At 71.8% G+C, this 57671-nt stretch carries 38 protein-coding genes (1 of these 38 running past the window's edge); 23 read left to right on the top strand and 15 right to left on the bottom strand.

Annotated features, from left to right (window positions below; translation table 11 throughout):
• Positions 1-439: the 3' portion of an ABC transporter ATP-binding protein gene (locus IM767_RS00190; protein ID WP_239453295.1), read on the top strand. It extends 395 nt beyond the left edge of the window; the window shows 439 of its 834 coding nt (coding positions 396-834); its start codon lies off the left edge, out of view; it ends in the stop codon at positions 437-439.
• A gap of 23 nt (positions 440-462) precedes the next feature.
• Positions 463-1920 carry an ABC transporter permease gene (locus tag IM767_RS00185; protein WP_109210523.1) on the top strand — a complete coding sequence of 486 codons (1458 nt, stop codon included), beginning with the start codon at positions 463-465 and terminating at the stop codon, positions 1918-1920.
• Between the two features lie 234 nt (positions 1921-2154).
• Here the strand turns inward: IM767_RS00185 and IM767_RS00180 are convergent, their stop codons facing one another.
• Both IM767_RS00180 and IM767_RS00175 read right to left on the bottom strand, forming a co-directional pair.
• The gene (locus IM767_RS00180) at positions 2155-3471 is read right to left on the bottom strand and encodes a ComEC/Rec2 family competence protein (RefSeq protein WP_162564289.1); all 1317 of its coding nucleotides are present in this window, start codon (positions 3469-3471) and stop codon (positions 2155-2157) included.
• A complete protein-coding gene (locus IM767_RS00175) occupies positions 3468-5210 on the bottom strand; it encodes a gluzincin family metallopeptidase (RefSeq protein WP_109210521.1) in 1743 nt (580 codons plus the stop codon). Before IM767_RS00175 ends, IM767_RS00180 begins: the two co-directional genes overlap by 4 nt.
• A gap of 139 nt (positions 5211-5349) precedes the next feature.
• On the opposite strand from IM767_RS00175, the gene IM767_RS00170 reads away from it, so the two are divergent.
• Positions 5350-5943, top strand: coding sequence for an NADPH-dependent FMN reductase (locus tag IM767_RS00170; RefSeq protein WP_109210585.1), 594 nt, complete (start codon positions 5350-5352; stop codon positions 5941-5943).
• A gap of 33 nt (positions 5944-5976) precedes the next feature.
• Here the strand turns inward: IM767_RS00170 and IM767_RS00165 are convergent, their stop codons facing one another.
• Positions 5977-6486: a hypothetical protein gene (locus IM767_RS00165; protein WP_109210584.1), complete on the bottom strand. Its 510-nt coding sequence runs from the start codon at positions 6484-6486 to the stop codon at positions 5977-5979.
• Positions 6487-6817: 331 nt separating this feature from the next.
• Here IM767_RS00165 and IM767_RS00160 point away from each other — a divergent pair, with 331 nt between their 5' ends.
• Positions 6818-7477 carry a 2-phosphosulfolactate phosphatase gene (locus IM767_RS00160; RefSeq protein WP_109210583.1) on the top strand — a complete coding sequence of 220 codons (660 nt, stop codon included), beginning with the start codon at positions 6818-6820 and terminating at the stop codon, positions 7475-7477.
• A gap of 60 nt (positions 7478-7537) precedes the next feature.
• Here the strand turns inward: IM767_RS00160 and IM767_RS00155 are convergent, their stop codons facing one another.
• The 3 genes from IM767_RS00155 to IM767_RS00145 all read right to left on the bottom strand — a co-directional run bounded on the left by IM767_RS00155 (position 7538) and on the right by IM767_RS00145 (position 9643).
• On the bottom strand, positions 7538-8029 hold the full coding sequence (locus IM767_RS00155) for a SprT-like domain-containing protein (RefSeq protein WP_109210520.1): 492 nt from the start codon (positions 8027-8029) through the stop codon (positions 7538-7540).
• 47 nt (positions 8030-8076) lie between these two features.
• Positions 8077-8601 carry a tetratricopeptide repeat protein gene (locus tag IM767_RS00150; protein WP_109210519.1) on the bottom strand — a complete coding sequence of 175 codons (525 nt, stop codon included), beginning with the start codon at positions 8599-8601 and terminating at the stop codon, positions 8077-8079.
• Positions 8602-8848: 247 nt separating this feature from the next.
• Positions 8849-9643 carry a spermidine synthase gene (locus IM767_RS00145; RefSeq protein WP_239453294.1) on the bottom strand — a complete coding sequence of 265 codons (795 nt, stop codon included), beginning with the start codon at positions 9641-9643 and terminating at the stop codon, positions 8849-8851.
• A gap of 384 nt (positions 9644-10027) precedes the next feature.
• On the opposite strand from IM767_RS00145, the gene IM767_RS00140 reads away from it, so the two are divergent.
• The 3 genes from IM767_RS00140 to IM767_RS00130 all read left to right on the top strand — a co-directional run bounded on the left by IM767_RS00140 (position 10028) and on the right by IM767_RS00130 (position 13767).
• Entirely contained in the window at positions 10028-11698 is a 1671-nt protein-coding gene (locus IM767_RS00140; RefSeq protein ID WP_109210518.1) for an ABC transporter substrate-binding protein, read from the top strand.
• A gap of 105 nt (positions 11699-11803) precedes the next feature.
• Positions 11804-12808, top strand: a complete 1005-nt coding sequence (locus tag IM767_RS00135) for an ABC transporter permease (RefSeq protein WP_109210517.1) — start codon at positions 11804-11806, stop codon at positions 12806-12808.
• On the top strand, positions 12805-13767 hold the full coding sequence (locus IM767_RS00130; RefSeq protein WP_109210516.1) for an ABC transporter permease: 963 nt from the start codon (positions 12805-12807) through the stop codon (positions 13765-13767). Before IM767_RS00135 ends, IM767_RS00130 begins: the two co-directional genes overlap by 4 nt.
• 216 nt (positions 13768-13983) lie before the next feature.
• On the opposite strand, the gene IM767_RS00125 is transcribed toward IM767_RS00130, so the two are convergent.
• Positions 13984-15768: an ABC transporter ATP-binding protein gene (locus IM767_RS00125; RefSeq protein ID WP_109210515.1), complete on the bottom strand. Its 1785-nt coding sequence runs from the start codon at positions 15766-15768 to the stop codon at positions 13984-13986.
• A gap of 284 nt (positions 15769-16052) precedes the next feature.
• Between IM767_RS00125 and IM767_RS00120 the strand changes: the two genes are divergently transcribed.
• Both IM767_RS00120 and IM767_RS00115 read left to right on the top strand, forming a co-directional pair.
• Positions 16053-16808 carry a 5-oxoprolinase subunit PxpA gene (locus IM767_RS00120; RefSeq protein WP_109210514.1) on the top strand — a complete coding sequence of 252 codons (756 nt, stop codon included), beginning with the start codon at positions 16053-16055 and terminating at the stop codon, positions 16806-16808.
• A gap of 25 nt (positions 16809-16833) precedes the next feature.
• Positions 16834-18426 carry a 5-oxoprolinase subunit B/C family protein gene (locus tag IM767_RS00115; protein ID WP_239453293.1) on the top strand — a complete coding sequence of 531 codons (1593 nt, stop codon included), beginning with the start codon at positions 16834-16836 and terminating at the stop codon, positions 18424-18426.
• A gap of 34 nt (positions 18427-18460) precedes the next feature.
• Here IM767_RS00115 and IM767_RS00110 read toward each other — a convergent pair whose 3' ends face one another.
• From IM767_RS00110 to IM767_RS00095, 4 genes are all read right to left on the bottom strand, one after another.
• Entirely contained in the window at positions 18461-20632 is a 2172-nt protein-coding gene (locus IM767_RS00110; RefSeq protein ID WP_109210512.1) for a caspase family protein, read from the bottom strand.
• 58 nt (positions 20633-20690) lie between these two features.
• On the bottom strand, positions 20691-22985 hold the full coding sequence (locus tag IM767_RS00105) for a CHAT domain-containing protein (protein ID WP_109210511.1): 2295 nt from the start codon (positions 22983-22985) through the stop codon (positions 20691-20693).
• A 175-nt stretch (positions 22986-23160) separates the two neighbouring features.
• On the bottom strand, positions 23161-25794 hold the full coding sequence (locus tag IM767_RS00100) for a DUF4062 domain-containing protein (protein WP_194398773.1): 2634 nt from the start codon (positions 25792-25794) through the stop codon (positions 23161-23163).
• Positions 25788-28406 carry an ATP-binding protein gene (locus IM767_RS00095; protein WP_194398772.1) on the bottom strand — a complete coding sequence of 873 codons (2619 nt, stop codon included), beginning with the start codon at positions 28404-28406 and terminating at the stop codon, positions 25788-25790. The genes IM767_RS00100 and IM767_RS00095 overlap by 7 nt, the downstream gene beginning before the upstream one ends.
• Before the next feature lie 213 nt (positions 28407-28619).
• Here IM767_RS00095 and IM767_RS00090 point away from each other — a divergent pair, with 213 nt between their 5' ends.
• From IM767_RS00090 to rpoC, 3 genes are all read left to right on the top strand, one after another.
• The gene (locus IM767_RS00090; protein WP_109210508.1) at positions 28620-28952 is read left to right on the top strand and encodes a hypothetical protein; all 333 of its coding nucleotides are present in this window, start codon (positions 28620-28622) and stop codon (positions 28950-28952) included.
• Positions 28953-29241: 289 nt separating this feature from the next.
• Positions 29242-32739, top strand: coding sequence for a DNA-directed RNA polymerase subunit beta (gene rpoB / locus IM767_RS00085; protein ID WP_109210507.1), 3498 nt, complete (start codon positions 29242-29244; stop codon positions 32737-32739).
• Positions 32740-32780: 41 nt separating this feature from the next.
• Positions 32781-36653 carry a DNA-directed RNA polymerase subunit beta' gene (gene rpoC / locus IM767_RS00080; RefSeq protein WP_109210506.1) on the top strand — a complete coding sequence of 1291 codons (3873 nt, stop codon included), beginning with the start codon at positions 32781-32783 and terminating at the stop codon, positions 36651-36653.
• 93 nt (positions 36654-36746) lie between these two features.
• Here rpoC and IM767_RS00075 read toward each other — a convergent pair whose 3' ends face one another.
• The 3 genes from IM767_RS00075 to IM767_RS00065 are packed head-to-tail and all read right to left on the bottom strand — an operon-like array spanning position 36747 to position 38634.
• On the bottom strand, positions 36747-37403 hold the full coding sequence (locus IM767_RS00075; protein ID WP_109210505.1) for a DUF3618 domain-containing protein: 657 nt from the start codon (positions 37401-37403) through the stop codon (positions 36747-36749).
• On the bottom strand, positions 37403-37822 hold the full coding sequence (locus IM767_RS00070) for a phage holin family protein (RefSeq protein ID WP_109210504.1): 420 nt from the start codon (positions 37820-37822) through the stop codon (positions 37403-37405). The genes IM767_RS00075 and IM767_RS00070 overlap by 1 nt, the downstream gene beginning before the upstream one ends.
• A complete protein-coding gene (locus tag IM767_RS00065; RefSeq protein ID WP_109210503.1) occupies positions 37819-38634 on the bottom strand; it encodes a hypothetical protein in 816 nt (271 codons plus the stop codon). The genes IM767_RS00070 and IM767_RS00065 overlap by 4 nt, the downstream gene beginning before the upstream one ends.
• Before the next feature lie 246 nt (positions 38635-38880).
• On the opposite strand from IM767_RS00065, the gene IM767_RS00060 reads away from it, so the two are divergent.
• Positions 38881-39495, top strand: coding sequence for a hypothetical protein (locus IM767_RS00060; RefSeq protein ID WP_109210502.1), 615 nt, complete (start codon positions 38881-38883; stop codon positions 39493-39495).
• Positions 39496-39567: 72 nt separating this feature from the next.
• On the opposite strand, the gene IM767_RS00055 is transcribed toward IM767_RS00060, so the two are convergent.
• Positions 39568-40158: a hypothetical protein gene (locus IM767_RS00055; protein ID WP_109210501.1), complete on the bottom strand. Its 591-nt coding sequence runs from the start codon at positions 40156-40158 to the stop codon at positions 39568-39570.
• Between the two features lie 168 nt (positions 40159-40326).
• Here IM767_RS00055 and IM767_RS00050 point away from each other — a divergent pair, with 168 nt between their 5' ends.
• The 10 genes from IM767_RS00050 to IM767_RS00005 form a co-directional block, all read left to right on the top strand.
• Positions 40327-41364 (top strand): ABC transporter, encoded by a 1038-nt coding sequence (locus IM767_RS00050; protein ID WP_109210500.1) that lies wholly within the window; start codon positions 40327-40329, stop codon positions 41362-41364.
• 92 nt (positions 41365-41456) lie between these two features.
• Positions 41457-42053 (top strand): hypothetical protein, encoded by a 597-nt coding sequence (locus IM767_RS00045; protein ID WP_198425571.1) that lies wholly within the window; start codon positions 41457-41459, stop codon positions 42051-42053.
• 69 nt (positions 42054-42122) lie between these two features.
• Entirely contained in the window at positions 42123-42791 is a 669-nt protein-coding gene (locus IM767_RS00040; RefSeq protein WP_109210499.1) for a spermidine/putrescine ABC transporter substrate-binding protein, read from the top strand.
• Positions 42792-43229: 438 nt separating this feature from the next.
• Positions 43230-44141 (top strand): type IV toxin-antitoxin system AbiEi family antitoxin domain-containing protein, encoded by a 912-nt coding sequence (locus IM767_RS00035; protein WP_339327375.1) that lies wholly within the window; start codon positions 43230-43232, stop codon positions 44139-44141.
• 674 nt (positions 44142-44815) lie between these two features.
• Positions 44816-45955 carry a serine/threonine-protein kinase gene (locus tag IM767_RS00030; protein WP_109210580.1) on the top strand — a complete coding sequence of 380 codons (1140 nt, stop codon included), beginning with the start codon at positions 44816-44818 and terminating at the stop codon, positions 45953-45955.
• Positions 45956-45996: 41 nt separating this feature from the next.
• Entirely contained in the window at positions 45997-52167 is a 6171-nt protein-coding gene (locus IM767_RS00025) for an Ig-like domain-containing protein (RefSeq protein WP_109210579.1), read from the top strand.
• 65 nt (positions 52168-52232) lie between these two features.
• Positions 52233-53198, top strand: coding sequence for an AAA family ATPase (locus IM767_RS00020; RefSeq protein ID WP_109210497.1), 966 nt, complete (start codon positions 52233-52235; stop codon positions 53196-53198).
• Complete coding sequence (locus IM767_RS00015; protein ID WP_109210496.1) at positions 53195-54604, top strand: DUF58 domain-containing protein; 1410 nt, start codon at positions 53195-53197, stop codon at positions 54602-54604. The genes IM767_RS00020 and IM767_RS00015 overlap by 4 nt, the downstream gene beginning before the upstream one ends.
• Positions 54601-57156 (top strand): transglutaminase domain-containing protein, encoded by a 2556-nt coding sequence (locus IM767_RS00010; protein ID WP_109210495.1) that lies wholly within the window; start codon positions 54601-54603, stop codon positions 57154-57156. The genes IM767_RS00015 and IM767_RS00010 overlap by 4 nt, the downstream gene beginning before the upstream one ends.
• Positions 57153-57671: DUF5684 domain-containing protein (locus tag IM767_RS00005; protein ID WP_242061344.1), on the top strand; the 519-nt coding region annotated here is incomplete at its 3' end. The genes IM767_RS00010 and IM767_RS00005, both read left to right, overlap by 4 nt.

Here is a 57671-nt window from a genome sequence, read left to right as displayed (position 1 = left end):
CATCGACGGGCTCGTGGGGCGCCTGGGCCTCACGAGCCGACTGAACCACCGCCCGCACCAGCTGTCGGGCGGGCAGCAGCAGCGGGTGGCGATCGCGCGGGCGCTCGCCACCGCCCCCGACCTGGTGTTCGCCGACGAGCCGACCGGCAACCTCGACTCGCGCTCGGGCCGCGAGGTGCTCGCGCTTCTCGCCGCCGCCAGCCGCGAGCAGGGCCAGTCGATCGCGATGGTGACCCACGACCCGGTGGCAGCCTCCCACGCCGACCGCGTGCTGTTCCTCGGCGACGGGCGCATCGTCGCCGACAAGCCGCGCCAGAGCGCGGAGGAGATCTCGGCCTACATGCTCGCGTCCGAGCTCGGCGCCGGTGCGCCGGAGCAGCGACCGCTCGGCGCCGCCGCCCCCGCCCCCGCGACGTCGGTCGTCGAGGTGGCGTCGTGAGCCCTGTCGTGGAGGCGGGACGGATGCCGCAGCCCGCGGCATCCGGAACCGCCGCGCGGAGCGGGACCGCACCCCTCGGCTGGCTCCGCGAGCGGGGGATGGGGGCGAGCATCCTGGTCGCGGCGATCTCGAGCGCGTTCGGCGCGATCCTGCTGAGCGCGACCGGGTTCATCGCGGCCGTGCTGCGCGCCGACCCCTTCATCGGCGACAGCGGCACGCTCGCCGCGGTACTCGCGATCATGAGCTTCCTGCTCATCGGCGTCGCGGTGTACGTCGCATCCATCGTCACCACCAACACGTTCGCCACGGTCATCGCCGGTCGCACGCGGCGCATCGCCCTCCTGCGCCTCATCGGGGCGTCCGCGCGCTCGCAGCGCACCGAGGTCGCGCGTCAGGGGCTCGTCGTCGGCGTCATCGGCGCGGTGCTCGGGCTCGTCGGCGGCACGCTCGCCTCGTGGGCGGGGGTCGGGCTGGCGACCGCCCTGCTCGGCATCGAAGGCGTCGACTACGCCGTCGTCCAGCCGGTGCTCGTGCTGCCGGCGCTCGTCGTCGCGCTGACCACGTGGGCTGCGGCCTGGGCGGGTTCGCGACGCGTGCTCACGGTGACGCCGCTGCAGGCGCTCGGCGGCTCGGTCGAGGCATCCCACGACGCCTTCATCCGCCGGGGAGCGCGCAACGGCGCCGCCGTCACGCTCTTCGCGATCGGGGGCGCGCTGCTGGCCGGCGGGATCGCGATCGGCCTGGTGTCGCCGCTCGGGGTGATCGTCGCCTTCTTCGGCGGCATCTTCTCGTTCACCGGACTCGCCCTCGGCGCCACGCTCGTGATGCCGCCGGTGCTGCGCCTCGTCGGCCGTTGGTTCGGCTCGTCGGCGACGGCGCGACTGGCCGCCGAGAACGCGCTGCGCTACCCCGAGCGTTCGAGCCGCATGGCGATCGGCGTGGTGATGGGGGTCACGCTCGTGACGATGTTCGCCGTCGCGCTCGAGACGGTGAAGGCCGTGCTGACGGCGTCGGCGGGCGGCGAGGCCCCCGCCGAGCTCACGACGCTGCTCGACACGTTCGCCGGCATCATGATGGGCCTGGTCGCGGTCTCGGCCGTCATCGCGGCCGTGGGGCTGGTCAACCTCCTCACGATCGGCGTCGTGCAGCGCCGCCGCGAGCTCGGGCTGCTGCGGGCGCTGGGCGTGTCGACGGGGCAGGTGCGGCGGATGGTCCTGTTCGAGGCCGCGCACATCACCGTCGCCGCGACCGTCACCGGGCTGGCGCTGGGCATCGCCTACGGGTGGGCGGGCGCCCAGTCGCTGCTGGGTGCCGTGCCGATGCCGCCGTCGTTCTCGGCGCCGACGCTCGTGGCGCCCGCGGTTCCGTGGATCCCGGTGGCGATCATCGTGATCGCGACGGCCCTGCTCACGCTCGTCGCGGCCGTCGTCCCGACGCGCTTGGCGACGCGGGTCGCTCCGGTCGAGGCGCTCGCCGACTGAGAGGCCGATGACGGGACGGATGCCGCGGCGACTGGCTTCGCGCCGCGGCATCCGTTCGTCGTCCTCATTGGTCGAAGGACGGGAGCGAGACGATGTCGGCATCGCCGTGGTGTGCGCCGTTTCGTCTCGCTCGTTCCTCGCTCGCGCAACGACCGGGGGGTTCTCGTTCGTTGAGCGAGCGGAGCGAGACGAAAACGCCGGAGACGCCGTGGTGTGCGCGCTCGCCGCGACCACTCAGGGGCCGGGGGGAGCGAACGGGACGAGGCGGAACGGTCCGTGGGCGGCGTCGGCCTCGAGCTCGAGCCACGCCTCACCGCCGTCCAGATCGTCCGTGGAGTAGAGGTCGCCGACCTCGCGGAGCGCGGTGACCAGCTGCTGCTTCGGCACGGCGTTGTCGGCCTTGCCGTGGACCCCCTCCCGCGTCGACATGACGGCCGCGAGCCGGGCGTCGGAGCTGCGCTCTCGCCAGAGGTCATGGAGCGACCGCGGGGTCGCGTTGCGGCTGCCATGATGGCCGACCTTGTACAGGTCGACGTCGGCGAGGCGGCGGCGCAGCTGCGGCTCGGCGTCCAGTCGATCGAGGGTGTGCTGCCAGTTCTCGATCTGCGCGTCGCCCGGAAACAGCATCGACACCCCCTCGACCTCCAGCAGCAGGATGACGCTGGTGTTGTTGAGGGCGTCGTCGAGATCGCGTACGAGCCGCGCGACCGAGTGCGAGCGCTGGTTCGCGAGGCGGTCGATGAGCCAGTGCACGGGGCCCGCGCCGTACGAGACCTGCGCCGCGGCGCCTCCGGGGTCGGCTGCCGAGCCGACCACCCGCAGCGACGCGCCGAGCCCGGTGAGCCAGTACTCGGGATCGTCCTTGCGCTGCTTCGCGACGCGCGGATCCTGCTCCACCGTCGGCGGGCCGAGCACCGTCGCCCGGAGCCCGGGGATCACCGCCTCGATGCCCGAGTCCATCCCCGCGTAGAGGTACCGACCGCGGTCGCCGCGCGAGAGCTCGTCGAGAAGTCCCACCGCCTCGGCGTTCTTCAGCTGCTCGGCGGCGGCGGCCTTGACGTCGTCGTCGAGGCCGACGAGCCCGCTCAGCTTCGCAACGTGCTCCTGGGCCTGCGCCAGCAGCGCCGCGTGCCGCACCGACGCGCGGCTGAGCCCGTTCGGCGGCTCCGCCGGTGCGACCCCGGGTCCGTCCGCGGTGGCCGGCAGCGCCGGGTCTTCGGTCCACGACCGCAGCACGAGCTTCGGCGCGAGCCTTCTCATGATCTCCGCGCCGGCGTCGACGCCGAACCCGCCGAGATGGTCGCGGTGACGGTGCGTGACCACCAGCACATCGAGCAGGCCGCCGGTGTGCTGCTCGATGAGAGCGGCGACGTCGCCCATGGCGCCGTCCGCCCGGCCATCGCGCGGCGGGTGGCTCGTGCCGTAGTCGATGAGGACGTGCCGCTCTGCGCGGCCGTCGTCGAGCGGGCCGTCGTACTCGATCGACACCAGGAAGCAGTCGCCGAAGCCCACCTGGTACATGCGGACGCGGACGCGGATTGGAGCGCTCACCATTCCTCCCCGACGCTCTGCTGGGTCCGGTGCAGCTCGGCGAACGTCTGCCCGCGCGCCGCGCCGTCGGAGAAGCCCAGGCGCTGCTTCGCGTCGAGCCGGCCGGTGCGCGCGAGGTGATCGATTCGCCGCTGCTGGCGGCGCCAGTCGTCGAGGCGCTTGTGGATGTGCAGCTTGAGACGGCCGAACTGGTCGAAGATCAGCGTGCCGCCGCCGAACAGCTGCAGGACCGTCTCGGGAGCGATCGCCGGCGAGAGCTGGAGACCTGACCGCTCGGCGAACTCGCGGGCGGTCAGCTCGGCCATCTGCACGTAGGTGGCGACGGACTCGGGCACGATCAGGCCGTCCGGTCCGATCCGCTGCGTCGGCAGCACCGATTCGATCACCGTGTAGTAGTCGGTGTCGACGTCGAGCCGGCGGGCGTTCTGCCACAGGAAGCGGAACACCTCGTCGCGGTCGCTGCGCAGCCCTGCGAAGTTGATGCCGAGATAGTGCGGCGCCAGCTCGGACTTCAGCACGTCGGTGACGCGGGCGGTGCTGCGCTGGATGCCGGCCTTCCTGAATCCTTCGCAGAGCAGCGTGCGGTAGCCCAGGTCGTCGTCGGGCGCGACCTCGTGGTCGGCCAGGAGCACCGCGTTGAGCAGATCGCCGAAGTCGAACTCGACCGGCGGCAGGTAGTCGAGACCCCTGATCAGCATCGTGAGCAGCTGGGTCGCCGCCTTGGCGCCCTCCTCGGCGGCCCGCGCGCGGTCCACCGTGACCCCGCGGCCTCGCGGCGCCTCCGCATTCGGGCCCCAGAACAGCGCCTGAAGCCGCTTGTCCCAGATCGAGATGAGCAGGTCGAATGCGATCGCCACGAGCACCTCGCCGCGGCGGTGGGGTTCGAGGAAGTCGGTGCGCCTCGCCCAGTCGTCCGGCGGGGGCTTGAGCGCAGACTCGCGCAGCGCCCCGCGCCCCTGGGTCAGGACGCTGCCGACCTGCTCGGCGACGCGGGCGAGCATGTTCGCCTTCAACGTCTTGGGCTGCACGCGGCTGCGGGGGATGCGCCCGCTCCTGTCGGGCACGCCGAGCGCCTGCTCGATCACCGGCCGCATCGAGAACACCGACAGGAGGGCGACGATGTCGGCGAAGCCTTCGTGGAACGCCGCCTGATCCGGCAGGCTCGGCTCGAGGAACCTGCCGCGCAGACCGTCGAGCACCGCGTGCGTCGTCTCGTGCACCACCACGTCGTGGCTGAGGCATGTGTAGACCGTCGCGCCGCGCGGGTCGGGCGGGGGCACGTACCCGAACAGCAGCGCGTGGTCTTCGAACGAGTAGTAGGCGTTCGCCTCGGGGAAGGCGTGCGGCACGAGGAACAGGTGATGGCTCCGGAAGCCCCACGGCAGCCGCCGGCCCAGCGCCGTCTCGAAGAGGGCGAGCGTGCGGGCGGCCGTCGCATAGACGTGCTGCGCGTGGAATGCCTTGTCGGTGCGCAGCACCTCGTCGTCGGCGCTCGCGTAGAGGTCCTCCTTCCCGAGCGCCTCGTGCTTGATGTACCGGCCGGTGGCCGTGTCGTAGTCGACCACGTGCAGGCGCGCGCCGCGGGGGCCGTCCTCCATGCGCGACCAGGGCACCTTGACCTGGGCGGTGAGGATCCTGCCGTCGTCGCCGCTGACGGTCGGATCCTGGGCGATGAGGCGCAGCGTGACATGCGTGCGCGGCTCGTCTGCCGGCTCCGCGTACTCGACCCCGTCCGTCATGTCACACCCCCAGAGTGCTCAGTCCCACAATGCAGCGACTTGCCCCGCTCTGGTAGAGGGGTGCCACGCGCGCGTGATACCCGGATGCCGCCCGCGCAAGGGGGTGTCGCGTGCGGGCGACGCCGTGCAGGCTGGCCGCATGCAGATCGAGATCGTGGAGCACGAACCGCCCTACCGCGTCGGCGTGATCATCGGGAGCCTGTCGCGAGAGTCCGTCAACCGCCGCCTCGCGGACGCGCTGGAGCGCCTCGCCCCGAAGGAGCTCGAGTTCTTCGAGATCCCCTACGCCGACCTGCCGCTGTACAACCGCGACCTGGACGGGGACTACCCGCAGACGGCGATCGACTTCAAGAAGGCGGTGGACTCGGCCGACGCCGTGCTCTTCGTCACGCCCGAGTACAACCGGTCGATCCCCGGACCGCTGAAGAACGCGATCGACTGGGGCAGCCGGCCCTACGGCGACAGCGCCTGGGAGGACAAGCCCACCGGCGTCATCGGCGGGTCGCCGGGCAAGATCGGCACGGCCGTCGGCCAGCAGACGCTGCGCAGCACGCTGAGCTACCTCAACGCGCGCCAGATGACCTCGCCGGAGGCGTACATCCAGATCACGCCGGGGCTGATCGACGACGAGGGTCGGGTCACCGACTCCGAGACCGAGGAATTCCTCCGCCTCTTCATGCGCAGGTTCCTCGAGTACACGGCGCGGGTGCTGACCGTCATCCCGCAGGAGTGACGATGACGGATGCCGCGGCCCGCGGCATCCGTCTCACTCCCCGCTCTGCGGCTCGGGCTCGTGAGCCCAGGTGGGCGCGAGCGCACGCACGCGCGCGGCGCGCCACTGCCAGACGCCCCACAGCACGGGCCACAGAAGTGGTGCCGTCGGACCGCCGATGACCAGGCGGTCGCGCCACAGCGTCTTGCCGGGCTCGCCCGGCGCGGGTGAGACGGCCATCTGGTGGTCCCACACGTCGAGGCTCGCGAGCGGTCCCGTCAGCGGGATGCCGCTGTCGCGGAAGATGCGCACGCTGCCGCCGGCCTCGTCGACCGACCGCTCGCTCACGTGGATGAGCTGCCGGCCCATCGGCACGGCGCCGAAGGCCGAGAGCTGCACGGGCACGTCGTCGCCTGGCGTCCACGAGGTGGGCAGCCCTCTCGGCACGAGCGGCGCCAGGTCCATCAGCGGGCCGTAGAGCTCGGCCACCGCCCGCGGGGAGTGCAGGGCCCGCCACGCGGCGTCGGCGTCGCAGTCGATCACGAACTTCAGCAGGATCCGCATGCGCTCCAGTGTCGCACTCGCCCTCGCGCGGGATCCGGGGGTTGCGCCGGTGCGGTGCTCCCCGTACGCAGGCTCCGGGCCCCAGGCCCCCAGGCCCCAGGCCCCAGGCCCCAGGCCCCAGGCCCCAGGCCCCAGGCCCCAGGCCCCAGGCCCCAGGCCCCAGGCCCCAGTCGCAGGGTGCCCAGAGCCCGTGCTCTCTCCCAGCGCCCACGATCTGAGCGGTTCCGACCACGGGCGCTCGGTGCGAGCACGGGCTATCGGCAGAGGAGAGGGGTGCGACCGCGTGGACACGAGCACGACGATTCCGGATGCCGCGGCCTACGCTGGACGGATGCCCGAGAGTCCGTTCGACCAGCACCGCTACCAAGTCCGGCACGACTGGGGCATCTACGGGCTGCGGCGCCTCGCCCCCGCCGATGTGGTCGTGGTCGTGGACGTGCTGCGGTTCTCGACGACGGTCACCGACGCGCTCGCGCGCGGCGAGAGCGTGGGGCTGGATGCTGCCGCGCACGCGGTGTCCATCAACGGCGCGGCCCTGGCCGACGCCGCCGGCGACTCGCCCGCCGTCGTGCTGCTGGGGTGCCTCCGCAACGCCGCGGCCGTCGCGCGCGCCGTGCTGGCCATCCAGCATGAGCGCGCCGCGCGGACGAGCATCGCGGTGATCGCCGCCGGGGAGCTCGCCGGTCGCGATCCCGGCGCGCCGCTGCGGTTCGCGATCGAGGACCAGCTCGGCGCCGGGGCGATCATCGACGCGCTCGGCGCCCTCGGCATCGACCACACCTCGCCGGAGGCGGCCGCGGCGTGTGAGTCGTTCCGCGGTCTGCGAGGCGCCCTGCGCCATCTGCTCACGGCCAGCGGCTCGGGGCAGGAGCTTCTGCTCCGTCAGGACCCGCAATCTGGGAGCGGGCGCGACGAGGTGCTCAACGCGGCCGCGGTGGATGCGGCATCCGTCGTCCCGGTCCTGCGAGACGGCGTCTTCGTCGCGTACTGAGCCGGCCCCGGCTCTTCGACCGCGCGGACCTGCCCGCCGCTCCTGAGCCGCGCGGGCTCGTCAGTCGCGCGGGGTCATCGCCGCCAGGCGCGTCGCGCGGCTGATCTCGCGGCGGGTCCACGTGAAGGCGTGGCGCTCGTCGAAGCGAGGAGCGCACTTCGCGCACGAGGTGGGACGGGTCGCCTTGCGGTGCCGGTAGGCGACATGCCCCGCGGGGCACACGCCGATCCATGGCGCGAGCTCGGTGGCCGTCTCGCCGTCATGCGTGGTGCCGCCGACGTAGCCGAGCTCGTGTGCCACCGCCTTCCACCGCGCGCCGTGCCCGGCCCGGGGACCCGCGAGTGCGTGCGCGACCTCGTGCAGCAGCGTCTGATGGTTCGTGTCGTCGTCGTACCGCGCCGCGAGGTACCGCGAGACGCTGATGCGCTTGCGCGTGTAGTCGCACAGCCCCGCGCGGCGCTTGGCGTTGTCGAACGCGAAGCTCCACGAGGGGTCGAGGTGGGCGGCGATCAGGGCTTCGGCCCAGTGCCGCACGCGATGCAGTTCCGACATGGCGTGAGACTAGAACGTATCTCCGACACTCAGTCCATCGAGACGGCTCAGCTCGCGACGGCCGCGGCGCGCCGCCGGTCGGCCGCGTCGATGGCGAGGAGCGTCGACTCGAGCTGGTCCTCGGTGGCGCCGGACTCCTGGCGCAGGAACAGCGCGCGCTTGAAGTCCTTGCGGGCGGACTCGTAGTCGCCCGCGTCGAAGTGGACCTTGCCTCGATGCTGGTACGCGAAGGCGCCGATGCCGGCCCAGCCCTGCCCGTCGGCCTCTTCGGCGCACGTCGTGAGCTCCTGCTCGGCCGCCGCGTAGGCGCCGCGGGCCTGCAGCACGGTGGCGTGGAGGATGCGGGCTCGAAGCAGGTCCTTGCGGGTGCCGGCCATGCGCGCGACGCGCACCGACTGCTCCGAGATCACCAGGGCGTCCTCGGCGCGGTCGAGCACCTTGAGCAGCCACACGCGCTCGAGCAGGGCCGGAAGGCTCCGCTGCTCGCCGATCTCTTCGAGCCGCTCCCTGCACTGGCCGGGATTCACCTGCTCGCGAAGAGTGTCGGGGTCGTACCCGCGGATGTAGCTCACGTCAGCATCTCCCTTCGCCGCGCCGATGGCTCTACCAGTGTGCCGGTCGCTTCGGCGCTCGCCGCCGTGCCACGCCGGGCTGCGGCATCCGTCGCCTGCCCATCTCCGTCGACCAACCGCGTTCTCGCCGAACGACCACGTCCTCGACGCCCAGGACGGGGTCTCTCGACCAGGACGCGGATTCTCGACAGAGCATGCGAATTCGGCGAGGACGCGGGGCGGGATTCTCGGCGGGTACGCGGCGGAGTCAGCGGGTGAAGACGGATGCCGAGGGCTTCGGCGACGGCGTCGCGTCGGCGTCGGTGGCCACCCGCGCGCCGCGCGCGAAGTCGTCGACCTCGCGGCCCTCCGCGACCTTGGCGGGGTGGGGCCCGGCCGCCATGAGCCGCGGCAGCCACTCGGTCGGCAGGGGCGCGCGGGAGGCCGCGATCACGAGGTTGCCGAAGCGGCGTCCCTTCAGCGTCTGCACCTCGGCGAGCACGATGACGTGCTCGAGCACCGCCTGCACCGTCGCGACCTCGCGGCGGGCGAACGCCAGGCCCGACCCGTCGGCGACGTTGACCAGCAGCACGCCGTCGGGCGCGAGGAACCGCGCGGCCTCGGTGAAGAACTCGACGGTGGTCAGATGCGCCGGCGTCTGGGCGCCCGAGTAGACGTCCGACACGACGAGGTCGGCCGCCCCGACCAGTCCGGCGGGGAGGCGGCCCAGGGCCTCGCGCGCATCGCCGAGCCGCACCCGGATCGAGGCGCCGCGGGGGAGCGGCAGGTTCTCGCGCACGAGATCCCACAGCGCCGGCTCGAGCTCGACGACCTGCTGACGCGACCCCGGCCGGGTGGCCTCGATGTAGCGGGGGATCGTCAGGGCGCCCGCGCCGAGGTGGATCGCGGTCAGCGGCTGCCCCGGCATCCGCAGCCGGTCGATCACTGCCCCCATACGCGCGACGTATTCGAAATGCAGGTGCGTCGGATCGTCGAGGTCGACGTGCGACTGCGGAGTGCCGTCGACGTCGAGCTCCCAGCCGCCTCCGAACGCCGAGGACACGACACGGGCGAGCGTTCCGTCGGACAGACGGACGGAGGGGTCGGGTGCTCCCCGACCTTCTCCCCGGTTCGCTGCGCGCCCCGCCGAGCCTCCGGGCCGGGGGCCCGCCTGCCGCGCGCGTGCCATGGTCCCCACGTTAGCCGCCCCACCGCCCTCGACGAGGCCGGTTTGACACTTCTGCCCCGGGAGCGCCGTGACCGCTTCGCAGAACGCTGAGCCCGCGGCATCCGTCGCCTCCGAAACCGAATCGAGACACAGGTGTAACCGACGAGACCCCCGACCGCGGGTAGCGTCGGATCATCACACCCCGCTGAGGGCCCCCGCGCACCTCTGCTCCACGACGATGTGCAGCGGAGCCCCCACGACTTGGAAGGTGCACAGCACATGCTCCACACTGCGAGAAGGCGCTGGCTCACCGGCGCCGCCGCGGTCGCCGTCGGCGCGATCGTCCTCACCGCCTGCGCGAGCCAGCGCGACGACGGCGGCGACGACAACGCGTCCGACGATGTCGACTCGACCTTCATCTTCGGCGCCTCGGCCGAGATCTCCGGCCTCGACCCCGCGATGGCCAACGACGGCGAGACGTTCCGCGTGTCGCGTCAGATCTTCGAGGGTCTCGTCGGCGTCGAGCCCGGCACCGCCGACCCCGCACCCGGACTCGCCGAGAGCTGGGAGCAGTCCGACGACGGTCTCGAGTACACGTTCCAGCTCAAGGAGGGCGTGACCTTCCACGACGGCACGGACTTCAACGCCGACGCGGTCTGCTTCAACTTCGACCGCATGAACAACTTCACCGGCGTCGCCGCCACCGAGAGCCTGTCGTACTACTGGGGCAAGCTCATGCGCGGGTACGCCGAGACCGGCACGTCGATCTACGGCGGCTGCGAGGCGACGAGCGACACCGAGGCGGTCATCACGCTGACGCAGCCGTTCGCCGGCTTCATTCCGGCGCTGTCGCTGCCGTCCTTCGCGATCCAGAGCCCCACCGCGCTCGAGGAGTACAGCGCCGACGAGGTCGGCGGCACCGCGGAGGCCCCCGTCCTCAGCGAGTACGCGCAGGCCCACCCCGTGGGCACGGGCCCGTTCAAGTTCGAGGAGTGGGCGCCCGGCGAGTCGGTGACGCTCAGCGCCTACGAGGACTACTGGGGCGAGCAGGGCCAGGTGCAGGAGGTCATCTTCCAGGTGATCGGCGACACCACCGCCCGCCGTCAGGCGCTCGAGTCGGGCTCGATCGACGGCTACGACCTCGTCGCGCCGGCCGACCTCGGCGCCCTCGAGGACGCCGGGTTCAACCTGGTCAACCGCGAGCCGTTCAACATCCTCTACCTCGCGATGAACCAGGCCGTGCCGGCCCTGGCCGACATCCGGGTGCGCCAGGCGATCGCCCACGCGATCGACAAGGAGCAGCTCGTCACGCAGGTGCTCCCCGAGGGCACCGAGGTGGCGCGGGAGTTCATGCCGCCCGTCGTCATCGGCTGGAACGAGGACGTCACCACGTACGACTACGACCCCGAGGCGGCCAAGGCGCTGCTGGCCGAGGCCGGCTACAGCGAGGCGAACCCGCTGACGCTGCAGTTCAACTACCCCGTCAACGTGTCGCGTCCGTACATGCCCAACCCGGAGCAGATCTACACGAACCTGAGCTCGCAGCTCGAGGCCGTCGGCATCACGCTCACGCCGGTCGGCGAGGACTGGAACCCCACGTACCTCGACCGCATCCAGGGCGGCGCCGACCACGGCATCCACCTGCTGGGCTGGACCGGTGACTACAACGACCCCGACAACTTCGTCGGGACGTTCTTCGCCTCCGCGGGCAACGAGTGGGGCTTCACGAACGAGGAGCTCACCGCCGCGCTGACCGAGGCCCGCGGCCTCGCGTCGGAGGAGGAGCAGGAGTCGGCCTACGCCGCCGTCAACGAGCAGATCATGCAGTTCCTGCCGGGCGTCCCGCTGGCGCACCCGGTCCCGACGCTGGCCTTCGCCGAGCGCGTGACCTCGTACCCCGCGAGCCCCGTGCAGGACGAGGTGTACAACATGGTGGAGCTCAGCGAGTAACACCGAGAGACGGATGCCGCTGCCGGCGCTCGCGCATCGGCAGCGGCATCCGTCACCTCCGTCCGCTCGTTCGCGACCGTCGTCGCCGTCCCCGGAGAACTCCACGTGCTACGCACCATCGGGAGCAGACTGCTCCTGCTGATACCGACCCTGTTCGGACTGTCCATCCTGCTGTTCCTGTGGGTCCGTGCGCTGCCCGGCGGCCCCGCCGTCGCCCTCCTCGGGGAGCGTGCGACGCCGGAGGCGGTCGAGCAGATCAACGAGCAGTACGGCTTCAACGAGCCGCTCATCGTCCAGTACTTCACGTGGCTCGGCCAGCTGCTGCAAGGCGACTTCGGCACGTCGCTGCAGACCCGCCAGCCCGTCCTCCAGGAGTTCGCGCAGCGGCTTCCCGCCACCCTGGAGCTGAGCTTCCTCGCGATCATCATCGCCGTCGGCCTCGGCATCCCGCTCGGCTACCTCGCCGCGCGGCGCCACGGCAAGGCGTCCGACCACTTCCTGGTCGGCGCGAGCCTCCTCGGCATCACGATCCCGGTCTTCTTCCTGGCGTTCATGCTGAAGTGGGTCTTCGCCGTCCAGCTCGGCTGGCTCCCCTCCGAGGGCCGTCAGGATCCGCGCCTGGACGCCACGCACTACACCGGCTTCTACGTCCTGGACGGCATCCTCACCGGGGAATGGGATGCCGCGTGGGACGCCTTCCTGCACCTCATCCTCCCGGCCGTCGCCCTCGCATCGATCCCGCTCGCGATCATCGTCCGCATCACGCGCGCGTCGGTGCTCGAGGTGCAGAACTCGGACTACGTGCGCACCGGCATGGCCAAGGGCATCTCTCGCTCGACCATCCGGTCGCGGTTCATCCTGCGCAACGCCATGCTCCCCGTCATCACCACGATCGGCCTGCAGGTCGGCCTGCTCATCTCGGGCGCGGTCCTCACCGAGACGGTGTTCGCCTTCCCCGGCATCGGCTCGTTCCTGGCGCGCGCCATCTTCACGCGCGACTACCCGGTGCTGCAGGGCTTCATCATCTTCATCGCGATCGGGTACGCCCTGATCAACCTGGCGGTCGACGTGTCGTACAGCTTCATCGACCCGAGAGTGAGGGTCTCATGACATCCGCGATGCTTCCCCCCGCGCCCAGCGGGGGCCCGGTCGACGACACCTCCGTCGACGACAAGGAGCTGCTCGCCGCCAAGACCGGGGGCGGCGGCTTCTGGCGCGACGTGTTCCGGCGCCTGCGCCGCAACCCCAGCGCCTGGGTGGGCGGAACGATCATCGCCCTCCTCGTGCTGGTGGCGATCCTCGCGCCGTGGCTCGCGCCCTACGGCCCGACCGAGCTGCCGGGCCAGCGGTACATCACGCCGACCCACATCCCCGGTCCCGGCGAGATCCCCGAGTTCCCGCTCGGCCTCGACCGCTTCGGCGGCGACGTGCTGTCCAAGCTCATCTGGGGCGCCCGTGCGACCCTGATCATCGGCGTCGTGTCGACCGCCATCGGCCTCATCGGCGGAATGATCCTCGGGTTCCTGTGCGGCATGTTCGGCGGCTGGGTCGACACCCTCATCATGCGCATCGTCGACATCCTGCTGTCGGTGCCGTCGCTGCTGCTCGCGGTGTCGGTGGCCGCCATCCTCGGCCAGACGCAGGCCTCGCTCATGATCGCGATCGGCGTCGCGCAGGTGCCCATCTTCGCGCGCCTCCTGCGGGCGTCGATGCTCCAGCAGCGCAACGCCGACTACGTGCTGTCCGCGCAGACGCTCGGCCTCGGGCGCGGCAAGATCACGATGAGCCACGTGCTGCCCAACGCCGTCGGCCCGGTCATCGTGCAGGCCACGCTGTCGCTGGCGACCGCCGTGATCGAGGCGGCCGCGCTGTCGTACCTCGGGCTCGGCGGCGACGTGCCGCAGACGGCCGAGTGGGGACGCATGCTCACGTACGCGCAGCTCGAGCTCGCCGTCGCGCCGTGGCTGGCGTTCCTGCCCGGCGTCTGCATCACCGTGACGGCGCTCGGCTTCACGCTCTTCGGCGAGGCTCTCCGCGAGGCGATGGACCCCCGCACCCGCGCCCGCTGACCCAGCCGCGCCCTGAGCGCGGGCAGGGGGTGGTGCGCCGAGAGCGCGCCAAGTGTCGTGCGGGGGGCCGTGGGGGCGCGTTCTGTGCGCTCTCGGTGTGGTTTGCCTCCGCGCCCCGAGCGCGGGCAGGCGGTGGTACGCCGAGAGCGCGCGAAGTGTCGTGCGGAGGGCCGTGGGGGCGCGTTCTGTGCGCTCTCGGCGTGATTGCGGGCTGCGTCAGACGGCGATGTCGAGCTCGTTGCCGGGGATCGACGCGAGAAGGTGCCGCGTGTACGGGTCGCGCGGGTTGGTGAAGATCTCTTCGGAGGATGCCGCCTCGACGAGTCGCCCGTCCTTCATGACGCACACGTAGTCGCTGATGAGGCGCACCACGGCGAGGTCGTGCGAGATGAAGAGGTAGCTGAGTCCGTACTCGCGCTGCAGGTCGCGCAGGAGCGTCAGCACCTGGTCCTGAACGAGCACGTCGAGCGCGGAGACCGGCTCGTCGCACACGATGAGGTCGGGGGAGAGGGCGAGGGCTCGCGCGATGGCGACGCGCTGGCGCTGACCGCCCGACAGCTCCGACGGGTAGCGCCGCAGCATCGTCTGCGGAAGGGCGACGTCGTCGAGCAGCTGACGCACGCGCGCGGCCCGCTCCTTGGCGTTGCCGCGCTTGTAGAACTCCAGCGGCTCGGAGATGATCCGCTCGATCGAGAACATCGGGTTCAGCGACGAGTACGGGTCCTGGAAGATCGGCTGCACCCGCTGACGGAAGAGCTTCAGGTCGCGGCCCTTGAGGGCGGCGACGTCCTGCCCGTCGAACCGGATCGAGCCGCTCGTGGGCTCGATGACGCGCAGCATCATGCGGGCGGTCGTCGTCTTGCCCGATCCCGACTCGCCGACGATCGCGACCGTCTCGCCGCGCGGGATCGAGAACGACACGTCCTGCACCGCGGCGAAGTCGTCCTTGCTGCCCCGCACCTTGTAGATCTTCGTGAGCCCCTCGACCTCGACGATGCTGTCGGGAGCGGATGCCTCGGTCCGAGCTTCTTCGACGGCACCCGGCTCGTCGGCACGCGGCGCGGCGACGGCGGCGGGTGCGGCATCCGTCCGCTCCTCCTCCGGCGCGGCGGGCGCGATGTCCGGCGCCGGGGCGGCGACGTCGGGCGCGGACGTGCGGAACACCTCGGGGCGCAGCCGCACGGCCGCCACCGACGGCGCCGCCTTCACGAGGGCCTGCGTGTAAGGGTGCTGCGGGTCTTCGAGGATCTGCCGCGCCGGACCCTGCTCGACGATGCGGCCGCGGTTCATCACCACGACCCGCGACGCGCGCTCTGCCGCGAGGCCGAGGTCGTGGGTGATGAGCATGACCGCGGTGCCGCGCTCGCTCGTCATGCGCTCGAGCTGGTCGAGGATCGTCTTCTGCACCGTGACGTCGAGCGCGCTCGTGGGCTCGTCGGCGATGAGCAGCTTCGGGTCGCACGCCAGGCCTATCGCGATGAGCGCGCGCTGGCGCATGCCGCCCGAGAACTCGTGCGGGTACTGTTTCGCGCGGTCGGCGGCGTTCGGCAGGCCGGCCGCCGCGAGGGTCTCGACGACCTTGCGGTCGACATCCTTGCGGGTGGCGAGGTCGTGGGCGAGCAGCGTCTCGGCGATCTGCGTGCCGATCTTCGCGACCGGGTTGAGGTTCGACATCGGGTCCTGCGGCACCAGCCCGATCGACCGCCCGCGGATGGAGCGCATCCGGCTCTCCGGTGCGCCGACGAGGTCTTCGCCCTCGAAGAGGATGCTGCCCTGGGTCACCTTGCCGTTGCCCGGTAGCAGGCCGATCACCGCCATCGCGGTCGTGGACTTGCCCGAGCCGGACTCGCCGACGATGGCGAGCGTCTCGCCGGCGGCGAGGTCGATGTCGACGCCCTCGACGGCGTGCACCGGTCCGTCGATGGTCTGGAACTCGACGGCGACGTCGCGGACCTGGAGCAGCGGCGATCCGGCCGCGAGACGTTCGGTGGTTCGGGCCATGGGGTCCATCCTGCACGTCGGCGCCCTTTCGCGCACCGGTGCGGGCTCAGCCTTTACGGATCCGTAACGCGCGACGCCGTCGGCTGCGCAATGTGCTTCCGCAGCCGCGTGCGCGGCGAGCAGCCGTCGCCGCATCGGGCCGCCCGAGTGGGTGGGCGTGCAGAACTCCTCCAGATCGGCGGCAGCGCGGCCTGCGGAGGCGGTTGCCGGGCCCGATCCGCGCAGACAGGAGGAGTTCTGCACGCGGCCGCGGCGGACTCTCGGCCGCGCAGTAGCGTGGTCGCATGGCGGTGATCGACCTCAACGCGGACCTCGGCGAGACCGTCGACGGCGTGCCCACGGCCGACGAAGAGGTGATGTTCGCCGTGATCTCCAGCGCCAACGTCGCGTGCGGCGGGCACGCGGGCGACGCGGCCTCCATGCAGGCCGCGGTCGAGCGGGCGACGCGCTTCGGGGTGGCCGTCGGGGCGCACCCCTCCTACCCCGATCGCGAGGGCTTCGGCCGCGTGGCGATGGTGATGGATACGGCCGCCCTCAGCGCCACCGTCGCGGAGCAGCTGGACGCCCTCCTCGCCGCCGGCGCCGACCTCCGCTACGTCAAACCGCACGGCGCGCTGTACCACGCGGTCACCCGCGACCGGACGCAGGCCGACGCCGTCGCACGCGCGGTCGCCGCGCTCTCGGCGCGGCTGGGCCGACCGCTGCCCGTGCTCGGTCTCGACGGCGAGATCGCGGCGGCTGCGGCAACCGTCGGCCTTCCGTTCGTGCAGGAGGCCTTCCTCGACCGCGGCTATCTGCCGGACGGATCGCTCGTCCCACGTGGGCGGGCCGGAGCGCTGCTCGAGGACCCCGACCTCGTGGCGGCGCGCGCAGTGCGCCTCGCGCGAGAGGGCGTGGTGGAGGCGGCCGACGGCACGGTGGTGCGAGCGGATGCCGCATCGCTGTGCGTGCACGGAGACTCGCCCGCCGCGGTGGCCATGGCGCGCGCAGTGCGGGCGGCGCTGGATGCCGCGGGAGTCGAGGTGCGGGCGCCGTGGTGAGGCGGCCGAGCGAGGCGGTGCCGCGGTGGTGACGGCCCGGGTGCGGCCGATGGGGGAGCGTGCGTTCCTCCTCGAGGTCGACGAACTCGATGATGTGCTCGCCCTGCACGCGGCGCTCGCCGCGTCGCGACCCCCCGGGGTGGCCGACATCGTGCCGGCTGCGCGCACCGTGCTGGTGCGGGTGGACACACGAGCGCTCCCGCTCGCGTCCGCGCGGGCCTGGGCGCTCGCCGCGGCGGCCGACGCACGGGCCGGCGCCGAGGCGGACGGACCACTCGTCGAGCTCGACATCGTGTACGACGGCGTGGACCTCGCCGAGACCGCGGAGCTGCTGGGCCTCGCCGCCGACGAGCTCGTCACGCGCCACGCGGCGGCCGAGTGGCGCGTCGCCTTCACCGGCTTCGCACCGGGGTTCGGGTATGTCGTCAGCGACGACTGGGCGTTCGACGTGCCGCGGCTCGCCTCGCCGCGCACCCGCGTGCCCGCCGGCTCCGTCGGTCTCGCCGGTCACTTCACGGGCGCCTACCCCCGCGACACCCCGGGCGGCTGGCGGCTCATCGGCACGACCGATGCCCGGCTCTTCGACCCCGACGCGGAGACGCCGGCACTGCTCGCCCCCGGCTCGCGGCTCCGCTTCCGGCCGACCCCGGAGCGGGCCGTCGCGGCCGCGGGCGCCGCGGCGGCTCCGTCGCCGTCGGCTTCGCCCGAGCCGGCGAAGGCGACCGGATCGGGCCTGCAAGCGTCGGCCCCCGGCATCCGCATCCTCGAACCGGGCCTCCTCGCGACCGTGCAGGATCTCGGACGCGGTGCAGCGGCATCCCTGGGCGTCGCCGTCTCGGGGGCGCTCGACCGGGGCGCCCTGCGCACCGCCAACCGGCTGCTCGGCAATCCGGAGGGCGCCGCCGGCATCGAGGTGACGATGGGCGGACTCCGTGCGGTGGCCGAGGCCGACCTGTGGGTGGCGGTGACGGGCGCGTGGGGCGCGGTCCGTGTCGGCGGGCGAGCGGTCGACCCCTACCAGGCCCACGCGTGGCCGGCCGGGTCCGAGCTCCAGCTCGACTGGTTCGCGCACGGCGCCCGCGCGTACGTGGCGGTGCGCGGCGGTCTCGACGGCCGGGTCGCGCTGGGCTCCCGGGCGACGGATCTGCTGGCGGGACTGGGGCCTGCGGCACTGCGCGCGGGTGACGTCGTGGCGGTGCGCGACGAGGCCGTCCTGCCCATCCCCGTCGCGCCGCCCGGTGCGTGGGGCGCGCCGCACGACGACGAGATCGAGCTCGAACTGGCACCGGGGCCACGGGAGGGCTGGTTCGCACCCGGCGCCCTCCGGACGCTGTTCGACACGGTCTGGACGGTGTCGAACCACGCCGACCGGGTCGGGGCGCGGCTGGAGGGGCCGGAACTCGAGCGGTCCCGGCCGGGCGAGCTCCCGAGCGAGGGCATGGTGCCCGGCGCGCTGCAGGTGCCGCCCAGCGGCCGGCCCACCATCCTGCTCGCGGATGGTCCGGTGACCGGCGGCTACCCGGTCATCGCGGTGGTGACGGATGCCGCGCTGGACCTGGTCGCGCAGGCCCGGCCGGGCACCCGCATCAGGTTCCGCCACGCCCGCCCGCCGGCGTGACGCCGCCGACGCACGGGAGCGGACAGGCGCCGTTTCAGTCCGCGCCCCCGGCCTCGAGGAGGTCCGCCGTCGCCCGCAGGATCGCGACGACCGCGGCCGTGCGCACCCCGGGGTCGGCGACGCGGTCGAGCGCCGCGACGAGCGCGGGCTGAGGCCCCTGCGGCGTCTGCCCCGAATCGCGCGGCGCGAGCAGCGGCACCTCCGCGAGCCCGACACCGGGTTCGAACGACGGCTTCTGCTCCCACAGCTCAGCCATCGCATCGCGCACCGCTGCATAGAACTCGCGGTTGGTGGCAGCCGGGTTGGCGACCAGGATCTTGGTCGCGTTCGTCGTGAACACCCCGTGCCCGCCGGTCTCGAGAGCGACCTGGTCGGGCTGGCAGGCGCTGAACAGCACCTCGCGCACCGCCCGCGGCGCGTCCTCGACGGCGCGACCGGTCTCGGCGCCGACGACCTCTTCCATGGCGGCTCGGCGCACCGGGTCGGCGAGCGAGGCGCTGCGAGCGCTGCGGAAGCGCTCGCGCTCGGAGGGCTCGAGGTCGAGCTTGCGGGCCGCGGTGCCGACGGGGATCTTCATCGCGGCCTTGTCGGCGTCGGTGAGCTTGCGGTTGGCCGTGCCCGAGTGGCAGGAGTCGAAGAACAGCGAGACCGACACCCCGTCGGGGATCGCGTCCCACACCACGGCGAGGTCGTCGTCGAGCACAAGCTGGCCGTCGAACACGTCGATGGGGCAGAGGGCCTCGTCGTTGGTGCCGAACGAGTCCACCTCGTCGCTGTCGAGGTCGGGAACCGACGTCCCGTGACCGGCGAACTGGATGGCGACGACATCGCCCGCGGACGAGCTCGTGACGAGCGTCAGCATCTCGCGGAGGATCGCCTCGCGCGTGGCCTCGGCGTCGCGCAGCCGCGCGACCTCGAAGCCCAGGCCCGTGAAGGTGTCCTCCCAGGTCTGCGCATCGGCGACGCACCCGCTGAGCGGACGCCGCGCGTACTTGTCGATGCCGATGCACAGGGCGCGCTTGCGCGCAGCCGCACCGCGGGGCGCGGTCGGCTCCGGGGGCGGCGTCGGGAACGCGTCGCGGCTCTCAGCTCCGAACACCTGGGCGATGTCGTCGTCATCGCCGGCGGCGCGGGTGCCCACCACTCGTCGGGCGAGGCTCGTCATGGTGTCGGCGTCGTTGTCGAAGTCGCCGTGCGAGGTCGCCTTCGAGCTCGTGCGCTTGCCGTCGGTGACCGGGCCGAGCACGAGCCGTTCGCCCTTCTGCCGGAGGTACGACATCGTCGGCCCAGCCTTGCTCAGGTGCTCCTCCAGCCCGAGGATCTTCGCCTCCTTCTCGACCTCGAACGAGTGCGAGACCAGCCACAGCAGGGACTTGCGGTAGACGCCGCCGGTGTTGTCGCGCTTCTCGTGGTCCTTGTCCATGGTGAAGATCGACAGGTCCTCGATCCCGCCCGAGCGCGCCAGCGGGAGGAGCTTCTGCTCGAACGTGTCGACGCGCACCGCCGGCGCGAGGAAGGTCACCGTCTCGACCTTCGCCACGGCGTCGTCGCCCTCGAAGAGCAGGGGCACGAAGGCGCTGTGGTAGATCGACCCCGCGCTGTGCCCGGCGGCGTGCAGCGAGATCGACTTCGGGTTCTTCTGCAGGTAGTCGCGCAGGGCTGCCGCGAGGACGAAACCGCCGCCCGGGCCGTGACCGTCCAGCGGACCGAGCGACGCCGCCGCGGCGTCGACCTTCATGTCGTCCCAGAACTTACGGCCGCCGAGGAGTCGCGCCGCTGCCTCCACGGCGATGTCGGTCACGTCGGTGAAGCCGCGCTGCCCCGCCTGCTTGCCGCCGATGACGTCCTCGAGGGTGCTCCAGAACCCGCTCTCCCACACCGCGTGGATGGGATAGACGCCGTTGCGCAGCCACCACGCCGCCTGGCGGTGCGCGGTGAGCATGCCCTGGGCCTTGGTGGTCAGGCCGCCGTGCGCCCAGATCAGCACCGGCACCGGCCCCCGCGTCGGGTTCTTCTCCTGCTGCGCCCGCACGAAGGCGTCCAGGTGGGTGTAGACGATCTCCTTCACGTCGTCGGCGGTCATGCGGTAGGCGTCGAGGTCCTGCGGGTCGGGCGTGGACGACTCGGCGAGCTTGCCGTCGGCCGTGTAGACGACGTGCGCCCGCAGCTTCGCGAGCTGGGCGGGAGTGAGCGTGGGGTCGGACATGACGGGCCTTTCGGAGAGAGCGGCCCGTCGCAGACGCCGGGCCCGGTGGGTGACAGGATCAGGTTCGGACGACGCGGGCGCGGGGGTCCGCGAACACGGTGAAGGCCAGCGCCGTCAGATCGTGCGCCTCGCGCGTGGCGATGCGGGCGGCGGCGACGGCTTCGCCGAGGGTGGCGCCGCGGGTGAACAGCTCGGCGTAGAGCGTCGTGGCGAAGGCGGCGGTGACGTCGTCGCGCACGGCCCAGCTGCACCCGATGAACACGCCGGCGCCGCCGCGCAGGAACGCCTCCGCGAAGCCGCCCGGCCCGGTCGTGCCCGGCTGCAGTCGGCCCACGTCGCAGGCGCTGAGGAAGACGAACGGCGGCGATGCTCCCGCAACGAGGTGCTCGGGCACGTCGACGTGGCGGTAGGACGCCGATCCGTCGTCCTGGGCTTCGACGAAGGCGGCGAGGGCGATCTCCTGCGCCCGGGGATCGGCGGTGCGCCAGCGCCCGTGGCCGGCGAAGTGCAGCAGGTCGAAGCCCCCGCGGATGTGATCGCTCACCTCGTCGCGGGTGAGCAGCGGCGGGGGGACGTCGCGCTCGAAGCAGGCGTAGAGCGCACGCACCTCCTCCTCGGTCGCCGTGAGCTTGAGGCCCGGGTCGGCGTAGTCCGGCGCAATGCCGATCACGCGGTCGACCTGCACCGAGAGCTCGGTCGGACGCGGCGTTCCCCACAGCCAGCGGGTGAGGCCCTGATCGCCGAGGAAGTACGAGGCGTCGTCGGGATCGGCGTCGCCGACGCGGACCAGGTGGACGATCTCCCACGGGATGTCGAGCTCGCCCGAGGTCTGCACCATCAGCCCCTGCAGGCGCCGCCGCTTGGACCACAGCAAGGTGTTCACCTCATCGCCGAGCAGCGTGTCCGCGATACCGGCCCCGAGCTCGCGGAGGCCCTCCTCCGCCCGGGCGACCGCGATCCGCTCCTCGACACCGGCCTTGAGCGCGTCCCGGTAGGCGTCGCGGATCCCGCCCAGCTTCTTGTACACGCCGTCGACGAAGCCCTCCTTGTCGAGGAGGCAGACGGTGTTGGTCGCCGAGGCGGCTCCGACCTTGGCGATGGTCGTCAGCACGCTGTGGCCGCGGGACGTCGTCTCCTCGATGACGATGGTGGGCAGCTCCGTCAGCGCCTTCGGCGGCGCCGTCGCCCCGGTCTCCGCGCGATTCGGCGTCGCCGGCAGGATCGGCGCGACGGGCGGAGCCTCGTCGGCGGGGAGGATCATCGTGGACAGCTCGATCGTCGCGAGCGGCGTGACCTCGGGGTCCTGCGTGATGGTCACCCGGACGCGACCGATGCCGGCGGTGCCGGGCACCAGCTGGAACCGGTGGTCCTCGGGCTCGCCTCGGGCCGGCAGCCGTGCGATCAGCTCGGAGGGCGTCCCCGGCGCGACGTCGAAGCCGGTGCACTGGATCGCGATGCGGATGTCGCGCTTCTTGTGGAACGCGACCACGGTGTCGTCCCCGGCGTGGCCCTTGGCGATCCTTATCTCTTCGCGCGAGAGCGTGACGGTGACGTCGAACGGCACACCCTCGAACAGGTCGGCGGGCATCTGAGCGGCCACGTGGGCATCGACCCGGGCCGCGCCGTCGACATCCGGCTCCGCCGCCTCGCCGTCCGCGCCGCCGTCCGTCGTCGCGTCGCCGCCGTCCGCCACGGCATCGGCGGGGGGTGGCGGGGCGGGTGCGAGCCCGAGGTCGCGGCCGCCGCCACCGTCGACGACCGCGTCCACGACGTCGCCGTGCTCGGAGTCGTCGCCCCAGGACTCGTCGCCGCCGCTGGTCCCGGAGTCGGGAAAGGCATCGGAATCGACCATGTCGGGGAACGCGGGGACCGGCGCGAGATCCGGCGCCATGGGGGCGTCGACCGCGGGCGGCTCTGCCGTCGCCTCGACCGCGGGCGGCTCTGCCGTCGCCTCGTCGCCCCCGCCCATGCCGAAGCCTCCGGCGCCGACCTCGGCCTCGAGCCACCGCAGCGCCGCCTCGGAGTCGCTCGCGACAACCGACAGGTGCAGCTGCTCGCCGGCGCCGACCCCGATCTCGGCCGCGTGTGCGCCGTCGGCGCGGGGCGTCAGATGCACGACCTCGCCGGAGCCGCCGCGCCAGAGCACGAGCGCGTATCGGAGGTCGTCACGCCCGCGGACGACGACGGTGGCGACGCCGCCGGACAATCCGCGCAGCGCGACGTCGCCCAGCGTCGTGATGCCGTGCGCGTCCGGGCCCGTGTCTGCAGGGGCGGGGCTGATGTCCGCGGCGAAGGCGTCGGCGTCCCCTTCGACGTCGACGGTGCCCTGCGGCGCGTCCGGAACCAGAGCCATCTCGACCCCCTAGCACCGGCGCCCGATTCCCCACGGGCGCCGACTCCCTACCGATGCGGGGAGCGCGGTCCGGTGCACAGCATAGGGGCCGCCTCTCCACCGCACCAGAGCACGTGATCCGTGCTGCTGATACGTGCGCAGACGGATGCCGGGGGCCGCGGCATCCGTCCCCCGTCTACCAGGTGCGCAGCTCGTCGGAGATCGAGGCGTACTCGTGCTCGGGGAGGGCCAGCTGCAGCGCCTCGCTGACGGTGAGCTCGGCGCCCACGAGCTCACCGGCTTCGACGCTCTGCGGATCGCGGCCGCGCAGGATCTCGAGGTACGGCGTGTGGACGGTGAAGGCCTCCACATCGAAGATGCCGATGCGCCGGCGGATCTCGCCGGCCGCGACCGCGAGCGCGGCCGCGCGCCACGCCTCGCCGTGCGCGGCTGCGACCGCGCAGACGCCCTCGAGTCCGTACGCGACGCCCTCCTCGTAGTGCAGCCCGACCGACAGCAGGAGCGTGTGGACGAACTCCTTCTCGGCCTCCTCGATGCGGCCGAGCTGGAAGTTCAGCCGCGAGCGCAGGTTGCCCGCCACCGACGTCGTGAAGAGATCGCCGCTGGACTCGGCGACCGAGGTCGCGCGGTCGAAGTGCGAGAGGGCATCGTCGGTCGCGCCGCGCACCCAGGCCAGGCGCCCGAGCGAGACCTCGGTGATCGCCTCCGCCCACGTGTTGCCGCGCTCGCTCAGCGTCACGACGGCCTCGCGCAGCTCGGCGTCGGCCTTGTCGGTGTCGAGGTGCGAGAACTGCACCCGCGCGGTCGCGCGCGCCGCGAGCGCCATCGCCGCGGCGTCCTCGTCGCCGCTCTCACGGAACAGCCGCACGCATTCGCCGAGGCCCGCCACCACCTGCTCGCTCGGCCGCTGCCACATCTCGCCCCACAGCGCGAAGAACCAGGCGATCGCCCGTGTGTGCGGCGTGATCGGCTGGTCGTGCTGCTTCTCGAGCAGCTCGAGCATCCACACCCGCACCTCGGCGAAGAAGCCCGAGATCCACCAGTAGATCAGGAGGCTCCACGCGAAGTCGCCGGCATCGTCGAGCCGGTCGGTGTAGACGAGGTGGCGCACGGCGGCACGGAGGTTCGGCAGCTCCAGTCCCAGCCGCACGACCGCTTCGGCCTGGCCCGGACCGCCGAGGTCAGGCGCGATCCGCCGCACGAACTCGCGGTAGTAGTCGGCGTGCGCCCGGCGCACGCGCACCGCGTCGCCCCGCTCCTTGAGCCGCCCGAGGGCGTATTCGCGCACGATCGCCAGCAGCGAGAACACGCGTCGCCCGCCGACCTCGCTCTGCTTCACGAGCGACGCGTCGATGAGGGCGGCGAGCGCATCGATCGCCTGCCCGTCCCACGGGCGCCCGGCGCCCAGCGCCTCCACGGCGTCCAGCGTGAACCGCGTCGCGAACACCCCGAGGTCCTCCAGGAGGGCGCGCGGCGCGTTGGGCAGCAGGCTCACGCTCCAGTCGATCGTCGCCCGCATCGTGCGGTGCCGCTCCGGCAGGTCGCGCACCGCCGCGGTCAGCAGGGGCAGGCTGCGCTCGAGCCGCGCGGCGATCCCGGCCGGCGGGAGGATCCGCACCTTCGCCGCGGCGAGCTCGATCGCCAGCGGCAGGCCCTCGAGTCGACGGCAGATGTCCGCCAGATCGGCGGCGTTCTCGGGTGTCACATCGAAGCGCCCATCGATCGCGCGGGCCCTGTCGACGAACAGCGACACGGCCGCCGAGCGGGTGGTGCGGTCCAGGCTCGCCGGCCCGTCGCCGGCCGGGGTCGTCAGCGGCGCCACCTCGTACACGCGCTCGCCGCGGATGCGCAGCACGATCCGGCTCGTGACGAGGAACGTCGCGGTCGGGGCCACGGTGTACAGCCGCACCAGCACGGGTGCGGCATCCACGATCTGCTCGAAGTTGTCGAGCACGATCAGCACGCGGCGATCGGCGAGGGCGTGGGCGATGCGCTCTTCGAGGGCGGCTTCGCCGTTGTCGCGGATGCCGAGATAGTAGGCGATGGTCGGCAGCAGCAGCCCCGGCTCGAGGACGCCCTCCAACAGCACGAAGTACACGCCGTCGGGGAACAGGTCGCCGCAGGCGAGCGACGACTCGATCGCGAGGCGGCTCTTGCCGATGCCGCCCGGGCCGATGAGGCTCACCACGCGGTCCGTGCCCCGCGCGAGCAGCGTGCGGACGGCGTCGATATCGGCCTCGCGGCCGATGGTGGTCGTGTAGGGCACCGGCACGCGTCCGACCAGGCTCCCCGGCGGGGTGTCGGGCTTGTCGGGCGTGCGTGATTGGTCGAAGCGTTCGGCGAGGAGCATGGCGAGGTCGCCGGCGATCTGGTCTTCGAGGTCGTGGGCGGTGTGGAAGTGGAGGTAGGCGGCGGTGTCGTCGGCTTGGATGCGGGCGATGAGGTCTTGGAGGCGGGGGTCGCGGGTGTCGGCGTCTTTGACGTAGATGAGTTTGGGCATGCCGGCGGGGGCGAGGTTGTATTCGTCTTCGAGGCCGGAGACGTCTTCGTCGGGGGCGATCCAGCCGTAGCTGGCGCCGTAGATGCCGATGAACACGTCGCTTTGGGCGAGGTAGGAGCGGTAGAGGTCGCGGGGAGGGTGGGGGCGGGCGCCGAGTTCGAACATCACCGGGGCGAGCCGGAGTCGTTCGATGGCCGACCGTGCCGCGTCGCGTTCTTCCGCGAGCTCGCGCAGGGTCGAGCTCACGAACACCCGGATCCGCTGGTCGGGCGTACGGATCACGGCGCTGTGTCCGGGCTGCGTCACCACGAAGGCACCCTCTCGCGGACGTCCGCGCCGGCTTCGGGCAGGGCGATCGCGATCGCCTCCGCGAGCCCCATCTCCCGCCCCGCACGCTCACCCGCCTCGACGCTCTCGGCGTCGACCGCTCGCAGGGCCTCGAGCGGAGCCAGATGCACCGCGAACCCTTCGATGTCGTAGATCCCCGTCGTCTCGCGGATCATCGCCGCCACCGCGGCGAGGGCGCCGGCCCGCCACGCCTCCCCGTGGGAGGCGGCGATCGCGCTCATTCCTTCCAGCCCGTACGTGGCGCCGTCGACGAAGTGCAGTCGCACCGACAGCAGCAGCGTCAGCAGGAACTCCTCCTCCGCGGCGTCGGTCTCACCCAGCACGAAACGCAGACGAGCACGGTTGTTGCCCGCCACCACGCGCGTGAAGGCGTCGTCGGCGTCGTCGGCGATCGACACCGCGCGACCGAGGTGCTCCAGAGCAGCCGGGACGTCGCGCCTCAGCATCCCGAGCTGGCCCAGCACCACCTCGCACAGCGACTCGCCCCAGGCGTCGCCGAACGCGTGGAGCGTCCTGATCGCCTCGCCGATCTCGGCCAGGAACGCCGCCTCGTCGAGGTCGGGGAACTGCAGCCGGGTCGACGCGCGGGCGGCCAGCGCCATGGCCGCCGCGTGCTCGTCCTCGCTCTCGCGGAACAGCCGCACGGCTTCGGCCAGACCCTCGCCCACCTGGTCGCTGGGCCGCTGCCACAGCTCGGCCCACAGCCGGAAGAACGTCGCGATCGCACGCGTGCGCGTCGTGATCGGCATCCGCTTCTCCAGAAGCTCCATCATCCACAGCCGCACGTCGGCGAAGTACCCCGAGATCCACCAGTAGACGAACAGCGTCCACGCGAAGTCCCCCGCGTCGTCGAGGCGGCCCTGCTGCACGAGGTGCCGGGCCGTCGCGCGCAGGTTGGGCACCTCCAGTCCGAGCTCTGCGACGGCGTCGATCTGCTGCGAGCCGCGCAGGCGCGGTGCGATGCGGTGCACGAGCGCGAGGTAGTAGTCGGCGTGCGCGATGCGCATCGCGTCAGCCGCGTCGCGGGCCTCGAGCGTCTCGAGCGCGTACTCGCGGACGATCGCCAGCAGCGAGAAGACCGACCGGCCGCCGGACTCGACGCGCTGCACCAGCGACGCATCGATGAGGGCCGCGAGCGTCTCGATCGCCTGGGATCCCCACGAGCGGCCCTCGCCGACCGACTCCACGGCGTCGAGGCTGAACCGGGCGGCGAACACGCCGAGGTCCTCGAGCATCGCCCGCTGCTCGGCGGAGAGCAGGCTGACGCTCCAGTCGATGGTCGACCGCATCGTGCGGTGCCGCTCGGGCAGGTCGCGCACCGAGGTCGACAGCAGCGGCAGGCTCCGGCCCAGACGCTCGGCGACATCGTGGGGCGTGAGCAGCCGGATCTTGGCCGCGGCGAGCTCGATCGCCAGGGGCAGGCCGTCCAGCCGCTGGCAGATGCCGATGACGTCGGCGGCGTTCTCGGCGGTCAGCCGGAAGCCCGGCAGGGCGGATGCCGCACGCTCGGCGAACAGCACGCACGCCGACGACGACTGCGCCTGGGCGAGCGTCGCCGGCGCATCCGGGGAAGGTGTGGCGAGAGACTCCACGTCGAACACCCGCTCACCGCGGATGCGCAGCACGACGCGACTGGTCACCAGGAAGCAGGCGCGGGGCGCCAGCGTGTACAGACGCACGAGGACGGGCGCCTCGTCGACGATCTGCTCGAAGTTGTCGAGCACGATCAGCACGTGCCGATCGCCGATGGCCTGCGCGATGCGCTCCTCGAGCGCGGCGGCGCCGGTGTCGCGCACCCCGAGGATGTACGCGATCGTCGGCAGCAGCAGGCCGGGCTCCAGCACCCCCTCGAGCGGAACGAAGTAGACGCCGTCGGGGAAGAGTCCCACGTTGGCGTGTGCGGCCTCGATGGCGAGGCGGCTCTTGCCGATGCCGCCCGGGCCGATGAGGCTCACCACCCGATGCATGCCGCCCGCCAGCAGCGCCCTGATCTCGGCCAGCTCGCCCTCCCGGCCGATCGTCTCGGTGTAGGGCTCGGGCACGCGCGCGGCCAGCGAGATCTCGGCGGCGGTCGCCGGTTCCGTGCGCCGTGATTGGTCGAAGCGTTCGGCGAGGAGCATGGCGAGGTCGCCGGCGATCTGGTCTTCGAGGTCGTGGGCGGTGTGGAAGTGGAGGTAGGCAGCGGTGTCGTCGGCTTGGATGCGGGCGATGAGGTCTTGGAGGCGGGGGTCGCGGGTGTCGGCGTCTTTGACGTAGATGAGTTTGGGCATGCCGGCGGGGGCGAGGTTGTATTCGTCTTCGAGGCCGGAGACGTCTTCGTCGGGGGCGATCCAGCCGTAGCTGGCGCCATAGATGCCGATGAACACGTCGCTTTGGGCGAGGTAGGTGCGGTAGAGGTCGCGGGGAGGGTGGGCGCGGGCGCCGAGTTCGAACATCACCGGGGCGAGCCGGAGTCGTTCGATGGCCGACCGTGCCGCGTCGCGTTCTTCCGCGAGCTCGCGCAGGGTCGAGCTCACGAACACCCGGATCCGCTGGTCGGGCGTACGGATCACGGGGTGTCCCACCCCAGTCATGTGCATATATTGGCCCCATCGCGGCCGTTTCGCCATGGGTTCGGTGCATCGATGTATCGGATGCGCGCGCGCCCACCCGCGCGCATCGCGCGGTGCAGGGCGCCTCTACCGCGCCGCCCCGAGCAGGAGTATCTTGCGGCGGTGACGGCGTCAGTGACGACGCGGTCCGTCCGATCCGGGGCCTCGGATGTCATCACTGGGAGGGGAAGAGCGATGAAGAAGGCCTTGGCGTGCGCGGTCGTGACGATCGGGCTGGTGCTCGGCGGCGGGGGAGCCGCGATGGCGGGTGAGGTGAACGGCAACGGGAAAGACATCCCGGCGCCGGAGAACGCGCACTCGGCGTGCGTGTTCTCCGGACAGGACACGGTCGACTCCGTCGAGATGAATCCCCCGGGATTCGACGATGATGCACTTGCCGAGCGGGGCAACCAGAAGAACGGGTACAAGGGCATCCAGAGCTACGGCATGTTCGCGAGCGCCGGACTGAAGGACATGGTCCCGAGCCCCGGGATGGCCTGCAATCCCAACGGCGGCTTCGAGGAGTAAGCGCAGGGCGCACCGGCCCCTTCCCGGTTCGCCGGGGAGGGGCCGTGGCGTGCCGCAGCGGCTTATACCGCAGCATCCGGAACTTTTCAAGAATCCGAGTGGACACGGCGCGTCATCCGACGTATAGTTGGTCTTTGCGCTCTTGGATTCCCCCTGCCCTCATATGGTGGTCGGCTGTGCCTGCGCCCCCTCACGTTCACGTGGGGAGTGCCGCGCGGGCTTCGGGGATGAGGAGCACTCCACCTGACGACAAGGAAACGAGCCCTACGGGCCCACGGAGGTAATCCCCTTGGCTGCTGCGCGCAACGCATCCAACCCCACCACCCCCAAGAACGGACGCGGAGCATCCCGCCTCTCGTTCGCCAAGATCTCCGACACGCTGACGGTCCCCGACCTTCTCGCGCTGCAGACCGAGTCGTTCGACTGGCTCGTCGGCAACGAGGCCTGGAAGGCCCGTGTCGCCGCGGCGAAGGCCGACGGCCGCACCGACGTGCCCGAGGTCAGCGGCCTCGAGGAGATCTTCGAGGAGATCTCCCCGATCGAAGACCTGAGCGAGACGATGCAGCTCTCGTTCACCAACCCGTACCTCGAGCCCGAGAAGTACTCCATCGAGGAGTGCAAGGAGCGCGGCAAGACGTACGCGGCCCCGCTCTACGTCGAGGCCGAGTTCATGAACCACCAGACCGGTGAGATCAAGACCCAGACGGTCTTCATGGGCGACTTCCCGCTCCAGACCGACAAGGGCACGTTCATCATCAACGGCACCGAGCGCGTCGTCGTGTCGCAGCTCGTCCGTTCGCCCGGCGTCTACTTCGACAAGACCCCCGACAAGACCTCCGACAAGGACATCGTGTCGGCGCGCGTCATCCCGTCGCGCGGTGCCTGGCTCGAGTTCGAGATCGACAAGCGCGACCAGGTCGGTGTCCGCATCGACCGCAAGCGCAAGCAGTCGGTCACCGTCTTCCTGAAGGCCCTCGGCCTGACCTCGGAGGACATCCTCGCCGAGTTCGCCGGCTTCGACTCGATCGAGGAGACGCTCTCCAAGGACACGATCCTCAGCAAGGAGGACGCGCTCCGCGACATCTACCGCAAGCTCCGTCCGGGCGAGCAGGTCGCCGCCGAGGCCGCCCGCGCGCTCCTGGACAACTTCTACTTCAACCCGAAGCGCTACGACCTCGCCAAGGTCGGCCGGTACAAGATCAACCACAAGCTCGGTCTCGAGAAGCCGCTCACCGACTCGGTGCTGACGGTCGACGACATCGTCGCGACGATCAAGTACCTCGTGCGCCTGCACCGCGGCGACGTCACCTTCGACGGCGTGCGCGGCGGCAAGCCGGCCGAGATCCGCCTCGACGTCGACGACATCGACAACTTCGGCAACCGCCGCATCCGCGCGGTCGGCGAGCTCATCCAGAACCAGGTCCGCACCGGTCTGTCGCGCATGGAGCGCGTCGTCCGCGAGCGCATGACCACGCAGGACATCGAGGCGATCACGCCGCAGACCCTGATCAACGTCCGCCCCGTCGTGGCCGCGATCAAGGAGTTCTTCGGAACCTCGCAGCTGTCGCAGTTCATGGACCAGAACAACCCGCTCGCGGGTCTGACGCACAAGCGCCGCCTCTCGGCGCTCGGCCCCGGCGGTCTGTCGCGTGAGCGCGCGGGCGTCGAGGTCCGTGACGTCCACCCCTCGCACTACGGCCGCATGTGCCCGATCGAGACGCCGGAAGGCCCGAACATCGGTCTGATCGGCTCGCTCGCGTCGTTCGCCCGCATCAACGCGTTCGGCTTCATCGAGACGCCGTACCGCCGTGTCGTCGAGGGCAAGGTCACCGACCAGATCGACTACCTGACCGCGTCCGAGGAGAGCGACTACATCGTCGCGCAGGCCGGTGTCGAGCTGAAGTCCGACGGCAGCTTCGCGCAGGACCGCGTCCTCGCCCGTCGCGGCCAGGGTGGCGAGGTCGACCTGTTCCACGCCGAGGAGATCGGCTACATGGACGTCTCGCCGCGCCAGATGGTGTCGGTGGCGACCTCGCTCATCCCGTTCCTCGAGCACGACGACGCCAACCGCGCCCTCATGGGTGCGAACATGCAGCGCCAGGCCGTTCCGCTTCTCCGCTCGGAGTCGCCGGTGGTCGGCACGGGCATGGAGGGCTTCGCCGCGATCGACGCCGGTGACGTCGTCACCGCCGACAAGCCCGGCGTGGTCGTCGAGGTCTCGGCCGACGTCGTGACCGTGCAGCTGGACGAGGGCGGCACGCAGGACTACTTCCTGCGCAAGTTCGACCGGTCGAACCAGGGCACGTCGTACAACCAGCGCGTCGTGGTCTCGGCCGGCGAGCGCGTCGAGGCCGGCGAGGTCATCGCCGACGGTCCCGCGACGGAGAACGGCGAGCTCGCGCTCGGCAAGAACCTCCTCGTCGCGTTCATGACCTGGGAGGGCCACAACTTCGAGGACGCCATCATCCTCAGCCAGGACCTCGTGAAGGACGACACCCTCTCCTCGATCCACATCGAGGAGTACGAGGTCGACGCCCGCGACACGAAGCTCGGCAAGGAGGAGATCACGCGTGACCTCCCCAACGTGAGCCCCGACCTGCTGAAGGACCTCGACGAGCGCGGCATCATCCGCATCGGCGCCGAGGTGCGTCCCGGCGACATCCTCGTCGGCAAGGTCACGCCCAAGGGCGAGACCGAGCTCTCGGCCGAGGAGCGCCTGCTCCGCGCGATCTTCAACGAGAAGAGCCGCGAGGTCCGCGACACGTCGCTGAAGGTGCCCCACGGTGAGCAGGGCACGATCATCGCGGTCAAGGAGTTCAACGCCGAGGACGGCGACGACGAGCTCGGCTCGGGCGTCAACCGCCGCGTCGTGGTCTACATCGCCCAGAAGCGCAAGATCACCGAGGGCGACAAGCTCGCCGGCCGTCACGGCAACAAGGGCGTCATCGCGAAGATCCTCCCCGTCGAGGACATGCCGTTCCTCGCGGACGGCACGCCGGTCCAGGTCATCCTGAACCCGCTCGGCATCCCCGGTCGAATGAACTTCGGCCAGGTCCTCGAGCTCCACCTCGGCTGGATCGCCAAGCAGGGCTGGAAGGTCGAGGGCACCCCCGAGTGGGCCGCCCAGCTGCCGGAGCAGGCCTTCGAGGCGCCCGCGGGCACCAAGGTCGCCACGCCGGTGTTCGACGGCGCGTTCGAGGCGGAGATCGCGGGTCTGCTCGACTCGACGAACCCCACCCGCGACGGCGAGCGCCTGATCGACTCGTCCGGCAAGACGCAGCTGTTCGACGGCCGCTCCGGCGAGCCGTTCCCGGCTCCGATCTCGGTCGGCTACATGTACATCCTGAAGCTGCACCACCTCGTGGACGACAAGATCCACGCGCGCTCGACGGGCCCGTACTCGATGATCACCCAGCAGCCGCTCGGTGGTAAGGCGCAGTTCGGCGGTCAGCGCTTCGGTGAGATGGAGGTGTGGGCCCTCGAGGCCTACGGCGCCGCGTACGCGCTCCAGGAGCTCCTCACGATCAAGTCCGACGACATCCTCGGCCGCGTCAAGGTGTACGAGGCGATCGTCAAGGGCGAGAACATCCAGGAGCCCGGCATCCCCGAGTCGTTCAAGGTGCTCATGAAGGAGATGCAGTCGCTCTGCCTGAACGTCGAGGTCCTCTCGGCCGACGGCACGGCGGTCAACCTCCGCGACACCGACGACGAGGCCTTCCGTGCCGCCGAAGAGCTCGGCATCAACATCTCCAGCCGGTTCGAGTCCTCGTCCATCGACGAGATCTGAACCCGGCCAGGCAAACGCAAGATTCCGACACAGGAGAACTAGTGCTCGACGCAACAACTTTCGATGAGCTTCGCATCGGCCTGGCCACCGCCGACGACATCCGTCGTTGGTCCTACGGCGAGGTCAAGAAGCCCGAGACCATCAACTACCGCACGCTCAAGCCCGAGAAGGACGGCCTCTTCGGCGAGCAGATCTTCGGCCCCTCCCGCGACTGGGAGTGCGCCTGCGGCAAGTACAAGCGCGTCCGCTTCAAGGGCATCGTGTGCGAGCGCTGCGGCGTGGAGGTCACCAAGTCCTCCGTCCGCCGTGAGCGCATGGGCCACATCGAGCTCGCCGCGCCCGTCACCCACATCTGGTACTTCAAGGGCGTGCCCTCGCGCCTCGGGTACCTGCTCGACATGGCGCCGAAGGACCTCGAGAAGGTCATCTACTTCGCCGCCTACATGGTGATCTCCGTCGACGAGGAGGCGCGTCACCGCGACCTCTCGACGCAGGAGAACAACATCCGCCTCGAGCTGAAGACGCTCGCCGACCGCCGCGACGCGCGTGTGGCCGCTCGCCTCCAGAAGCTGGAGGAGGAGCTCGCCGCGCTCGAGGAGGAGGGTGCCAAGGCCGACCAGAAGAAGAAGGTCAAGGACGCCGCCGAGAAGGAGATGGCCTCCATCCGCAAGAACGCGGACGACCAGGTCACCCGCCTCGAGAAGGTGTGGGAGGACTTCCGCAACCTCGAGGTCGGCCAGCTCAAGGGCGAGGACGAGATCTTCCACGAGCTGCAGGACCGCTTCGGTCAGTACTTCGAGGCCCACATGGGTGCGGAGTCGATCAAGCGCCGCCTGGAGTCGTTCGACCTGCAGGCCGAGGCCGACAGCCTCCACCTGCAGATCTCGGAGGGCAAGGGCCAGCGCAAGATCCGCGCGATCAAGCGGCTCAAGGTCGTCAACTCGTTCCTCGCGACGGGCATGAGCCCGGCCTCGATGGTGCTCGACGTCGTCCCGGTGATCCCGCCGGAGCTGCGCCCGATGGTGCAGCTGGACGGTGGCCGCTTCGCGACCTCCGACCTGAACGACCTCTACCGTCGTGTGATCAACCGCAACAACCGCCTCCGTCGCCTGATCGACCTCGGTGCCCCCGAGATCATCGTCAACAACGAGAAGCGCATGCTGCAGGAGGCCGTCGACGCGCTGTTCGACAACGGCCGCCGCGGTCGCCCCGTGACGGGCACCGGCAACCGTGCGCTGAAGTCGCTGTCCGACATGCTCAAGGGCAAGCAGGGCCGCTTCCGTCAGAACCTGCTCGGAAAGCGCGTGGACTACTCGGGCCGTTCGGTCATCATCGTCGGCCCGCAGCTCAAGCTCCACCAGTGCGGTCTGCCCAAGCAGATGGCGCTCGAGCTGTTCAAGCCGTTCGTGATCAAGCGCCTGATCGACCTCGGTCACTCGCAGAACATCAAGGCGGCCAAGCGCGCCGTCGAGCGCACGCGTCCCGAGGTGTGGGACGTGCTCGAGGAGATCATCCGCGAGCGCCCCGTGCTGCTCAACCGCGCGCCCACGCTGCACCGTCTCGGCATCCAGGCCTTCGAGCCGCAGCTCGTCGAGGGCAAGGCCATCCAGCTGCACCCGCTCGTCTGCGCCGCCTTCAACGCGGACTTCGACGGCGACCAGATGGCCGTGCACCTGCCGCTGTCGGTGGAGGCCCAGGCCGAGGCCCGCATCCTGATGCTCGCCTCGAACAACATCCTGAAGCCGTCGGACGGCCGTCCGGTCACCCTGCCCTCGCAGGACATGATCATCGGTCTGCACCACCTGACCACGGTCATCGAGGGTGCCGCCGGTGAGGGCCGTGTGTTCGGCTCGGTCGGCGAGGCGATCCTGGCCAAGGACGAGGGCACCCTCGACCTGCAGGCGAAGGTCCGCATCCGCATCCCGGGTCTGACCTTCCTCGAGGGCGAGGCGCCCGAGGGCTACGAGCGCCACGGTCTCGTGGACGCGTCGCTCGGCCAGGCGATCTTCAACGACACGCTTCCCAAGGGCTACCCGTTCGTGCGCGAGCAGGCCGACAAGGGCAAGCTGTCGCAGATCGTGAACAAGCTCGCCGAGGAGTACCCGAAGGTGGAGGTCGCGGCTTCGCTCGACCGCATCAAGGACGCCGGCTTCTACTGGGCCACCCGTTCGGGTGTCACGGTGGCGCTCAGCGACATCCTCACGCCGCCGAACAAGGGCGAGATCGTCGCGGGCTACGAGAAGCAGGCCGCGAAGGTCCAGGGCCAGTTCGAGAAGGGTCTCACCACCGACGCCGAGCGTCGTCAGGAGCTCATCAAGATCTGGACCGAGGCGACCGACGAGGTCCAGAAGGCGATGCGCGACCACTTCCCGGCCGACAACACCATCAACCGCATGGTCTCGTCGGGCGCCCGTGGTAACTGGCTGCAGATCCGCAACATCGCCGGTATGCGTGGCCTCGTGAACAACCCGAAGGGTGAGATCATCCCGCGCCCGATCATCTCCTCGTACCGCGAGGGTCTGTCGGTGGCGGAGTACTTCATCGCGACGCACGGTGCCCGTAAGGGTCTGGCCGACACGGCCCTCCGTACGGCCGACTCGGGCTACCTGACGCGCCGCCTCGTCGACGTCTCGCAGGACGTCATCATCCGCGAGGAGGACTGCGGCACGTCGAAGGGCCTGGAGTTCACCATCGCCGCCCCCGGCGCCGACGGTGTGCTGGTGCGCGACGCGAACGTCGAGAACTCGGTGTTCGCCCGCACGCTCGCCGCCGACGCGGTGAACCCGCAGGGCGAGGTCGTCGCCTCGGCCGGTGAGGACGTCGGCGACGTGCTCATCGACAAGCTCGTCGAGGCGGGCGTGGAGACGATCAAGGTCCGCTCGGTGCTCACCTGCGACTCGGCGGTCGGCGTCTGCGCGAAGTGCTACGGCCGATCGCTGGCCACCGGCAAGATCGTCGACATCGGCGAGGCCGTCGGCATCATCGCGGCCCAGTCGATCGGTGAGCCCGGCACGCAGCTGACGATGCGTACCTTCCACACCGGTGGTTCGGCGTCGGCCGACGACATCACGCAGGGTCTTCCCCGCGTGCAGGAGCTGTTCGAGGCCCGCACCCCCAAGGGTGCGTCGCCGATCGCAGAGTCCGACGGCCGCATCACGATCGACGAGACCGAGAAGTCGAAGAAGGTCATCCTCACGCCCGACAACGGCGACGAGCCGCACGTCTACCCGGTCCTGAAGCGCGCGACGCTCCTGGTCGAGGACGGTCAGCACGTCACGGTCGGTCAGCCTCTCCAGGTCGGCACGCTCGACCCCAAGGAGGTCATGCGCGTGCAGGGTGCCCGCGAGGTGCAGAAGTACCTCGTCAACGGCGTCCAGGGCGTGTACCGCTCGCAGGGTGTGCCGATCCACGACAAGCACATCGAGGTCATCGTCCGTCAGATGCTGCGGAAGGTCACCGTGGTCGACCACGGCGACACCACGCTGCTGCCGGGTGAGCTGGTCGACTTCAAGAAGTACCAGAACATCAACCGCGAGGCGGTCGGCGAGGGCAAGCGCCCCGCGTCGGGTCGTCCCGAGCTGATGGGTATCACGAAGGCGTCGCTCGCGACGGAGTCGTGGCTCTCGGCGGCGTCGTTCCAGGAGACCACCCGCGTGCTCACGCAGGCGGCCATGGAGGGCAAGAGCGACCCGCTCGTCGGCCTCAAGGAGAACGTCATCATCGGAAAGCTCATCCCCGCCGGAACCGGACTTGCGAAGTACCGCAACGTCTCGGTCGAGGCGACGGAGGAGGCGAAGAGCGAGCGGTACCCCAACCGCATCTTCGCCTCGGACGGCGCGTACACCGACGCCGACCTGAGCTACGTCGACTTCGACAGCTTCTCCACGGACGGCTTCACGACCGACTACAACTGAGTTCCGGGTCTTCCCAGACCCTGAGCACACGAACGAAGGGCCCCGGCTGTGCCGGGGCCCTTCGCCGTTGCGGCGGCACGGATGCCGCGTCGCTCAGTACTGCGTCGGCGAGGTGGTGGGTGTGGTGCCGAGGCCGGTCGTGTCCGTCGTGTCGGTGCCGCCCGAGACGTTCTCCTTGACGTTGCCCTTCACCCGGCCGGCCGTGGCCTGCGCCTCGTCCTTGACCGTCTCAGCCGACGAGACGGCCGACTCCTTGACCTGGTCGACGGCCTCCTTGGCGGGCTCCTTGAGGTTGCCGGCCACCTCCTGCGCGGCATCCTTCGCCTTGTCCACGGCCTTGTCGACGAGCGGCTGCGCCTGATCGCGCAGCTGGGTGCTCCACCGCTTCTCGGCGTCGGTCGTGGGGATGAGACTCGCCACGAGGAACCCGACGCCCGCAGCGAGGAGGCCGACCACGAGCGGGGTGCCCTGGGTCTGCTGCCGGGCCTTGTTCGGCAGGTCCTTCACGGCGTCGCCTGCCGCGCCGAGCTTGTCGCCGCCGGCATGACCGGCCGATGACGCCGAGTCGCCGACATCGTCGGCGGCGCCCATCACGCGGCCCTTCACGTCGCCGAGCACCTGACGCACGCGGGTCTTCTGGCGCTCCATGATCTTCGGGGGCGAGACCTTGTCGGCGAGGGCGTCCACGTCCCGCCCGAGCTCGTCGCGCGTCGCCTCGATGTCAGCGCGGATCTGATCGGGGTTGCTCATTATCGGTTCTCCTGATTCCTCTTGAGCGCTTCGGGGATCTCCTTGACGGTCTCGACCGTCTGAGGCGCTCCTTGCACGGACTTGAGCCGGCTCCGCCCGATGGCGAACAGGATGCCGGCGATGATGGCCCAGATGACGGCCACGATGACGGCCGACCAGCCGAGGCTGTCGAGCAGGTCGCCGAGGCCCCACCACAGGGCGATGCTGAGGAACAGCACGGCCATCGAGCCGGCGTATCCCGCTCCACCCAAGAGACCCGCGCCCTTGCCGGCGCGCTTGGCGGACTCGCTCAGCTCCGCCTTGGCCAGCTCGAGCTCTTTGCGCATCAGCTCCGACAGGTCGCGCGAGACTTCGCCGACGAGTTCGCCCAGGGAGGTCTCGGCCGCCTTCTGCTGAGACGGGGTGGGCATGTCGGTCATCGTCGTTCCTCTCCGCCCGTCGTCCACTCGTCAGCGGTGGTGCCGGCCGGGGGCGTCCAGGCGTCGCCGGTCCCGGGCTGCGCGCCCGCGGTCAGCGGGTCACCGGCGAGCGCGTCGCCGATGGGCGTCTCGCCCTCGTAGACGTCGGTGCCGACGCCCGCACCCGCGGCCGCGCCGCCGGCGTAGGCGCCCGTCGTGCCGGTGTAGCCGTCGGTCGTGCCGGTGTAGCCCGCGCCGGAGCCCTGGGTCAGCATCGGGGTGCGGCCGGTCGATCCGGATGTCTTGTTGTCGCGCGCATCCGACACGAGTGCCCGCGTCACGCGCCCCGCGAGGATGCCCACCCCGACCGCGATGGTCAGGAAGGCTCCCGTGTGACGGCGCGCGAAGTTGCGCACCTCGTAGATGACGTCCTCGGGTTCGCGCTGCTCGAGCCAGTCCGCGACGCGGCGCGTCTGCTCGCCCACCGCGCGCACGGCGCTGGTCGCGGCTCCCCCCGAACCGGTGGCGGTGCCGTCGGCGAGCCCCGAGAGTTCGTCGCTGGTGCTCCGCAGGGCATCAGCGGCACGCCGCTGCTGGGTCGACGCCTGGTCCGTCAGCTGCGTCCGCGTCTCGTGAAGGAACCCCTTCGCGGCGTCCTTCGCGTCGTGCGCGACGTCCTTGACCTCTTCGCCGGCGACGCCTGCGACGTGCTTCGCGCCCGCGTTCACCTCGGCGACCGAATCGGCCGCGCGCTCCTTCATGTCGCCGGAGCCCGTGCTCTGGCCCGAACCCGTGCTCTGGGTCGCATACGGATCGGTGTCGTAAGTCGACATGCTCCTCCTCCATCTCACGTGCGGCGTCGGGCCGGCCATGTGCCTGCCCTAGGGGGACCGCCGTGGGAAATACCGTCTGTCACGAGACCTGTTTTCGAGAGGGGGTCGCAGTCGGAGCGACTGCGGAGTATCCTGCACGCCCGTCGCGCGCGCGAGACAAGGGTGTGCCCGTGTGGGCTCGGACCCTGCGCGCCGCGTTCCTGCCGTCGTGCTCCCGGCTTACCGTGGAGGCGGAGGTGGGGGCCCATGGCACGCATCGGCGGTCGCAACCGATGGATCGCCGTGCCCGCCGCACTGCTCTGCGCCGCGGTCGTGGGGTCGCTCGTGTGGCTCTCGCTGCCCATGGTGCCCGTGACGATCGCTTGGGTGGGCGACACGCTCCGCAAGGCCACCGCACCGCAGCCGGAGGCCACCCCCGCCGAGACCCCGGCGCGGATCGCGGCGGACGGCGGCGCGGTCGACTGCCGCACGATCTATGGGGACGACCTCTGGAACGAGCTGCTGTGGCGGCCCGGGTCGCTGCTGAACCAGACGATGGCGCCGCCCCCGACGGCGGCGACGGCGTTCGCCGATGCGGCCACACCGGAGGTGGTGGTGACGTGCGCGTGGCGGTTCGACGCGGGCGGCATCGTCACGACGCTCTCCAAGGTCGACGCCGCGGCCGCTTCTGTGGCCGCGGCAGCGCTCGGCGGCGAGGGCTTCTCCTGCGAGGAGTCCCCGACCGCGACGGTGTGCTCGCGCACCCGCGACGGCGTCCGCGAGGAGCACACCGTACGCGACGGGCTGTGGCTCTCGAGCGTCGAGACCCGCTGGCACCCGGAGGACTACGGCGCGCGGCTCGAACACGAGGTGTGGGGCTGAGGTGTCCGGTGAGGCGGTCGGCCGCCTTCGGCGCCTTCAGCCGGCCTGCGGCGCTCCGCTGGCCTGCGGCGGTCAGCCGAAGATGCCGGCGACCAGCGCGGCGGTGTAGCCGCTCGGGGCCAGGTTCGAGTACCGCGTGTCGATGAGGATGTCGTCGCGCCAGAACAGCGTGCGCCCGTCGGTCACGGGGTACGTCTCGTTCGGCCAGCTCTTCTCGCACCGCGTGCCGCCGTCGGGCGTGTAGCAGGTGTAGCCCTCGTCGGCGACGAGCTTGTTGAGCATGTCGAGCGCGGGTCCTCTCGAGGCGTAGGCGATCGTGGTGACGAGCCCGGTCGTGTCGGCGGCCGGATCCCGCCAGATGCACACCAGGCTGCCGTCCGGCTGCGGCCCCGAGGCGCCGAGAGCCGGGTCGTTGAGCGGCACGCCCTCCAGCTGCGCGAGCACATCGGCGGTGAGGATCGCCCGGCAGTCGTCGGGGATCTCGGCCCTCGCCGTCGGCGACGCGGTCGGCGTCGGGGTGCCCGACGCCGCGCTCGAAGGGGTGGGCGTGAAGGTGAACCCGGAATCGGGGGTCGCGTCGTCGGGAGCGCACGCCGTCAGGGCGGCGATCGCGATGAGGACGGATGCCGCCGCCGCGGCGAGCCGCGTCGCTCGTGGTGCCATGGTGCCCACGGTAGCGCCCAGCCCGCCGCGCGTGCCGTCCGCCCCGCGCGCTGTGGAATCGTGGAGCGGACGGCGACTGCGCCGCGCCCGGCACGCCTCCGTCGGATGCAGGAGGCTGAGGGCTACTCTGCCTCTGCGGGGACTGGCCCTGCGTGAGGAGTGCCTGCGATGAGTGACCCCAAGTCGTCCTACGGCGAACCCGTCGAAGAGCCCGCCGGCGTCGACGACGTCGTCGGTCGTGCGAACGAAGGCCTCGCCGATGCGGAGGCCGCCCGCCGCGACCCCGCGACTCCCACCTCCGAGACCCCCGACGACACCGGCTCCGACGTGCCGGACGACAGGGTGACCCGTTCCGAGGCCGACGCCACCGTCGAGGAGCCGCGGTCCGCCCACGCCGCCGCGACCGACGCAGACGTCGCCGCCACCGACACTCCCGCCGACACTCCCGCGGCCACTCCTGCCGACGAGCCCGACCCGTGGGATTCGCCGGAGGCGGCATCCCTCGACTACTCGACGCCCGCCGCGTCCACCACGGCCGCACCGACGACCGTCGCCGACGACTCCCCGACGGTGGTCGTCCCGCCCGTCGTGACGCCGAGCGAGCCCGTCGAGCCGGCGGTCGCGGCCGCCGCCGCCCCGCAGCCGATCTTCGTGCAGGCGCCCGAGGCGCCGCGCCCCCGCGGCAACCGCGCCGCCGCGGGAGCCATCGGCCTCCTCGCCGCCCTCGCGTTCGCTGTGCTCTACCTCGCGGTGTGGCTCGGCGTCGACGCGATCGAGGGCGAGGTGACCGGCGAGAACATCGGCACCGCCGCGCTGACCGCCCTCGGGACGTGGTCGCTCTGGGTGCCCGTCGTGGTGTTCTTCGTCGCGTTCTGGCTGCTCGGCGCCATCATCAACCGCGGACGCTGGGGCGCGTGGGTGATCCTCGGCATCCTGGTGGGCATCGCCGCATACGGCGGTCACATCCTCGGTGCGCTCTTCCAGGCGCCGTTCTGGGAGCTCACCGCCAGCGAGGGCGGCGACCTCGCCGAAGCGGAGCTGCTCACGCCGCTGGCCATCGCCGCGTTCGTCATCGGCCGCGAGCTCACGATCTGGTTCGGCGCGTGGGCGGCGGCGCGGGCGAAGCGCGTCACCGAGCTGAACGTCGAGGCGCAGCGCGAGTACGAGCGCACGCTCGAGGCGGGTCCCCAGCTCGTCCGCGCCTGAGGCCGACGCACAGGCCGGCGCCGCGGGGTCGAGCCCGTGCCGCGGAAGAGCGGCACGGCACGGTCGTCGCGGCGCGGACGTAGGCTGGCGGCATGGCCGGTGAGGGTGGGGCTGGAGTGCCGCAAGGTCCGGTGCGACCCGTCATCGCGCTCACCTTCGCGACGACAGGGTTCGCCGCGCTCACCATCTTCGGGCTCGGCATGACGAGCCTCGTCACCGGCGAAGACGTCATCGCGACCCCCGGCCTTGGGCAGATCCCGGGCATCGTGGGCGTCGTGTGCGCGCTGCTGGCGTTCGCGGGCGGGCTGTGGGCGGCGATCGGCCGGAAGCCGGGGGGAGCGGATGCCGCGACCCGCGGCGGCGCCACGGCCGAGGCCACGGCGGCCGGCGCTGCGCGGGCGGGCGCCGGAGCCTCCTTCGACGCCGGGGCGCGGCATCCGTCGTACTGGGGTGCCGCGTGGACGACGGCCGCGAGCTTCCTCGCCTACATCGGCGGGGTGTGGTTCGGCGCCGTGTTCACCGGCGCGAGCCTCGGCGTCGCGACGTCGGTCGCGGGGCGGCTCGCGACCTCGTGGTTCGGCTTCGCCGTCGCCGCGGCGGCGTTCGTCTGCGCGTGGGCGGGCATCGCGCTGGTGCGCACGCGCGCCCATCGGCCGCGCTGGCCGTGGGAGGACGAGTTCGACGAATGACGCCGGCTCCCGCGCCGGAAACCGCGGGAATCCGGGCGCGACGGGATGCCGCGTACTAGCGTGGGGCGGGTGGAGCGGTCGCTCGAGACCCAGGTCAGCCAGGCGGTGGACGCCTGGCTCGCGTGGCTGCCGCGCTGGGAGCCCGCCACGCACCGTGGCCGCACCGCCCCCTGCCGGCGGTGCTTCGGGTCGCCGGTGCTGTCGGCGGCGGGCCTCGGAGCAGACGTGCCGCACGGCGTGCAGCACGGGCTCTCGACCCGGATCAAGACGATCGTCGACCGTTCGGTGGCCGAGTACACGGCGCTGAACCTGCCGATGCTGCAGGCCGAGCTCGACCAGCAGGCCGCGCGCAACCGCGCCCGCAGCTATCGGCCGGGCGAGGGACTCGACCCGGAGTTCGAGGGACTGCCGATGGACCCGGATCCGCTCCCTGGCCAGCCCTTCCTCTTCACCATCGCAGGCCTCGCCGAGCAGGCCGACGCCGACGTGCCGGCCCTGCCGCCCCTGACCGACGAGGCGAAGGCGGCGCTGCGGCAGGAGGTCGGCCTCGCCGACGACTACGCGAACATGGTGGGCCGGGAGGTGTGCACGATCCTGCTGCACCATCGCCTCCGCATCCAGGCGGCCGTGACCGAGTTCGTCGAGCCGCAGATCGAAGCCATGCTCGCCGATCTCACGAAGTCCCTCGACGCCCCCTTCGACCCTCACGACCCCGGCGAGGCGCCCCGCCTGGACTGACCCAGGGCGGCCCGCCCCTGACCTGACCCCGCCCGGCCCGCTGTTGACTCCTCCGTGCGGCGCCGGCCACCCACCTGCCATCTCGGTGCCGAAAACCTGGCCGGCCACGTGGACACGCCGATGGCGGATGCCGCGACCCGGCGTGTCCGGTGACGGACCAGGTTTTCGGGCACGACATCTCGGTGGTCGGCGCTTCTCGATCCGGGCGACATTTCCCCTGATACCTGCTCTCTCCCGTGCCGAAAACCTGGCCGGTCATGTGGACACGCCGGTGGCGGATGCCCCGGCCCGGCGTGTCGGGCGACAGACCAGGTCTTCGGCACCGAGCCCAGCGCGGCCGTCGGGTCCTCCACAGCCGCCGCGCGGCGCGGCTTGTCCACATTTCCGCCCCTGCAGGGCCGGCGCGCGGACGGGCGCTGGAAACTCGGGACCATGTCCGTGGACCGCATCGTGGAGCTAGTGCGCCGACGTGGGGGCGTCGCTCGGACGAGCGAACTGAAAAGCGACGGCGCTTCGCGCGCAGACCTCCGGTCATCCGTGCGCGAAAACCGAGTCCTTCGTCCACGCCGTGGCATCTACGCGTTGCCGGGGACGCCGCCCGGAGTGCTGGAGGCGCTGAGCCACTGCGGTGCGGCGGCTTGCATCACAGCTGGACGCGAGTTCGGCCTCTGGATCCTCGATCTCGGTATCGGCGCGGATGCCGACGCTGAGAGCGATGACCGGCGCCAGGCTCACACATGGGTGCATCCGGCGAACAGGCCGACGCGGGTCGCGGTCGATCCGCATCCGGATGCAACCACCTGCTGCGTGTTCCACCGCGACCTTCCCGTCGGCCCGCCCAGCCTGACGCGAGTGGGCATCGTTCACTGCCTCGTCCAGATCCTCGGATGTCGTGGCGAGGAAGTGTTCTTCGCAGCACTGGAGTCCGCGCTTCGCCAGCGACTGCTGTCCCCGGCGGATCGCGAGCAGCTGAGCCGGAGCGTGCCCCGCCGCTATCGGTGGCTCGTGGCTTTCGCGCGCGACGACGCGGACAGTGGCCTGGAGTCCCTCCTGCGCCTACGCCTGCATCGGCACGGCATCTCGCTCGCCGCACAGGTCGCGATCCCCGGCGTCGGCGTCGTCGACTTCGTCATCGGCGACTGCCTGATCATCGAGGCCGATGGCGGCACGCACGAAGGACCGTCCCGCCACCGCGACCGCGTGCGTGACGCGCAGGCCATGGCCCTCGGCTTCATGACGCTTCGCTTCGACTACGCCATGATCGTCCACGACTGGCCGCTCGTCGAGGAAGCGGTGCTCGCCGCTCTCGCCCGGAACCTCCACCGGAGTCCCGCCGGCCTCACGTGGTGATGCTCGGCAATGGGCTGCTCCCGGGGCGCGGGCGGCGGCATCTGTCACCAGTCTCTGCGGTGCCGAAAACCTGGCCGGTCACGAGGACACGCCGGTGACGGATGCCGCGGCCCCGCGTGTCCGGTGACGGACCAGGTTTCGGGCACAGGGGTGGGCCCTTGAGGCAGGAACCCCCGCGGGCCCGCACGTGGTGATGGTCGGACTTCGGTTGGCCGTGCCGGGCCGGGTGGCGGCATCCGTCACCAGTCTCTGCGGTGCCGAAAACCTGGCCGGTCACGAGGACGCGCCGGTGACGGATGCCGCGGCCCCGCGTGTCCGGTGACGGACCAGGTTTTCGGGCACTTTCGTGAGCCCGTGAGGCGAGTAGACCCGCGGGCCTCGCGTGGTGATGCTCGGGCTTCGGCTGCTCCCGGTGCGCCGGGTGGCGGCATCCGTCACCCTCCTCCGCGGTGCCGAAAACCTGGCAGGTCACGAGGACACGCCGGTGACGGATGCCGCGGCCCCGCGTGTCCGGTGACGGACCAGGTTTTCGGGCGCACGAGAGGGGCCGACAGAACGCCGGTTTCCACAGCCGGGGGCACGGCGCATAAAGGGGATTTTGCTAGCATGGCCAGGTTTGTTGGCCGTCTCGACGGCGCACGTCGTAACTCGGTAGCGGACCCTGGGGAGGTGTGGTGGCCACACGGCTTCCGTCGGCGCCGCCGATCCTCCCCGGCCTCGCCTACATCCGCCCGCTCGGCTCCGGCGGCTTCGCCGACGTGTTCCTCTACGAGCAGGACATGCCGCGCCGCAACGTGGCGGTCAAGGTCATGCCCAGCGACGTGCGCGACCCCGAGCTGCGGCGCATGTTCAACGCCGAGGCGGACGTGCTGGCGCACCTCTCGGCGCACCCCTCGATCGTGACGGTCTACCAGGCGAGCATCTCGGCGGACGGCCGCCCGTACATCGTCATGGAGTACTGCCCCGGCTCGCTCGCGCAGCGGTACCGCGTCGAGCGCATCCCGGTCGAGGAAGTCCTTGCGATCGGCGTGCGCATGGCGAGCGCGCTGGAATCGGCGCACCGCGCAGGCCTCATCCACCGCGACGTGAAGCCCAGCAACATCCTGGTCACCACCTTCGGCACGCCGGTGCTCGCCGACTTCGGCATCTCGGCGTCGCTGCAGCGCAAGAGCGGCGGCGAGGTGCTCGCGATGTCGATCCCGTGGAGCGCGCCCGAGGTCGTCGCCGAGCAGACCAGCGGCACCGTCACGAGCGAGGTGTGGAGCCTCGGGGCGACGGTCTACTCGCTCCTGGCCGGCCACAGCCCGTTCGAGCGGCGCGAGCGCGGGCAGAACACCAAGGACCTGCTGCGCCGGCGCATCGCCCGGGCCACGTACGTCGAGATCCCGCGCGCCGACGTGCCCGCGTCGCTGCAGAGCGTCCTCGCGACCGCGATGAGCCGCGACCCCGGCCGCCGGTACGAGTCCGCCCGGGCGCTGGGCGAGGCCCTGCGCGCGGTGCAGTCCGAGCTCGGCCTCTCGCCGACGCCGCTGGAGATCCCCGACGACGAGTGGTCGCCGGCATCCGGTCCGGTCGATTTCTCGGACTCCGCCCTTCGCGGCCCCGCGCGTTCGCACATCGAGCGCGACCTCACCCGCAAGTCCCGCGCCGGCACGGGCGTGGCATCACTGGCGCGCGACGAGGACACCGAGATCTCGTCGCCGTCCCGTCGCCGGGCCGGCAGCGCGCTGCCGTGGGTGATCGGCATCGGCGCCGGAGTGGTCGCGGGCGCCGCAGCCGTCGTGGCGACGCTGTTCGCGGTCGGGGCGCTGTGATGGCCCGCGGCAGCGCGCCGGCGCGGCGAGCCGCCACGCCGATGCGACGCGGCACCATCGCGGGGCTCGTCGCCGCGGGTGCCGTCGTCGCCACGGTGATCGGGATCAGCATCGTGTGGCCGGGGCTCGACGCCCAGGAGACGCCCGATGTCGACGCCGCGGTGTGGGCGCTGCAGACCGGCGAAGGACGCCGCTACGCCCGCGTCAACACGTCCGTGGGCGAGCTCGACACCGTGCGCAGCATCAGCAACCCCGACCAGGTGGTGCAGACCGGCGACGCCGCCTACCTGTTCAGCGACAGCTACAGCACGCTCACCCGCATCGACTCCGCGATGCCCGCCGACCTCGACGAGGAGGCGCTGCAGTCCTCCCAGAAGACTCCGGCCGGCACGACAGAGGCGGTGACCGCCGGCGACTACGTCGCCTACCTGACCGATTCGGGCGCGGTGTTCGCCGGGCGCCTGTCGACCGGCTCGGCGTCGCAGCTCGACCCGTTCCGGTCGGCGGATGACGAGGACGCGCCGCAGTACACCGCCGAAGCGATCGCCGTGGACCGGCGCGGCAGGCTGTTCGCCTACTCCCGCGCGGACGGCTCGGTGCTTCGCTACGACATCGGCGAGGCCGACGTGCGCGGTCGTGACGCCCTCGACGCCGACGGACTCGATGCGCCGGCGATCACCGCCGCAGGCGACACGTGGGCTGTCGTCGACACGGACGACGGCGACGTGTGGCTGCGCGGACAGGATGCCGCGGCCCAGGCGCCGACCACGAGCACCGTGGTGGTGGGCGCGCCCGATCCTGCCGGGTCGGCGGTGTACCTCGCCGACGACACCGGTCTCGTGCGGGTCGCCGCCGACGGCTCGGGGATGGAGACCGTGGTGGGGGAGGGGAACGGTGCCGTGCTCGGCACGCCCGCCCAGCCCGTCGCGCACGACGGCACGACCTACGCGGCGTGGCTCGGGCAGGGTGACGAGGGCGGCCTGCTGTGGCGCTCGAGCGGGGAGCGCATCGCGCTCGACTACGGCGAGGGCACCATGGCCGACGATCGCCGCCCGGTGTTCGTCGCGAGCGCCTCGTCGGTGATCCTCAACGAGACGCGCACGGGGTGGGCGTGGTCGGTGCCCGACGGAGCGCTCATCACGTCCAGCCAGGACTGGAGCCTCGACGACCGCACCGATCCCGATGCCGTGCCCAGCGAGGAGCAGCTGCAGGTCGTGCTCGACCCGAAGCCGCCGATCGCGGAGCCCGACGGGTTCGGCGTGCGCGCCGGCGCCCTCGCGACGCTGCCGGTGCTGCTGAACGACCATGATCCCAACGAGGACGTGCTCACCATCGACCCGGATTCGGTCACCGGCCTCGACCCGGCGTTCGGCGTGGTCTCGGTGACCGACGACGATCAGCGGCTCGCGGTGCGGGTGCAGCCGGGGGCGACAGGCTCGGCGACGTTCTCGTACGCGGTGAGCGACGGCACGAGCGCCGACGGCCTGCTGTCGGAGCCGACGACGGTCACCCTGACGGTCGCGGCCGCGGGTGCGGACTCCGCCCCGGAGTGGTGCGGCGTGGAGCGCTGCCTCGTCGAATGGCCGCAGCCGGAGGTCGCGCGCGGCGGCACCGTCACGGTGCCCGTGCTGCCGGGCTGGGTCGATCCCGAGGGCGACCCGCTGCTCCTGCTCGCGGTCGAGAACGTCACCGGTCAGGGCAGCGTCGCCGCCACGCCCGGCGGCGACGTCGTCTACCAGCACAGCGACACCGGCGATGGCGGGGAGGAGCTCATCGAGCTCGCCGTGACCGTCGCCGACACGCAGGGACAGACGTCGGTCAAGTCGCTCGTGGTCAAGGTGTCGCCGCAGCCGCAGCTGGCCGCGCAGTCGTTCGCGGTCACCGACACCGTCGCCTCGGGCATCACCGTCGACGTCGCCGACCACGTGACCGGCACCGCCGGCACGCTGTCGCTCGACTCGGTGCGGGTGCTCGACGACGCCGCGGCGACGGCCACCGTAGTGGGCGGCTCGACGTCGTTCGACTTCTCGGCGCAGAACCCCGGAACCTACCGCGTGGACTTCACGGTCACCGACGGCACCAGCGACGCCACCGGCACCGCGCGCATCACCCTGCTCCCCGCCGACGCGCCTGCGCAGCTCGCGACGTCGCCGGTCGTGGCCTTCGTGCATCCCCAGCAGGACGCGACGCTCGAGATCTTCGACGCGGTGTCGAACCCGACCCGCCGGGTGCTGCTGCTGAGCGACGTCGTCGCGAGGGCGGATGCCGGTGCCACGCTGTCGGTCGACGCCGTCGGTCAGAACCACCTGCGCGTGTCGGGAACGACCGCCGACGGCGCTGCCGGCCGGCTGGGCATGGTCTCGTACGTCGTGAGCGACGGCACGGAGGACGCCGGAGCCGCCGTAGAGGGCGAGGCGACGGTGTACCTGCTGCCGCCGGCGCCCGAGCTCGCGCCGATCGCCGTCGACGACACCGTCGTGGTGCGCGCGGGCGCCCAGATCGACATCCCGGTGCTCGACAACGACATCTCGCCGTCGGGCGGCCGGCCCACGCTCAACCCCGAGTCGGTGCGGTCGTCGTCCGATGCCGCGCTGGCGTTCGCGTCGGGCGACCTGCTGCGGTACCTCGCGCCCGAGGAGCCCGGCGACTACGGCATCGAGTACTCGGTCTTCACCACCGGCGCACCCGCGCTCGCCGACACGGCGGCGGTGCGCGTGCGCGTCATCGACGATGAGGCGAACCGGGCGCCGGCGGCCGACACGCTCGAGGGCCGGGTGCTGAGTGGCCAGTCCACGCTCATCGAGTTCGACGGGTTCGGCTCCGACCCCGACGGCGACGTGGTCACCCTGGACCGCATCATCGACCAGCCCGAGCGCGGTGCGGCGACGATCACCGCCGACGGCGCCGCGATCATGTACACGAGCGTGCCCGGCGACAGCGGGCAGGAGTCGTTCCGGTACCGCATCGTCGACGCGTTCGGCGAGACCGCCGAGGGCACCGTGCGCGTCGGGGTGCTCGACAGCGAGGCGAACCCGAGCCCGGTCACCTTCACCGACTACGTGCAGGTGCAGGCGGGCGAAGGCAACACGATCCGGGTGAGCCCGCTCTCGAACGACGTCGACCCCACGATGGGCGAGCTCACGGTCACCGACATCCGTCCCGACGTGCCGGCGACCCTCGTCGACGGCAGTGAGAACCCCGAGTACACGCGCCTCGACGGGCACATCGTCGACGTCGACGACGCGACGGTGCGGATCGCGGCGGGCGTCGCGCCGGGGACCATGTCGTTCCTCTACGACGTCGAGTCCTCGTCGGGCAACACGGGCCGAGGCCTCATCGTGGTCCGCGTGGTGCGCGAGAGCGTTCCCGACTACCCGGTGGTCGCCGACACGATCCTCACGGTCGAGACCCGCGACGACTTCCTGCGCGGCGTGGACGTGCTGGCCGGCAAGGTGACGTGGTCGGGCGGCGACGTCGACGACCTCGAGCTGTCGCTGTGGGGCGACCAGTCCGGCGTGACGGTGGACGGCACGCGCCTGAGTGGCACGCTCCCCACGACGACGCGGCTCATCCCGTTCGCCGTGACCGGCGAGAGCACATCCGGAGAGGTCGTCTCGTACGGCTTCCTCCGCGTACCGGGAGACGACGACCTCGCGCTGACGCTCCGCGCGGGCGCGGCATCGCCGGAGGTCACCGAACTCGAGTCCACGACGTTCGACATGGCGTCGCTCGTCGCGCGTCCACGAGGGTCGACCCTCGACGTCGGCGCCGAGGTGCGGGCGTCCGGCGCACGTGGCGAGGCCGCCTGTGCGATCCAGTCGGGCAGCGTGGTGCGCTATGACTCCGGAGCGGGCGCCCCGTGGGTGGATGCGTGCCAGGTGCCGGTGCGCCTGACGGGCACGGACGAGTGGACCTACCTCTCGGTGCCGATCGTCGTGCATCCGCGCGACCCGCAACCCGAGCTGCGGCCGGGCTCCATCACGGTCGGCCCCGGTGAGACGACCACCTACGACCTCAAGAACATGACGACGTGGCAGCTCCGCGAGGACTGGGACGGCATCGTGTACGCCACCGAGCACGCGGGCGGCGCATTCGAGGTGACCCAGGAGGGCACGACCCTCACGGTCACCGGTGCCGACCGTGCCGTCCCCGGGTCGGAGGAGGCCGTGCTCGTGTCGGTCACCAGCCACCCCGCGGTGACGCCCGCCCGTCTCATCCTCCGAGTGGGCGCAGCGCCGTCGACACTGCCGCAGGGCGGGTCGGTCGTGCAGCAGTGCTCGCAGGCGGCGGGCTCGTCGTGCACGATTCCGGTGATCGGCGCCGGCGGCGAGGTCAACCCGCTGCCGCGCACGCCGCTCGAGGTGGTCGAGGTCCGGCCGACCGGCGCGTGCGCGGGTGTCGGCTTCGAGGTCGCCTCGGCGACGACCGTCCGGGCGACGTGGACGACGGATGCCCCGGGCGCGACGTGCACCGCCACGTTCTCGGTGCGTGACGCCCAGGGCCGCATCACCAACTCCGAGCGCGACGGCCGCGTGCTGCTCGATCTGCTGGGCTACCCGAAGACGCCCGCCAGCGTGTCGCAGACCGCGTACGCGAACGGCAGCGCGACGCTGCGCGTCGACCCGGGCGAGGCGCGGCTGGCCTACCCGGCGCTCGGCGGCTTCGTCATCCGCTGGAACGGGCAGGAAGTCGCGCGCTGCTCCGCCGACGGCGTCTGCCCGGCGATCGCGGCGCCCAACGGCGAGCAGCGCACGTATGAGGCGTGGGCGGTCAACGCGGTCGGGGAGTCGAAGTCGAGCGTGCGCACCGTGGCGTGGGCCTACGACGCGCCGCCGGCTCCCCAGAGCGTCACGGCGGAGCCCGTCGTGACCGGGGACGGTCAGGGTGGCGTCGCGGCACTCGTGATCGACGGCATCGACACCGGATCGACGGGAAGCCTCGAGATCACCAGCGACACGGGCGAGACGGTGCGCGTGGCGGTGGACGGCAACCGCCCGACCGTCGACGTGCCGTGGTACCGCGTCGGCAGCAACGACGCGACGGTCGTGACGGTGACGCCGTTCTCTCGCTTCGAGCTTCCGCCGGGGCTTGCGGGCAGCCCCTCCGGACGCAGCATCACTGTCCAGACCAACGGCGTCGGCAGCCCGCAGTCGCCGAACCTCACCCTGAGCTCCTCGTCGAACGGCGACGGCACCTCGACCATCACGGCGACGGCGTCGGCAGTGCCCAACGGGACCGGCTCGACCCTCCGCTACGGCATCGTCCCCGACGGACAGCGCTGCGTGGCCGACGCCGGCTCCTCGGCGACCTTCACCGTCGACGACGGCAACGAGTACACCTACCGCATGTGCGCCGAGTCCTTCTGGGGAGAGAGCGACCGCTCCTACGGCCGTGTCGAGACGACCCAGAGCGTGCGCGCCCGCCAGTCCGGCAAGAATCCGCAGAACTGGACGTTCGTGGTGGATGCCGCGCCGAACGTGGATGCGAACGCCCAGCGCGCGGAGTGGGTCATCCGCGCAGAGCCGACCACGACCGAGCGCATCCCGCGCAACAACCACGTCGAGTGGCGCGGGTGGGGCCCGGGCACCTCGGTGATCGGGCAGGACCCCGGCATCCAGGTGCGCTACGTGCACGACTGGTGGTTCGAGAGCACGGGATGGTCGACGGTCACCCCGCGTGCGGGCAGCGCGCCCTACCAGGTGCAGGCGAACTGGGCGATCACGTCGTGCGTGGGCGGCGGCAGGCTCACCCTGAAGGGGTCGTCGTCCAACGCCCCGAACGGGACGGCGGCGAAGATCACCTTCGACACGTCGGCGACGAGGTACTTCAGCCGGAACGGCCGGGACATCACCGACGTCGCCGATCGCACCCTGGTTCCGGCCGGCACGGTGCGTGTCGAGGGCGTCAGGGTGACCGTCGACTGGAGCGCGCAGGGCTGGGGGCTGTCGCCGGCTCAGGCCACGATCCCCGCCTACACCGGCTGCACGTCCAACGATCCGCTCCCGTCCGGCGTCGTCGCCGGATCTCCGGGCTCGTTCACCCCCGACTTCGCGCGACTGCCCGGCAGCCTCAACGAGCTGCGCTCGCTGGGTGCACTCGGCCAGACGGCGGCGTGGACCGAGGGACAGTACGTCTCCCTCGGCGACGGCAGCCAGGCCTACTGGGACGCCACGACCTGGCAGAGCGGCCGAGCCCCCGCGCCGAACCCATGAACCGGGGCCGCCGCACCGCACAGGGCGACGGCATCCACCCTCCCTCCCCGACCGCAAGGAAACACATGACCATCACGCAGGAGCAGGCCGACTGGTTCGCGCAGACGTTCGGCCAGATCGCCGACAACGTCGAGCGCGCGGTGCTCGGCAAGCGCCGCGTCGTCGAGCTCGTCCTGACCGCGATGCTGAGCGACGGCCACGTGCTCCTGGAGGACGTTCCCGGCACCGGCAAGACCTCGCTCGCCCGCGCGATGGGGCAGTCCGTGCAGGGGACCAACACCCGCATCCAGTTCACGCCCGATCTGCTGCCGAGCGACATCACCGGCCTCAGCGTCTACGACCAGAAGGAGGGCGTCTTCGAGTTCCACGCCGGACCGATCTTCGCGAACATCGTGCTCGCCGACGAGATCAACCGCGCGAGCCCGAAGACGCAGTCCGCGCTCCTCGAGGTCATGGAGGAGGGCCGCGTCACGATCGACGGCGTCTCGCGCGAGGTGGGAGTGCCGTTCCTCGTGCTGGCGACCCAGAACCCCGTCGAGCAGGCGGGCACCTATCGACTGCCCGAGGCGCAGCTCGACCGCTTCATGATGCGGACCTCGCTCGGCTACCCCGACCACGCCGCGACCGTGCGGATCCTCGACGGCGCGGCGGTGGCCACCGCGGACCTCGCCCCGATCATCACGCCGCAGGCCCTCGTCGGCATGGCGGACCTCGCCGCCCAGGTGTACGTCGACGCGCTGGTGCTGGACTACATCGCGCGGCTCGTGGACGGCACGCGCACGGCCGACGAGGTGCGCCTGGGCGTCAGCATCCGCGGGGCCCTCGCTCTCACCAAGGCGGTGCGCACGCGTGCCGCCGCCCACGGCCGCACGTACGCGACGCCCGACGACGTCAAGGCGCTCGCGGTGCCGGTGCTCTCGCACCGGCTGATCCTCCACCCCGAAGCCGAGTTCGACGGCGTCACGCAGGAGACCGTCGTCGGTCAGGTGCTGCTCGACGTGGCACCGCCGTCCAGGCGCGAGGCCGTATGAGCGCAGCCGAGCGCCGGCGCGGGACGACGGACGTCTTCGAATCCCGCCTCACCCGCACCGTCCAGTCCACCGGCACGGCCGGCCGCACGCACCTGACCGCCACGGCGACGAGCGTCGGCCCGTCGCGCCGCGGTCGGGCGTTCGTGCGCGCCGCCGTCTGGTGGACCGGGGTGTGGCGCGCGCTCGGCACGGGCATCACGACAGCGGCGGAGTGGGCCGGGCGCACGATCCGGCCCGCGGGCACGCTGGTCGCGGTCGCCGCGACCGCGGGGCTCGTTCTCGGGATCGTCTTCGGCTGGGTCGAGTTCATGGTCGCGGGCGCGGCATCCCTCGTCCTCCTCCTCGCGGCCGTGCCGTTCCTCTTCGGCGCCCGCGCCTACGACGTCGACCTCACGCTCACGCACGAGCGGATCGTCGCCGGCGACGGCGTGGACGGCCGCATCGTCGTGCGCAACGACGGGCACCGGCTGGCCCTGCCGGGACGCATCGACATCCCCGTGGGCGAGGGCCTCGTCGAGTTCGGCGTGCCGCTGCTGCGCCCGGGGCACGTCGTCGAGCAGCCACTGGACATCCCGGGCCTGCGGCGCGGCATCGTCACGGTGGGCCCCGCCACGACGGTGCGCAGCGACCCGATCGGCCTTCTGCGCCGGGAGCACTCGTTCCCCGACGTGCACGAGCTGTTCGTGCATCCCCGTACGACTTCGCTGCCGACGACCAGCGCCGGCCTCATCCGCGACCTCGAGGGCAGCCCCACCCGGCGCCTGGTCGATGCCGACATGTCGTTCCACGCGATCCGCGAGTACGCGCCCGGCGACTCGCGGCGGCAGATCCACTGGCGATCGACGGCCAAGACCGGCCGGCTCATGGTCCGCCAGTACGAGGAGTCCCGGCGCTCTCGCATGGCGGTCGTGCTCGCGGTGGCCGACGCCGAGTACGCCGACGCCGACGAGTTCGAGCTGGCAGTCTCGTGCGCCGCGTCGCTCGGGCTTCGCGCGGTGCACGACGCGCGCGACGTGCAGATCGTGACCGGCTCCGAGATCCCACGGGTGGTGCGCGGGCGCCTGCGCGCGATCCGTCACATCCCGTCCGCGGCGCCGCGCCCGATGCTCGACGGCTTCAGCGGCGTCGAGCTGCTCGAGAGCACCATGCCGGTGGGCGAGGTGTGCCGTCTGGCGGCCGAGTCGGGCGAGCGGCTCTCGATCGCGTTCGTCGTGGTGGGTTCGCGTGTGCCGCTGACGAGGCTGCAGCAGGCCGCGCTGGCCTTCCCCGCCGACACCACGGTGGTGGGCCTCATCTGCGACGAGCGCGCCCATCCGCGCATGCAGCCGCTGTCGGGCCTGATGGTGCTGACGGTCGGCACCCTCGACGACCTCTCAGGCCTCCTGCTGAGGGGAGCCACGTCGTGAGCGGCGACGTGGCCGAGAAGAGGACGGATGCCGCGCCCCGCGGCGTCGCCGACGCGCCGGTGCGCGCTGCGCGCGTCGCGCCCCGCATCTGGGCGGGCGCCGCGTTCGCCCTCGTGATCGCGGCCGTGGCGGCCGTCGCAGCGTGGCCCATCTACCGCTCCGGGAGCTTCGCGCTGCTGGTCGGTGTCGGAACGCTCGTCGGCGGCGCCGTCGCGGCGGTCGCGTGGTGGCGGCGCTGGAACGGCTGGATCGTCGCGGGTGTGCTCACCGCGACGGTGCTCGTGCTCGGCATCCCGCTCGCCGTCCCCTCCCGGCTCGGTCCTGTGGACGAGCTGCTGCGCGGCCTCGGCGAGCTCGCAAGCGGACTGGTGATCGGGTGGAAGGACCTGATCACCGTCGAACTGCCGGTCGGGTCGTATCGCAACCTCCTGGTGCCGGCACTCGTGGTGTTCCTCATCGGCACCTGCGTCGTGCTGCTGCTGGCGTGGCGCGACGACCGCTCCGCCTACGCGGCGGTCCCGGTGGCCCTCGGCATGGTGACGTTCGGGCTGTTCTTCGGACGCACCACGGTCAGTGCGCCCCTCACGCTCGGACCGGTCGAGCTGTACGCCCCGGTCGAGACGGCGGTGGGCGTCGCAGGCCTCGTGACGTGCCTGATGTGGCTGGCATGGCGCACTCACGACCAGCGCATGCGCGCGCTGCAGCGGGCCGCGGCGGCCAGCGGGGTTCGCATCTCGCGCAAGCCCTCGCGCGCCGACCGCGGCCGCAACGCCCTCGGCACAGCCATGGTGGCAGCCGCTCTGGTGCTCGCGGTGGCGGTCGTGCCGCTGGCCGCGCGCGGCGCCGAGCGCCAGGTGCTCCGCTCCGCCGTCGGGCCCGACATCGACCTCTCGGCAGAGGTCAGCCCGCTGTCCCAGTACCGCGGCCTCTTCGCCGACGACCGCGCGGAGGAGGTGCTGTTCCGCGTCGAGCCGGCCTCCGACGGCGCGTCGGCCGCAGCACTGCCCGAGCGCGTGCGCATCGCGACACTCGACTCCTACGACGGCGAGGTGTACCGCTCCGGCGGCGAGGGCGCGGTCGACGCGGGTCGCTTCGTGCGCGTGCCGGCCGCACTGGACGGCGGCGAAGGCGCACCCGTCGAGGCGCGGATCGAGATCGGCGCGTGGGACGGGATCTGGATGCCGACGGCCGGCCGCCTCGCCACGGTCGAGTTCGGCGGCGACCGGTCGGCCTCGCTCGCGGACCGCTTCTACTACAACGCCGCGGCGGCGGCCGGGGTGCAGACGGCGGGCGGAGGGCTGGAGACCGGCGACAGCTATGTCGTGCGCGGCGTCGAGCCCGAATCGGCGGACCTCGCCGCGCTCGAGCCGCCCGGGAGCCCCGGCGGCGTGGCAGCGCCCGACAGCCTCCGCAGATGGATGGATCAGCACGCCACCGGGTCCGGCGGGGCCGCGCTTGCGGGCATGGTCTCGCTGCTGCGCGAACGCGGCTACCTCAGTCACGGCCTCGACGACGGCGGCGCCGAGCCGGCGTGGGTCGCGGCGCTCACCGACTACGCGTTCCAGCCGAGCGCGTCCGGCCACTCGCTCGCCCGGATCGACACGATGTTCTCGCGTCTGCTCGAGCGCGAGACCGACCCGCGGGCGGCGGCATCCGGCAACTACGTCGCGGCCATCGGCGACGATGAGCAGTTCGCCGTCGCCGTGGCGCTCATGGCGCGGGAGCTCGGCTTCCCGTCGCGCGTGGTGCTCGGAGCGCGGCTGAGCTCGGCCGACCCGGGCCTTTCCGTGTGCGACGACGGCGCCTGCGGCGCGCAGGACCTGACGGCCTGGACCGAGGTGCAGTCGGCGGGCGGCGAGTGGGTCGCCGTCGACGTGACGCCGCAGCACGCCCAGTCGCCGAGCCTCGACGTCACCGAGCAGCGCGACCCCGAGAACGTCACCGAGGTGCGCCCCGAGTCGGTCGAAGAGGTGGTGCCGCCCGATCCCACCCAGGAGGACTCGGCCGAGGATCGCGCCACCGAGGACGACTCCGCCCTCGACCTCGCGTGGCTCTGGCCGATGCTGCGGATCGGCGGCATCGCCCTGCTCGTGCTGGTGCTGGCGCTCGGGCCGTTCCTCATCGTGCTCGGGGCCAAGTCCGCCCGGCGGCGCTCGCGTCGTCGCAGCGGAACACCGGCGACCCGCATCGCAGGCGGGTGGGACGAGTACGTCGACGCGGCGGTCGACGCCGGCCGCACCGCGCCTCGCACGCTCACCCGGAGCGAGCTCGCGGCGAGCTTCGGCACCGCCTCGGGGGCGACGCTCGCGCGGGACGCCGATCGTGCGGTGTTCTCGAGAGGCGACCTGTCGGCCGACGACGCGAAACGCTACTGGACGACCGTCGACGCCGAGCGCCGCGCCCTCCGGCGCGGACGCGGGTTCTGGCGGGGCGCGCTGGCGACCGTATCTTTGAGATCGTTGTTCCGTCCACTGGCGCCTGAACCGGGCGCCCGCACGCGACTCGCCGAGAGGGGGAGACGACGGGCCGAGCCCGCGCGTCCCATGCCATGAACGCCACCGATGCCACCGCGGCTGTCTTCGGCCTGCTGATCAGCCTGCTGCTGTCCGCCGGTCTCTACGTCTGGATCGCGCTCGCGCTGTCGGCGGTCTTCCGCAAGTCGGGCGTCGAGCCGTGGAAGGCCTGGGTGCCGATCCTCAACGCGATCGTGCTGCTGCAGCTCGCCGGGCTCTCCCCGTGGCTGGTGCTGTTGGGCCTGGTGCCCATCGTGAACGTCGTGGTGTTCGCGTTCGCGCTCTACCGGGTGAACCTCGCCTTCGGCCTGGGCGCGGGCATGACCGTGCTCGGCGTCCTGCTGTTCCCGGTGTGGGCGTCCGTCGTGGGCTGGGGGAGCGCGCGCTGGATCGGGCGGGAGCAGGATGCCGGAGCCCGGCGCACATCCGGAGAAGCCGCCGCCGGCATCCCCCCGCTGCCGCCCTTCCCCACCCCGGCCTCGCGCTCGGCTGAGGCCGGCGCCTTCCCGCCCGCCGCGCCCCACACCGGCGCGCACGGCTTCGCGCCGCCGCCC

It is taken from the genome of Microbacterium ureisolvens (assembly GCF_015278315.1).
Classification (GTDB): Bacteria; Actinomycetota; Actinomycetes; order Actinomycetales; family Microbacteriaceae; genus Microbacterium; species Microbacterium ureisolvens.
The sequence above is the reverse complement of the archived record's forward strand: the minus strand, read 5'-3'. Positions and strand labels throughout refer to the sequence as shown.

Coding starts and splice junctions, on each gene's coding strand:
- IM767_RS00185 (WP_109210523.1), top strand. CDS start 463: ATGCCGCAGCCCGCGGCATCCGGAACCGCCGCGCGGAGCGGGACCGCA.
- IM767_RS00175 (WP_109210521.1), bottom strand. CDS start 5,210: ATGACGGACGGGGTCGAGTACGCGGAGCCGGCAGACGAGCCGCGCACG.
- IM767_RS00170 (WP_109210585.1), top strand. CDS start 5,350: ATGCAGATCGAGATCGTGGAGCACGAACCGCCCTACCGCGTCGGCGTG.
- IM767_RS00165 (WP_109210584.1), bottom strand. CDS start 6,486: ATGCGGATCCTGCTGAAGTTCGTGATCGACTGCGACGCCGACGCCGCG.
- IM767_RS00160 (WP_109210583.1), top strand. CDS start 6,818: ATGCCCGAGAGTCCGTTCGACCAGCACCGCTACCAAGTCCGGCACGAC.
- IM767_RS00155 (WP_109210520.1), bottom strand. CDS start 8,029: ATGTCGGAACTGCATCGCGTGCGGCACTGGGCCGAAGCCCTGATCGCC.
- IM767_RS00140 (WP_109210518.1), top strand. CDS start 10,028: ATGCTCCACACTGCGAGAAGGCGCTGGCTCACCGGCGCCGCCGCGGTC.
- IM767_RS00130 (WP_109210516.1), top strand. CDS start 12,805: ATGACATCCGCGATGCTTCCCCCCGCGCCCAGCGGGGGCCCGGTCGAC.
- IM767_RS00125 (WP_109210515.1), bottom strand. CDS start 15,768: ATGGCCCGAACCACCGAACGTCTCGCGGCCGGATCGCCGCTGCTCCAG.
- IM767_RS00120 (WP_109210514.1), top strand. CDS start 16,053: ATGGCGGTGATCGACCTCAACGCGGACCTCGGCGAGACCGTCGACGGC.
- IM767_RS00110 (WP_109210512.1), bottom strand. CDS start 20,632: ATGTCCGACCCCACGCTCACTCCCGCCCAGCTCGCGAAGCTGCGGGCG.
- IM767_RS00105 (WP_109210511.1), bottom strand. CDS start 22,985: ATGGCTCTGGTTCCGGACGCGCCGCAGGGCACCGTCGACGTCGAAGGG.
- IM767_RS00095 (WP_194398772.1), bottom strand. CDS start 28,406: ATGACTGGGGTGGGACACCCCGTGATCCGTACGCCCGACCAGCGGATC.
- IM767_RS00090 (WP_109210508.1), top strand. CDS start 28,620: ATGAAGAAGGCCTTGGCGTGCGCGGTCGTGACGATCGGGCTGGTGCTC.
- IM767_RS00075 (WP_109210505.1), bottom strand. CDS start 37,403: ATGAGCAACCCCGATCAGATCCGCGCTGACATCGAGGCGACGCGCGAC.
- IM767_RS00070 (WP_109210504.1), bottom strand. CDS start 37,822: ATGACCGACATGCCCACCCCGTCTCAGCAGAAGGCGGCCGAGACCTCC.
- IM767_RS00065 (WP_109210503.1), bottom strand. CDS start 38,634: ATGTCGACTTACGACACCGATCCGTATGCGACCCAGAGCACGGGTTCG.
- IM767_RS00060 (WP_109210502.1), top strand. CDS start 38,881: ATGGCACGCATCGGCGGTCGCAACCGATGGATCGCCGTGCCCGCCGCA.
- IM767_RS00055 (WP_109210501.1), bottom strand. CDS start 40,158: ATGGCACCACGAGCGACGCGGCTCGCCGCGGCGGCGGCATCCGTCCTC.
- IM767_RS00050 (WP_109210500.1), top strand. CDS start 40,327: ATGAGTGACCCCAAGTCGTCCTACGGCGAACCCGTCGAAGAGCCCGCC.
- IM767_RS00045 (WP_198425571.1), top strand. CDS start 41,457: ATGGCCGGTGAGGGTGGGGCTGGAGTGCCGCAAGGTCCGGTGCGACCC.
- IM767_RS00025 (WP_109210579.1), top strand. CDS start 45,997: ATGCGACGCGGCACCATCGCGGGGCTCGTCGCCGCGGGTGCCGTCGTC.
- IM767_RS00020 (WP_109210497.1), top strand. CDS start 52,233: ATGACCATCACGCAGGAGCAGGCCGACTGGTTCGCGCAGACGTTCGGC.
- IM767_RS00015 (WP_109210496.1), top strand. CDS start 53,195: ATGAGCGCAGCCGAGCGCCGGCGCGGGACGACGGACGTCTTCGAATCC.